This window comes from Pseudomonas sp. P1_C12 (assembly GCF_056406435.1).
Genome location: NZ_JBFUAE010000009.1, coordinates 1 through 56541, shown reverse-complemented (window position 1 = coordinate 56541; position 56541 = coordinate 1). Strand labels below are relative to the sequence as shown.

53 protein-coding genes (1 of these 53 only partly in view) are annotated in these 56541 nt (G+C 60.2%); 30 read left to right on the top strand and 23 right to left on the bottom strand.

Going from position 1 to position 56541, the window contains the following annotated elements:
- Positions 1-1233 carry the 5' portion of a penicillin acylase family protein gene (locus tag AC1D19_RS17020; protein ID WP_477752977.1) on the bottom strand. 1218 nt of this gene lie to the left of the window's left edge, so 1233 of the gene's 2451 nt are visible here — the first part of the coding sequence; it begins with the start codon at positions 1231-1233; the stop codon falls past the left edge of the window.
- A 194-nt stretch (positions 1234-1427) separates the two neighbouring features.
- On the opposite strand from AC1D19_RS17020, the gene AC1D19_RS17015 reads away from it, so the two are divergent.
- Positions 1428-1985 (top strand): cysteine hydrolase family protein, encoded by a 558-nt coding sequence (locus AC1D19_RS17015; protein WP_477763858.1) that lies wholly within the window; start codon positions 1428-1430, stop codon positions 1983-1985.
- 193 nt (positions 1986-2178) lie between these two features.
- Here AC1D19_RS17015 and AC1D19_RS17010 read toward each other — a convergent pair whose 3' ends face one another.
- From AC1D19_RS17010 to AC1D19_RS16995, 4 genes are all read right to left on the bottom strand, one after another.
- Positions 2179-2385 (bottom strand): SEC-C metal-binding domain-containing protein, encoded by a 207-nt coding sequence (locus AC1D19_RS17010; protein ID WP_007955014.1) that lies wholly within the window; start codon positions 2383-2385, stop codon positions 2179-2181.
- Positions 2382-2876, bottom strand: coding sequence for an LEA/WHy family protein (locus tag AC1D19_RS17005; RefSeq protein ID WP_477753008.1), 495 nt, complete (start codon positions 2874-2876; stop codon positions 2382-2384). The genes AC1D19_RS17010 and AC1D19_RS17005 overlap by 4 nt, the downstream gene beginning before the upstream one ends.
- Positions 2877-2963: 87 nt before the next feature.
- Positions 2964-3440: a YchJ family protein gene (locus AC1D19_RS17000; protein ID WP_477763857.1), complete on the bottom strand. Its 477-nt coding sequence runs from the start codon at positions 3438-3440 to the stop codon at positions 2964-2966.
- A gap of 4 nt (positions 3441-3444) precedes the next feature.
- Positions 3445-3942 (bottom strand): DUF6231 family protein, encoded by a 498-nt coding sequence (locus tag AC1D19_RS16995; RefSeq protein ID WP_477759806.1) that lies wholly within the window; start codon positions 3940-3942, stop codon positions 3445-3447.
- Between the two features lie 189 nt (positions 3943-4131).
- Here AC1D19_RS16995 and AC1D19_RS16990 point away from each other — a divergent pair, with 189 nt between their 5' ends.
- The 4 genes from AC1D19_RS16990 (at position 4132) to AC1D19_RS16975 (ending at position 6806) form a co-directional block, all read left to right on the top strand.
- Positions 4132-4821, top strand: a complete 690-nt coding sequence (locus AC1D19_RS16990) for a PA1041 family peptidoglycan-binding anchor lipoprotein (RefSeq protein WP_477752973.1) — start codon at positions 4132-4134, stop codon at positions 4819-4821.
- Between the two features lie 90 nt (positions 4822-4911).
- Positions 4912-5628 carry a PA1041 family peptidoglycan-binding anchor lipoprotein gene (locus tag AC1D19_RS16985; protein WP_477752972.1) on the top strand — a complete coding sequence of 239 codons (717 nt, stop codon included), beginning with the start codon at positions 4912-4914 and terminating at the stop codon, positions 5626-5628.
- A 148-nt stretch (positions 5629-5776) separates the two neighbouring features.
- Entirely contained in the window at positions 5777-6055 is a 279-nt protein-coding gene (locus AC1D19_RS16980; protein WP_477752971.1) for a DUF1145 domain-containing protein, read from the top strand.
- Positions 6048-6806 (top strand): collagen-like protein, encoded by a 759-nt coding sequence (locus AC1D19_RS16975; protein WP_477763856.1) that lies wholly within the window; start codon positions 6048-6050, stop codon positions 6804-6806. Before AC1D19_RS16980 ends, AC1D19_RS16975 begins: the two co-directional genes overlap by 8 nt.
- 189 nt (positions 6807-6995) lie before the next feature.
- On the opposite strand, the gene AC1D19_RS16970 is transcribed toward AC1D19_RS16975, so the two are convergent.
- Complete coding sequence (locus tag AC1D19_RS16970; protein ID WP_477763855.1) at positions 6996-7460, bottom strand: CopD family protein; 465 nt, start codon at positions 7458-7460, stop codon at positions 6996-6998.
- Between the two features lie 99 nt (positions 7461-7559).
- On the opposite strand from AC1D19_RS16970, the gene dinG reads away from it, so the two are divergent.
- The 5 genes from dinG (at position 7560) to pdxH (ending at position 15318) form a co-directional block, all read left to right on the top strand.
- Positions 7560-9704 (top strand): ATP-dependent DNA helicase DinG, encoded by a 2145-nt coding sequence (gene dinG, locus AC1D19_RS16965; RefSeq protein WP_008016067.1) that lies wholly within the window; start codon positions 7560-7562, stop codon positions 9702-9704.
- Positions 9705-9800: 96 nt separating this feature from the next.
- Complete coding sequence (locus AC1D19_RS16960) at positions 9801-12179, top strand: beta-agarase (protein WP_477763854.1); 2379 nt, start codon at positions 9801-9803, stop codon at positions 12177-12179.
- 200 nt (positions 12180-12379) lie between these two features.
- Positions 12380-13525 (top strand): serine hydrolase domain-containing protein, encoded by a 1146-nt coding sequence (locus tag AC1D19_RS16955; RefSeq protein WP_477763853.1) that lies wholly within the window; start codon positions 12380-12382, stop codon positions 13523-13525.
- A gap of 113 nt (positions 13526-13638) precedes the next feature.
- Entirely contained in the window at positions 13639-14646 is a 1008-nt protein-coding gene (locus AC1D19_RS16950; protein WP_477763852.1) for an OmpA family protein, read from the top strand.
- Between the two features lie 24 nt (positions 14647-14670).
- Positions 14671-15318, top strand: a complete 648-nt coding sequence (gene pdxH / locus AC1D19_RS16945) for a pyridoxamine 5'-phosphate oxidase (protein ID WP_477763851.1) — start codon at positions 14671-14673, stop codon at positions 15316-15318.
- A 5-nt stretch (positions 15319-15323) separates the two neighbouring features.
- Here pdxH and AC1D19_RS16940 read toward each other — a convergent pair whose 3' ends face one another.
- Entirely contained in the window at positions 15324-15560 is a 237-nt protein-coding gene (locus AC1D19_RS16940; RefSeq protein ID WP_477752964.1) for a hypothetical protein, read from the bottom strand.
- Between the two features lie 165 nt (positions 15561-15725).
- On the opposite strand from AC1D19_RS16940, the gene AC1D19_RS16935 reads away from it, so the two are divergent.
- Positions 15726-16190 (top strand): outer membrane lipoprotein, encoded by a 465-nt coding sequence (locus AC1D19_RS16935; RefSeq protein WP_111281476.1) that lies wholly within the window; start codon positions 15726-15728, stop codon positions 16188-16190.
- Positions 16191-16293: 103 nt separating this feature from the next.
- Here the strand turns inward: AC1D19_RS16935 and nhaA are convergent, their stop codons facing one another.
- The gene (nhaA, locus tag AC1D19_RS16930) at positions 16294-17481 is read right to left on the bottom strand and encodes a Na+/H+ antiporter NhaA (protein WP_477763850.1); all 1188 of its coding nucleotides are present in this window, start codon (positions 17479-17481) and stop codon (positions 16294-16296) included.
- Between the two features lie 247 nt (positions 17482-17728).
- Between nhaA and AC1D19_RS16925 the strand changes: the two genes are divergently transcribed.
- Positions 17729-18826, top strand: a complete 1098-nt coding sequence (locus tag AC1D19_RS16925; RefSeq protein WP_477763956.1) for a PLP-dependent cysteine synthase family protein — start codon at positions 17729-17731, stop codon at positions 18824-18826.
- A 95-nt stretch (positions 18827-18921) separates the two neighbouring features.
- Here the strand turns inward: AC1D19_RS16925 and AC1D19_RS16920 are convergent, their stop codons facing one another.
- The 3 genes from AC1D19_RS16920 to AC1D19_RS16910 all read right to left on the bottom strand — a co-directional run bounded on the left by AC1D19_RS16920 (position 18922) and on the right by AC1D19_RS16910 (position 22018).
- On the bottom strand, positions 18922-20535 hold the full coding sequence (locus AC1D19_RS16920) for an NAD(P)/FAD-dependent oxidoreductase (RefSeq protein WP_477763849.1): 1614 nt from the start codon (positions 20533-20535) through the stop codon (positions 18922-18924).
- 107 nt (positions 20536-20642) lie between these two features.
- Entirely contained in the window at positions 20643-21311 is a 669-nt protein-coding gene (locus tag AC1D19_RS16915; RefSeq protein WP_477752961.1) for a COG3650 family protein, read from the bottom strand.
- Between the two features lie 110 nt (positions 21312-21421).
- Entirely contained in the window at positions 21422-22018 is a 597-nt protein-coding gene (locus AC1D19_RS16910; protein ID WP_477752960.1) for a short chain dehydrogenase, read from the bottom strand.
- 106 nt (positions 22019-22124) lie between these two features.
- Between AC1D19_RS16910 and AC1D19_RS16905 the strand changes: the two genes are divergently transcribed.
- Positions 22125-23033, top strand: a complete 909-nt coding sequence (locus AC1D19_RS16905; RefSeq protein WP_046041267.1) for a LysR family transcriptional regulator — start codon at positions 22125-22127, stop codon at positions 23031-23033.
- A 164-nt stretch (positions 23034-23197) separates the two neighbouring features.
- On the opposite strand, the gene AC1D19_RS16900 is transcribed toward AC1D19_RS16905, so the two are convergent.
- The 5 genes from AC1D19_RS16900 to AC1D19_RS16880 form a co-directional block, all read right to left on the bottom strand.
- On the bottom strand, positions 23198-23899 hold the full coding sequence (locus AC1D19_RS16900) for an ABC transporter ATP-binding protein (RefSeq protein ID WP_046043979.1): 702 nt from the start codon (positions 23897-23899) through the stop codon (positions 23198-23200).
- A complete protein-coding gene (livG, locus tag AC1D19_RS16895) occupies positions 23900-24667 on the bottom strand; it encodes a high-affinity branched-chain amino acid ABC transporter ATP-binding protein LivG (RefSeq protein ID WP_116262161.1) in 768 nt (255 codons plus the stop codon).
- Positions 24664-25920, bottom strand: a complete 1257-nt coding sequence (locus tag AC1D19_RS16890; protein ID WP_310056572.1) for a high-affinity branched-chain amino acid ABC transporter permease LivM — start codon at positions 25918-25920, stop codon at positions 24664-24666. The genes livG and AC1D19_RS16890 overlap by 4 nt, the downstream gene beginning before the upstream one ends.
- Complete coding sequence (livH, locus tag AC1D19_RS16885; RefSeq protein ID WP_046043982.1) at positions 25917-26840, bottom strand: high-affinity branched-chain amino acid ABC transporter permease LivH; 924 nt, start codon at positions 26838-26840, stop codon at positions 25917-25919. The genes AC1D19_RS16890 and livH overlap by 4 nt, the downstream gene beginning before the upstream one ends.
- Positions 26841-27067: 227 nt before the next feature.
- Entirely contained in the window at positions 27068-28195 is a 1128-nt protein-coding gene (locus AC1D19_RS16880; RefSeq protein WP_477755256.1) for a branched-chain amino acid ABC transporter substrate-binding protein, read from the bottom strand.
- Positions 28196-28547: 352 nt separating this feature from the next.
- Between AC1D19_RS16880 and AC1D19_RS16875 the strand changes: the two genes are divergently transcribed.
- A complete protein-coding gene (locus AC1D19_RS16875) occupies positions 28548-28853 on the top strand; it encodes a DUF2288 domain-containing protein (RefSeq protein ID WP_046043985.1) in 306 nt (101 codons plus the stop codon).
- Positions 28854-29107: 254 nt separating this feature from the next.
- Here the strand turns inward: AC1D19_RS16875 and AC1D19_RS16870 are convergent, their stop codons facing one another.
- Entirely contained in the window at positions 29108-31303 is a 2196-nt protein-coding gene (locus tag AC1D19_RS16870) for a hypothetical protein (protein ID WP_477763848.1), read from the bottom strand.
- Positions 31304-31499: 196 nt separating this feature from the next.
- On the opposite strand from AC1D19_RS16870, the gene AC1D19_RS16865 reads away from it, so the two are divergent.
- Complete coding sequence (locus tag AC1D19_RS16865) at positions 31500-32396, top strand: NAD(P)-dependent oxidoreductase (protein ID WP_477763847.1); 897 nt, start codon at positions 31500-31502, stop codon at positions 32394-32396.
- On the opposite strand, the gene AC1D19_RS16860 is transcribed toward AC1D19_RS16865, so the two are convergent.
- On the bottom strand, positions 32353-34569 hold the full coding sequence (locus AC1D19_RS16860; RefSeq protein ID WP_477763846.1) for a putative bifunctional diguanylate cyclase/phosphodiesterase: 2217 nt from the start codon (positions 34567-34569) through the stop codon (positions 32353-32355). The genes AC1D19_RS16865 and AC1D19_RS16860 overlap by 44 nt on opposite strands.
- Positions 34570-34717: 148 nt before the next feature.
- Complete coding sequence (locus AC1D19_RS16855) at positions 34718-35083, bottom strand: YkgJ family cysteine cluster protein (RefSeq protein ID WP_150727609.1); 366 nt, start codon at positions 35081-35083, stop codon at positions 34718-34720.
- 268 nt (positions 35084-35351) lie between these two features.
- Here AC1D19_RS16855 and AC1D19_RS16850 point away from each other — a divergent pair, with 268 nt between their 5' ends.
- Positions 35352-36701, top strand: a complete 1350-nt coding sequence (locus AC1D19_RS16850) for a spinster family MFS transporter (RefSeq protein WP_477763845.1) — start codon at positions 35352-35354, stop codon at positions 36699-36701.
- Positions 36702-36873: 172 nt separating this feature from the next.
- On the opposite strand, the gene rapA is transcribed toward AC1D19_RS16850, so the two are convergent.
- Complete coding sequence (gene rapA / locus AC1D19_RS16845; RefSeq protein ID WP_477763844.1) at positions 36874-39720, bottom strand: RNA polymerase-associated protein RapA; 2847 nt, start codon at positions 39718-39720, stop codon at positions 36874-36876.
- A 217-nt stretch (positions 39721-39937) separates the two neighbouring features.
- Here rapA and AC1D19_RS16840 point away from each other — a divergent pair, with 217 nt between their 5' ends.
- From AC1D19_RS16840 to ccoM, 3 genes are all read left to right on the top strand, one after another.
- Positions 39938-40279, top strand: coding sequence for an aspartate-semialdehyde dehydrogenase (locus tag AC1D19_RS16840; protein ID WP_477763843.1), 342 nt, complete (start codon positions 39938-39940; stop codon positions 40277-40279).
- A 99-nt stretch (positions 40280-40378) separates the two neighbouring features.
- Positions 40379-40540: a hypothetical protein gene (locus AC1D19_RS16835; RefSeq protein ID WP_218430314.1), complete on the top strand. Its 162-nt coding sequence runs from the start codon at positions 40379-40381 to the stop codon at positions 40538-40540.
- Positions 40541-40683: 143 nt separating this feature from the next.
- Positions 40684-40794, top strand: a complete 111-nt coding sequence (gene ccoM, locus AC1D19_RS16830) for a cytochrome c oxidase subunit CcoM (RefSeq protein WP_007976669.1) — start codon at positions 40684-40686, stop codon at positions 40792-40794.
- A 204-nt stretch (positions 40795-40998) separates the two neighbouring features.
- Here ccoM and AC1D19_RS16825 read toward each other — a convergent pair whose 3' ends face one another.
- Together AC1D19_RS16825 and AC1D19_RS16820 are read right to left on the bottom strand one after the other, a co-directional pair.
- Positions 40999-42474, bottom strand: a complete 1476-nt coding sequence (locus tag AC1D19_RS16825; RefSeq protein WP_477755315.1) for an inorganic phosphate transporter — start codon at positions 42472-42474, stop codon at positions 40999-41001.
- A gap of 376 nt (positions 42475-42850) precedes the next feature.
- On the bottom strand, positions 42851-43051 hold the full coding sequence (locus tag AC1D19_RS16820) for a hypothetical protein (protein ID WP_007986337.1): 201 nt from the start codon (positions 43049-43051) through the stop codon (positions 42851-42853).
- 688 nt (positions 43052-43739) lie between these two features.
- Between AC1D19_RS16820 and pcaR the strand changes: the two genes are divergently transcribed.
- The 11 genes from pcaR (at position 43740) to pcaC (ending at position 54588) form a co-directional block, all read left to right on the top strand.
- The gene (gene pcaR / locus AC1D19_RS16815) at positions 43740-44582 is read left to right on the top strand and encodes a pca regulon transcriptional regulator PcaR (protein WP_223550841.1); all 843 of its coding nucleotides are present in this window, start codon (positions 43740-43742) and stop codon (positions 44580-44582) included.
- A gap of 123 nt (positions 44583-44705) precedes the next feature.
- Positions 44706-46052, top strand: a complete 1347-nt coding sequence (gene pcaK, locus AC1D19_RS16810) for a 4-hydroxybenzoate transporter PcaK (RefSeq protein ID WP_477763842.1) — start codon at positions 44706-44708, stop codon at positions 46050-46052.
- 271 nt (positions 46053-46323) lie between these two features.
- On the top strand, positions 46324-47181 hold the full coding sequence (locus AC1D19_RS16805) for a CoA transferase subunit A (RefSeq protein ID WP_008054173.1): 858 nt from the start codon (positions 46324-46326) through the stop codon (positions 47179-47181).
- A complete protein-coding gene (locus tag AC1D19_RS16800) occupies positions 47181-47960 on the top strand; it encodes a CoA-transferase subunit beta (protein ID WP_095945398.1) in 780 nt (259 codons plus the stop codon). Before AC1D19_RS16805 ends, AC1D19_RS16800 begins: the two co-directional genes overlap by 1 nt.
- Positions 47957-49162: a 3-oxoadipyl-CoA thiolase gene (gene pcaF, locus AC1D19_RS16795; RefSeq protein ID WP_477763841.1), complete on the top strand. Its 1206-nt coding sequence runs from the start codon at positions 47957-47959 to the stop codon at positions 49160-49162. The genes AC1D19_RS16800 and pcaF overlap by 4 nt, the downstream gene beginning before the upstream one ends.
- A gap of 37 nt (positions 49163-49199) precedes the next feature.
- On the top strand, positions 49200-49904 hold the full coding sequence (pcaH, locus tag AC1D19_RS16790; RefSeq protein ID WP_477755557.1) for a protocatechuate 3,4-dioxygenase subunit beta: 705 nt from the start codon (positions 49200-49202) through the stop codon (positions 49902-49904).
- A gap of 1 nt (position 49905) precedes the next feature.
- Positions 49906-50472, top strand: a complete 567-nt coding sequence (gene pcaG / locus AC1D19_RS16785; protein WP_477763840.1) for a protocatechuate 3,4-dioxygenase subunit alpha — start codon at positions 49906-49908, stop codon at positions 50470-50472.
- A 194-nt stretch (positions 50473-50666) separates the two neighbouring features.
- Positions 50667-51971 (top strand): MFS family transporter, encoded by a 1305-nt coding sequence (locus AC1D19_RS16780; protein ID WP_477763839.1) that lies wholly within the window; start codon positions 50667-50669, stop codon positions 51969-51971.
- A 45-nt stretch (positions 51972-52016) separates the two neighbouring features.
- On the top strand, positions 52017-53381 hold the full coding sequence (locus tag AC1D19_RS16775) for a 3-carboxy-cis,cis-muconate cycloisomerase (RefSeq protein ID WP_477763838.1): 1365 nt from the start codon (positions 52017-52019) through the stop codon (positions 53379-53381).
- A gap of 12 nt (positions 53382-53393) precedes the next feature.
- Positions 53394-54185 carry a 3-oxoadipate enol-lactonase gene (gene pcaD, locus AC1D19_RS16770; protein ID WP_477755561.1) on the top strand — a complete coding sequence of 264 codons (792 nt, stop codon included), beginning with the start codon at positions 53394-53396 and terminating at the stop codon, positions 54183-54185.
- Between the two features lie 10 nt (positions 54186-54195).
- Complete coding sequence (gene pcaC, locus AC1D19_RS16765) at positions 54196-54588, top strand: 4-carboxymuconolactone decarboxylase (protein WP_007986313.1); 393 nt, start codon at positions 54196-54198, stop codon at positions 54586-54588.
- A 126-nt stretch (positions 54589-54714) separates the two neighbouring features.
- Here the strand turns inward: pcaC and AC1D19_RS16760 are convergent, their stop codons facing one another.
- Complete coding sequence (locus AC1D19_RS16760) at positions 54715-55974, bottom strand: OprD family porin (RefSeq protein ID WP_477763837.1); 1260 nt, start codon at positions 55972-55974, stop codon at positions 54715-54717.
- Positions 55975-56541 lie beyond the last annotated feature (567 nt).

Sequence of the window (56541 nt, the reverse complement as noted above, 5' to 3'; positions counted from 1 at the left end):
GGTGAAGCTCGGCGTCTGCAAGGCCAGGCCGAAACCATTGGCCAGAGTGCTGCCCTGAGCGCTGTTGAGCAGCGGTCCATGGCGGGTTTCGTACACCGCTTCGCGAATCGGCCGCTGGCCTTTGACGAAATAGGTTTCGTTGCGCACGATCGCCGGCTGCCACTTCCCGGCATTTTCGTAGGTGAGCCCGTTGCCCTGGCGTTTGATCTTCTCCAGGAACAGGTCCTGGTTGTCGCCCATCACGGACGTCATGCTCCATGCCACCTTGCCGTTGAAACCACCGAGCACCATTGGCAGGCCCGCGATGGTCACGCCGGACGCCTGATACTTCGGCGCGCGAATCTGCACGTAACTGAACAACGAAGGCACGCCCAGCGGGCCGTGACTGTCACTGGCCAACAGGCTCTTGCCGCTGCGGCTGCGTTGCGGGGCGATAGCCCAGTTGTTCGACGAGGTGGCGCCGAGCAGGTTCAGGTCCGACAGTTGCCCGGTGGCCTTGCTGAGTTCGGCCAGCCCCGGCACTTGCCCGTTGAGTTTGATGCCTTGCAGTTTTTCGCTTTCGGCGACCGGCAGTTTTTCGTCGGGAGCCGACGGCGTCAACCACGCCAGTTTGTCGGTGGTGACAGTCTGGGCCAGTACCAGCGAGGAAATTTCTTCCGGCAGGTTGGTCGACTGGCTGAAGTTCAACAGGCAGAAAATCAGCGCCGAATCTTCCGGCTGCCAGTATTCAGGCTGGTACCCGGAGGCCGCGAGGTCCGCCGGCAGTTTGTCGCGGTAGCGGAACAGGTAGGCGTTGACGCCGCGCGCATAGACTTCGAAGAAGCGCTTGAGGCGCGGCGAAGAGGCCTTGTACAACTCGCCGGCACTTTTCTTCAGGTTGACCGCCCGCATGTAACGGTCGGCATCCAGCAGCTGCGCACCGTGCATCTCGGCCAAACGGCCCTGGGCCAGCAGGCGCAGGGTGACCATCTGCGTGATGCGGTCGCTGGCATGCACGTAACCGAGGGTGAACAGCGCGTCGTGGAAGCTGTTGCTTTCGATCAGCGGCATGCCCATGGCATTGCGGCGCACCGAAACGTTTTGCGCCAGGCCCTTGAGCGGCTGTACGCCGGAGGTCGGCGGGAGGGTGTCCTGGGCGTTGAAGTTCTGACAACCGGTCAGGCTCAAGGCACCGGCCACTGCTGCGGCAACGCCGAACCGGGGTAGAAAATGAGTAAGGGCTGGCGAGGCCATGGCAAAGCTCCTGCGGGGGTAGAGGCGGCGGCGCGCAATAAAGGCGCTACGTTAGTGAGCAGGAGGTGGCCGTGCAAGCGGGGTACAAGGTTATTTCAGGATTTGTCTGATAAACCGAAAAAATCACGGCCTTGCCAGTCGCAATGGGTGATGTTGAAGTGCGACACGGTCAACAATCCTGGAGAAAAGTCGGCATGGAGCTCAAGGCAAACGCGGCACTGATCATCATCGATCAACAGAAAGGCATCCTGCATCCCAGACTCGGCCGCAGGAATAATCCTCAGGCTGAAGAGCGCATGCTGGAATTGCTCGGTCATTGGCGGCGCACCGTTCGGCCGGTGATCCATGTGCAGCACCTGTCCCGCTCGGAGGACTCAGTGTTCTGGCCGCAGCAGTCGGGGGTGGAGTTTCAGGAACGGTTTCAGCCCATGGCCGGTGAACGCTTGATCCAGAAGCAGGTGCCGGATGCGTTTTGTTCGACGGGGCTGGAGGCTGAGTTGCGCGAGGCGGGGATCGGGCAATTGATCATCGTCGGTGTCGCGACCCACAACTCGGTGGAATCCACGGCGCGTACCGCAGGCAACCTGGGGTTTGATACCTGGGTGGCCGAGGATGCGTGCTTTACCTTCGACAAGGCTGATTTTTTCGGCCATGCCCATGGCGCCGAAGAGGTGCATGCGATGTCGCTGGGGAATTTGCACGGTGAGTATGCAACGGTGGTCAGTACTGCCGACCTATTAAAGGCTGACTGAAAAACTGTAGAAGCGAGCTTGCTCCGGGCGGCGTTCCGACGAAAGCGGCATGACCGTCACATCATTGTTGGATGTACCGCCGTCTTCGCGGGCAAGCCCGCTCCTACAGACGCTTATGTCGTTTATGACACCGCGGGAGCGAGCCCGCTCGCGATGGTGATTCAACAGGCGAAGCAAGCCTTCGCCCGAAGCATCAAGCGCCGTGGCACTTCTTGAATTTCTTGCCGTTTCCGCATGGGCACGGATCGTTGCGGCCGACGTCCTTCAGGGCATTGCGCACCGGTTCCTGGTGAGCGTGGCCGCAGTTCGGACCGTGGACATGGCCGTGGTCGTGATCATGGTGGTGATGGTCATGATCGTGGTTGCAGTCAGGGCCGTGGACGTGGGGTTGCTGGGTCATCGGTGTTGCTCCGGAATTAAATCGGCGGCGATTATCACGCCATTGCGCGCCAGGTGCACGTAGTGGGCGATGAATATACCGGTTTCCAGTTCACCTTCCAGACGATAGGGAATGGGTTGATCGGATTTTTTCAGCAGTTTGACCAGATCACGGACCTTGGACCACAGGTTGGTGCGGATCGGCACCTTGAAGTAAGCGCTGTGTCTGGGGCCGATGGTGAACCAGTGTTCGTACTCGCCGTCGGCCAGCAGTATGTCACCCAAGTGAACGCGGTACTCCAGACTGCGCACCGTCAGGTCACTGTCATTGGGGTTGTCGATGCGAAAGTGCAGGAGGAATTTCTGTTCCAGCAGTTTGGCGCTGACCACCTCGATCTTCACCAGATGGACCTCGGGGTCCGGCAAGTCGTCGCCGAACCACGATGCACAGCCGCCGAGCCCGAGTGTCAGGAACAACGTGAGCAGATAGAGTGCGCCGCGGCGGATGATCATCGTGGTGTTTCTCCCTTGGGCCTCAGTCCAGACCCAAAAGATCGCAGCCTTCGGCAGCTCCTGCGGGGTGGACAGACATTCCATGTCCTAACTGCTGAAATACCCTGCGCAACACTTCTTGAACTTCTGCCCACTCGCGCACGGGCAGGTGTCATTGCGTCCGGGCTTGAGCTGCACGGTAGGGTCGATGAAGTACCAGCGCCCGGTGTTTTGCACAAATGACGAACGCTCGCGGTGGCTGTGCTCGCCACTACTGTCGTGCCAGCGTGCAGTGAAGGTCACGAAGGCGTGTTCAGGCTGGCCGCCCAGCACTTCGGAGCTTTCCACCTCAAGGCCCAGCCACGTGCTTTGCGCGCTCCAGTCGCTGATCGATTGACGGTCCAGGCCGGCCTGCTGGGCGGGCAGGGTGGTGGCCACCAGATAGTCGACCAACCCCAGCACGTAGGCGCTATAGCGCGAGCGCATCAAGGCTTCGGCGCACGGCGCCGGGTGCCCGGCATGGTAGTGACCGCAGCAGGCGTCGAGCAGGGTGCCGCTGCCGCAAGGGCAAATGGATGTACTCATTGCATTACCACCAGTATTTCCCGAAGTTTTCCGGATTGGCCCAGAAGCGCGAATTGAGCCAGTCAGGGACTTGTTTGTATTCAAGCAGATCGTAGGTGAACAGGGTCAAGACCTGTTCGTCCCGTTGAAAGCGTTCGCTGGCTTGCAGGGCCAGGGAGAAAAAGTCGGTTTCCTGCCAGCCACACGCTGGCAGATCCGCCAACACGGCGATGCGGCTGGCGTTGAGGTTGCGAATGCCGCCCAAAAGATTCAGGCCGTTGCGCTTGGGCAAATGCTCCAGGCAATCGACCACCAGGGCCAGGTCGAATCGGCGGGCCGCCAACTCGTCGGGCAACGGCCCGGGGGCAGCGAAAGCGACGCTGCTGTCCGGGTGAGCGAGCTTGAAAGCCTCCAGCGCCGGGAACTCGCTGGCGCCGATCAACAACAGGCGCGCGGGGGCATATCGGTCAAGTAAAGCGGCCAGTGCCTGCTGCGGCGTGCGCGAAGAAATACCTGCAATCATCGAAGATCCTCAATCAGATCTGCCAAGACTAGCCTGACCGAACGTTCGGGCCTATAGCGGCCTGGCGACAAAAGCGTCAACCTGTCGTTAATACACGAATAAACCGCATGGCCTATTGCTGGCGGAGATTAAAACTCGGGTCTTTACTACCTGAATCGGTTCCAAGCCGATCCCTCAGGAGAAAACTAGATGAGCATAGTTCGGACAGCATTACCCTTGGTTCTGCTAACCAGTGTCTTGACTGGTTGCGCAGGTTTGCAGAAAACCGACTGGCCGACCTGTGCGGCGGTCGGTGGTGTCGTGGGTGCGGGCCTCGGTGCGACCGAAAGCTCGGCATGGGCAGGGTATGGTGCTCTGCTCGTCGGCGGTACGGCAGCGGCTTATTGCTGGGTGCACGGTGATGGCGACGAAGACGGCGATGGTGTGCTGGATAGTCGCGACAAGTGCCCAGGCACGCCTAAAGGCGTTCGGGTCGATGCCAACGGTTGCCCACCACCAGCACCTGTGGTCGAAGAGGCGGTTGTGGTCAAGGAAGAAACCATCGTCATCCGCGATGTTCACTTCCAGTTTAATAAGGCCACGCTTACCGCGTCCGACAAACAGGTACTCGACAAGATTGCCGCTCGCCTGAAAGCCGAAGCCCCTACTGCTCAACTGACCGTAACCGGCCACACCGACAGCGTGGGCAGCGATTCCTACAACCAGAAACTGTCGGATAAACGCGCCCACTCGGTGGTTGAATACCTCATCGAACAAGGCGTACCTCGCAGCAACTTCGTGTCGGTTGTCGGTGCCGGTGAGAGTCAGCCAGTTGCGGACAACAAAACCGCTGACGGTCGTGCACAGAACCGTCGTACGGAAATCAAAATCCAGCGTTAAGCCCCCTCGCATCCGCGCCTTGTGCAGTCGCGGATGCGGGTCTTTACTCCTGTGTAACCGGTATTGGCCGGTGACACAGGAGCTTTCAACATGATCGTTCTCACAAGGACCGTCTTGCCGGTTGTGCTACTTGGCAGCCTGTTGAACGGTTGCGCGACCCACAGCGATGGCTCTGCCCCCCTCAATCAACGAACCTGGCCAATCTGCAGCCTGATCGGCGGCCTGGTCGGTGGTGGTCTGGGCGCAATCGAGAGTGGCGGTTGGGCAGCGGGTGGGGCGGCGCTGGGTATCTTGTCCGGCGGCTTGATCTGTTATGCCCAGGATGGCGACGAAGACGGCGACGGCGTTTTCGACCGACGCGACCGTTGCGCTGATACTCCCGCCAATACCCCGGTCGACCATCGCGGTTGCCCGGCGCCGCAGTATCCGGCCAGCGTCAAATCCGAGCCTGCGCAATCCGAAGTCATCACCCTGAGCGATGCCGGCGACGTGCTGTTTGCCTCCAGTCAATCCGGCCTTACCCCGACGGCCAAGAGTCAGCTGGACGCGTTGATGAGCAAGTTCGAGGATGCCGATGTGGTCAGCATCAAGGTGGTCGGCCATACCGACAGCGTCGGTTCGGATGCCTATAACCAGGCCTTGTCGGAGCGGCGTGCCAGCAGCGTGGCGGAATACCTGTTGAGCCAGGGTGTGGCGCCGAACAAAGTCACCAGCGAAGGCAAGGGCGAGAGTCAACCGATTGCCGACAATGAAACAGAAGCAGGCCGTGCGAAAAACCGTCGCGTGGACCTGCATGTAAATCGCTGAGCCATGAGATAGAGCAGTCGGGCGACAGGTGTGAGCGCTGTGACGGCCGTTCGGCGGCCTACATGAAGATTTTTCCGTTGCCCTCTGGCTTATCCCGCGTGGAAGCCGTTACTGTGCGTGCAAACAATAATTTACATCGGGGGAGCGTATGAAAGTCTTATGGGGGCTGGGGCGGTTACTGACCTTACTGTTCTGGTCGGTAGTGCTGCTCAATCTGCTCACACCGTTCGTCTTTCCGCTGCACCCGTTGGTCAACCTGGCCGGCGGCCTGTTGGGCTTCATCCATCTTCTGGAAGCGTTGCTATGCTATCGCAGCCTTCGAGGTCGCGCCCATCCCTGGCTTGACCGCCTGAAGATCGTCATTTTCGGCGTATTCCACCTGCAAACCATTCCAGCCCCCACCGCTTCGAAGGCTTCCCATGCGTAAACTCTGTCTGCTTGCCGCACTCATCAGTCCATTGGCCAGCGCACAGGTGGTGAGTGTCGAACCCAACTCGCTGATGCGCTTGCCCAACACCGCCAGCACTCTGCAACTGGAACGCCTGGAAGTGGCCGATTACGGCACCTTGCTGATTCCCTCGAATGTGACCGAAGTCACCGTGGGTGAATTGCATCTGGGGCGTGAAGCGCGCATTGCCATCGTGCCGGGGGAACAGGCGCTGGCGCTGAAGGTCCGTCGCGCTGATTTGTCCGAAGGCAGCCAGATCACCGCCCGTGGCGCCCCCGGGACTTACCAGAAGGCCGCTCGATCCGGGCGCAATCTTGATTTGCAGATCAAGGCACTCAACGCACCGCAATTAATTGTTGATGCACGCGGTGGTGCGGGCGCACCGGGGTTTGTGGGTCTCGATGGGGCCAATGGCCAGGCACCGGGCTGCACCTGGGGCCAGGCCGGTCGCGGTGCTGATGGCAGCGATGGCAGTAACGGCCAGCCAGGGGCGCCGGGGGCACTGGTTAAACTGGCAGTACCGCATGAATTCCCGGCAGACCGGATCAAGGTTCAGGTGGCCGGCGGTGCCGGTGGCCTGGCCGGCCTGGGCGGCAAACCGGGCGTGGGTGGCAAGGCCAAGGGCTGCCTGATTTACAAGGCCGATGGCGGCAAGAGCGGTAAACCTGGGGCTGATGGGCAGCCGGGGCCTGAAGGCGCGGCGGGTTCGGTGACGGTGCAGCGCTTGTAAATCTCGTCAGGAAATATGTAGCAATTGATTTCCAGTGGCGAGGGAGCTTGCTCCCGTTCGACTGCGAAGCAGTCGTAAAAACGGTAACCACTTATTTTCTGAAAAACGTGTTCGCCAGTTTTAGGGTCGCTTCGCAACCCGGCGGGAGCAAGCTCCCTCGCCACAACAACCTCTCAGGCCAGAGTTACTTCAAAACATCGGCCGAGCCGCTGCAATCGCCACCACCGCCAAACCCACCAGCAGATTGATCCCCACCAACTGGCGAATCCGCCCAAGTACACTGGCACCCGCGGGCCAGTCCTGCCCGGTCACGGCGGTGCGCAGCTCCGGCAGCATCAGCGCCTGAATGCGGATAAACAGCGCGGTCATCACCACATACAAACCCATCATCACCTGCACATAGCGCGGTGCGGTTTCAAAACCATTGAAGTGCAAATTCAGCATGCCCACGCCGCTGACCGGCAGCAGAATCACTGCCACCCAGACCCAACGAAAGAAACCCTGAAACACTTCTACCCACAGTTTCAGCCGGGCAGGGCCTTCCAGTGCCTTCATCGCGGCGGGGCGCAGGACCATCCAGGCGAAAAACATGCCGCCGACCCAGACCAGGGCCGCCAGTACATGCAGGCTATAAATGAGGCTAAAAGGTGTCATTGGGTTACTCCGTTCTGCGCGGTATTCATTAGCGGGGTATGATAGCGACCGAACCGAACCACTGAAAATTTATCCAGCGTTTTTTGCGCCCGACAATCCATGATCAGCACCGAACTCAAAACCACGATCCAGGGCGCCTACTCGCGTTTTCTCGAAGCCAAGAGCCTCAAGCCGCGCTACGGCCAACGCCTGATGATCGCCGAAGTCGCCAAGGTCCTGGGTGACATCGACACCGACGACGAAGGCCGGCGCAGTGGCGACCCCGCGATAGTCGCGGTGGAAGCCGGCACCGGTACCGGCAAGACCGTGGCCTACAGCCTGGCGGCGATTCCCACGGCGAAGGCCGCCGGCAAACGCCTGGTGATCGCCACGGCCACCGTGGCCCTGCAAGAGCAGATCGTCTACAAGGACTTGCCCGACCTGATGCGCAACAGCGGGCTGAATTTCAGCTTCGCCCTGGCCAAGGGACGCGGGCGCTACATGTGCCTGTCCAAGCTCGACATGTTGCTCCAGGAAGGCCACGCGCAGACCGCCACGGCACAGTTGTTCGAAGAAGAAGGATTCAAGATCGAGGTCGATGAGGCCAGTCAGAAGCTGTTCACCAGCATGATCGAGAAGCTCGCCGGCAATAAGTGGGACGGCGACCGCGACAGTTGGTCCACCGCCCTGGAAGACGCCGACTGGGCGCGCCTGACCACCGACCACAGCCAGTGCACCAACCGTCATTGCCCGAACTTCGGCCAGTGCGCCTTCTACAAGGCCCGCGAAGGCATGGGCAAGGTCGACGTGATCGTCACCAACCACGACATGGTCCTGGCCGACCTCGCCCTGGGCGGCGGTGCGGTGTTGCCGGACCCGCGCGACACTATCTACGTGTTCGACGAAGGCCACCACCTGCCGGACAAGGCCATCGGCCACTTCGCCCATTACACGCGCCTGCGCTCCACCGCCGACTGGCTGGAAACCACCGCCAAGAACCTCACCAAACTGCTGGCCCAGCACCCGTTGCCGGGCGACTTGGGCAAGTTGATCGAGCAGGTGCCGGAACTGGCGCGGGAGATCAAGACCCAGCAGCAGTTCATGTTCACCGCGTGCGAGCAGATTGCCGATTTCAAACCCGGCGAAGACGTCGAAGGCCGCGAGCGCCCGCGTCACCGATTCGTCGGCGGTGTGATTCCCGAGCATATGCGCGAGATGGGCATTGAACTGAAGAAAGGCTTCGCGCGGCTGACGGACCTGTTCACCCGCCTGACCGACCTGCTCAAGGAAGGCATGGATGGCGAGGTCAACATCGGCATCGCCAGCAACCAGGCCGAAGAGTGGTATCCGCTGTTCGGCAGCCTGTTGTCGCGTTCTTCCGGCAACTGGGAGCTGTGGACCGCCTTTACCGTCGAAGACCCGGAAGACAACCCGCCCATGGCCCGCTGGCTGACCCTGGCCGAGAGCGGTTCACTGTTCGACATCGAGGTCAACGCAAGTCCCATCCTCGCGGCGGAAATGCTTCGTCGTAACCTGTGGAACGTGGCGTATGGCTGTCTGGTGACCTCGGCGACCTTGACCGCCCTCGGCACCTTCGACCGCTTCCGCATGCGCGCCGGCCTGCCGAAAAAGGCCGTAACGGCGGTGGTGCCAAGCCCGTTCCATCACGCCGACGCCGGTGTGTTGCGGGTACCGAACCTGAACGCCGACCCCCGTGATGCAGCGGCACATACCGCCGCGATCATTCGTGATCTGCCTGAATTGGTCGAAGGCTCGCGGGGCACGCTGGTGCTGTTTTCCTCGCGTAAACAGATGCAGGACGTGTTCGACGGCCTCGACCGCGATTGGCGCAAGCAAGTGTTCATTCAGGGCAACCTGTCGAAACAGGAAACCCTCAACAAGCACAAGGCGCGAGTCGATGGCGGCGATTCCAGCGTGCTGTTCGGCCTGGCGAGCTTCGCCGAAGGGGTCGACTTGCCAGGTGCCTATTGCGAGCACGTGGTCATTGCCAAGATTCCATTCTCGGTCCCCGATGATCCAGTCGAAGCCGCGCTGTCGGAATGGATCGAAGCCCGGGGTGGCAATCCGTTCATGGAAATCTCCGTGCCGGACGCCTCGCTGAAGCTGGTCCAGGCCTGCGGTCGCTTGCTGCGCACCGAAGAAGACCGCGGCACGATCACCTTGCTCGACCGGCGCCTGGTGACCCAACGTTATGGCAAAGCCATCCTCAACGCGTTGCCGCCGTTCCGTCGAGAAATTTCCTGAAACACTGGTGGGCAGTTTTGCCCACCGCGTTGTCTATCTCTCTGCCATCGCTTTTCCACTGGCCCATTGAAGGTCGTTAGGGAGATTTTCGTTCTCATGATTTGCCGTTCGTTGCCTGCTGTTTTTGCCCTGCTGTTCGCAACACCGCTGTTGGCCGCTCCCGCCAGCCCGCAGACTTTGTTCAACTTTGTGCGCCCCGCCGACGTGGTCCAGGTGGCGACTCAGGATGCCAGCCTGCCGCAATCCAACGCCGAGCAAACCCCCGAGGGCGAAGTGTTGCGTCGGGTGATGTTCAGCCCGGCCACACGGCCGACTTTGAGCCTGACCCCGCAAACCGGCGCCTGGGACTGGTCGCAGTCGGGCGTCATGAGCCTGCGGATCCAGAGCGCGATGAGCTGGGCACTGACCCTGTACGTGACCATCCAGAGCAACGACGGCAAGACACTGGTCAGCCGCGTCGATTTGCCGGCGGGGCCTGCGCAAACCCTGTTGGTGCCTTTGCAAGCGACATCACCACTGAGCCAGGGCATGAAGGCTGGCCCGCCGATGCCAATGACCGTCGAGGGGCAGCGTGTGTTGCTGGCCAGTAGCGCCGGTGAACTGGATCGCAGCCAGGTGGTGTCGGTGAGTTTGTCGATGGACCAGCCGAAAGCGGCACAAAGCATCTTGCTGGAACGCTTTGGTGTGCAGGACGGCGAGTCGGTCACCCAAGACGTATATGGCGGGTTGGTGGATGCTTACGGCCAGTCGACCCGAGACAAATGGCCGGAAAAAATCAGCAGCGACGAACAATTGAAAAACGCCGCAAGCAAGGAGCAGCAGCAACTGAAAACCTGGCTGGCCGAGCGTGAAAAGTCGTCCCTGGACAAGTTCGGTGGTCTAACCAAAGGCCCGTCCTTCAAGGCCAGCGGCTTTTTCCGCACCGAGAAACGCGACGGACGCTGGTATCTGGTGACGCCGGAAGGCCATCCGTTTTATTCGCTAGGGGTTAACACCGTCGCTGCAGACGTCAACCAGACTTACGTTGCCGGTCGCGAGTGGATGTTCGAATCCCTGCCCAAGGCGGACGAGGCCCTGGCCAGTCATTTCGGCGAAGGCGACAACCGTGGCGGCAACGGTGCCGATCAGGGCCGCGGCTACAATGCCGGGCGCTGGTACGACTTCTACGGCGCCAATCTGCAGCGTCTGTATGGCGATCCGTGCGCGAAGGGTAGCGATACCAAGGCCGGTGTCGCCGAAGCGACAGCCGCTGAGCAAAAACCTGCCGAACCGTGCAAGGCGCAGTTCGACGAGCAGCGCTGGGCCAGTCACACCCTTGATCGTTTGCAGGCCTGGGGCTTCAACACCATCGGCAACTGGAGCGCCCCCGTACTGGGCGACGCGGATCGCGTGCCGTACACCTTGCCGCTGTCGATCGTCGGCGACTACGCCAGCATCAGCACCGGTACTGACTGGTGGGGCGGCATGCCCGACCCGTTTGACCCGCGTTTCGCCATGGCCACCGAGCGCGCAGTGGCGATTGCTGCCCGCGACCATCGTGACGATCCATGGCTGATCGGTTACTACGCCGACAACGAACTGGCCTGGACCGGTCCCGGCGACGACCCGAAAGCCCGTTATGCGCTGGCTTACGGCACCTTGAAAATGACCACCGACGTGCCGGCCAAGCGCGCATTCCTCAAGCAGTTGCGTGACAAGTACCGCAATCAGGCTGGCCTGTCGAAAGCCTGGGGCATTGATCTGCCAGCCTGGGAGCTGATGGAAGATCCGGGGTTCGTGCCACCGCTTCCGAGCGCCGAGTACCCGGAAATCGAAGCCGACTTCAAATACTTCCAGAAGGTCTTTGCCGACACTTACTTCAAGACCATCTCCGACTCGCTCAAGTGGCACGCGCCGAACCAGTTGCTGCTCGGCGGCCGTTTCGCGATCAGCACGCCGGAAGCGGTGGAGTCCTGCGCCCAGTACTGCGACGTGTTGAGTTTCAACATGTACACCTTGCAACCCCAGGACGGTTACGACTTCGCCAAACTGCGCAGTCTCGACAAACCGGTGCTGATCACCGAGTTCAATTTCGGCTCGGCTGATCGTGGCCCGTTCTGGGGCGGCGTCACGCCGTTGGCGAAGGAGGCGGACCGCGGTGCGGCTTATGCCAACTTCCTCAAGCAGGCCTTGAGCGAGCCGTCGATTGTTGGCGTGCATTGGTTTCAGTACCTCGATCAACCGGTCACCGGGCGTCTGCTTGACGGTGAAAACGGTCACTTCGGGTTGGTGGGCATTACTGATCTGCCGTTCCAGGGTTTTGTCGATAGCGTGCGCAAGAGCAACCTGGCGACGGTCGAGCAATTGGGCAAGGAGGCCGAGAAGGCTACGGCCGCCGCCGACAAAGCCAGCCACGACGCCGAGGGCGGGCGCAAGGCCGAGGCCGGCAAGGGGCCGGGGAAGGGCGCTGGTGGGCATTCCGGCAAAGGTCATTAAATTCTGAGGCAGCCAAGATCGCAGCCTTCGGCAGCTCCTACAGGGGAAGTGTGAACACCTTGTAGGAGCTGCCGCAGGCTGCGATCTTTTGATTTTCATCTTGATCTTGAATTGACCGCCCAGCCCGCCCCTGTTCCAAAAAACCTCAAGGGCTGGAACAATGCGGCCCACTTTACAGAACGTTTTCCGGGGAGTTGCGGGTGCAGATTCAGGGTCATTACGAGCTTAAGTTCGAAGCGGTGCGAGAGGCGTTCGCTGCGCTGTTCGACGATCCCCAGGAGCGTGGCGCAGCGTTGTGCGTTCAGATTGGTGGCGAAACCGTCCTCGATCTGTGGGCCGGCACTGCCGACAAGGACGGGGCCGAGGCCTGGCACAGCGACACCATCGCCAACCTGTTCTCCTGCACCAAGACTTTTACCGCTGTCACCGCGCTGCAACTGGTGGCCGAAGGCAAGCTGCAACTGGATGCCCCGGTCGCGCGCTACTGGCCTGAGTTCGCCGCCGCCGGCAAAGAGTCCGTCACCCTGCGACAATTGCTCTGCCATCAGGCCGGCCTTCCGGCATTGCGCGAGTTACTGGCCCCCGAAGCCCTTTACGACTGGCAAACCATGGTCGACGCCCTGGCCGCCGAAACGCCATGGTGGACGCCGGGCGAAGGCCATGGTTACGCGGCGATCACCTATGGCTGGCTGGTCGGTGAATTGCTGCGCCGTGCCGACGGTCGTGGACCGGGGGAATCCATCGTCGCGCGGGTCGCCAAGCCGTTGGGCCTGGACTTCCATGTCGGCCTGGCCGACGAAGAGTTCCATCGCGTGGCCCACATTGCGCGGGGCAAGGGCAATGTCGGCGATGCGGCCGCCCAGCGCCTGCTGCAAGTGACCATGCGTGAGCCAACGGCCATGACGACCCGGGCGTTCACCAACCCGCCGTCGATCATGACCAGCACCAACAAACCCGAGTGGCGACGCATGCAGCAGCCGGCCGCCAATGGCCATGGCAATGCCCGCAGCCTGGCCGGCTTCTATGCAGGCCTGCTCGATGGCAGCTTGCTGGAAAGCGAAATGCTCGATGAACTGACCCGCGAGCACAGCCTCGGCGAGGACAAGACTTTACTGACCCAGACCCGTTTCGGCCTGGGTTGCATGCTCGATCAACCGGACGTTGCCAATGCCACCTTCGGCCTTGGTCCGCGGGCGTTTGGTCATCCCGGCGCCGGCGGTTCCATCGGTTTTGCTGACCCGGAGCACGATGTGGCCTTCGGATTTGTGACAAATACCCTGGGGCCGTACGTCTTGATGGATCCGCGTGCGCAAAAGCTGGTGCGGGTTCTGGCCACTTGTCTGTAAAAGCGCTTATCGGGTTCCGGTGCTGGAACCCGATTGCCTTTCCAGTTTCAAAGCGTTTGTTTATACGGGCCGATGTGGCCTGATTTTTTTGACTTCATTTTTGTGGATATCCAATGTCATCCAATAAAACCCTCGCCTTGGCCCTGTGCTTCGCTATTACCGGTTGCGCACAGACTCCACAGAGAGATGCGACAGCCCCCGTTGCCAAGACTGAAAGTGGCAGCCATTGGTACTGGCCATTCGGTTCCGACGAGAGCGCCGGCAAGCCTGCGGCCAAGCCGGAGGTGAAACCTGAAGTCAAACCCGTTGCGGTGGCCAAGGCCGAAACCGATAGCGGCAGCAAGTGGTGGTGGCCGTTCGGCGGCAGCAAGCAGAGCGCCGCCAAGGCTGTGCCGATGCCAGATCCAAAAGTCACCCAGGCCTGGCTTGACGACTACGAACCGCGCCTGCGCGAGGCGGTCAAGGGCAGCAACCTGCAACTCGAGCGCCGTGAAAACGTGCTGGTGGTGACTGCGCCGGTCGAAGGCTCGTTCAACCCTGATCGTCCGGCCATGCTGCTGCCGGTCACACTCGGTCCGTTTACCCGCATTGCCAAAATCCTTGAAGCCGATCCACAGACCGCGGTCCTGATCCTCGGCCACAGCGATACGTCCGGTGCGGCGTCTGCCAACGTCAAGCTGAGCCAGGAACGTGCCCAGGCCGTCGCGGCGATTTTCCGTCTCAGTGGTTTGCAGCGTGATCGCCTGATGCTGCGTGGCCTGGGCGGTGATGCGCCGCGCGCCGCCAACGACAGCGCGGAAGGGCGTGCGTTGAACCGCCGCGTGGAGCTGCTGGTGACCCCGCAAAACACCATGGTCGCACTGCTGAGCAAGTACAACATGCCGGCGCCGGCCCCTGTGAGCAAGGTCACTGCCGCTGATGTCAAGCCGGTCGCCAAGCCTGTGACACCGGCCCCGGCTGCGAAAAAAGCGACCGTCCCGACCACGAAAAAAGCGCCAGCCAAAAAAGCTCCGGCCAAGAAATCACCTGCGAAAACCGCAACGCCGGCGAAAAAGACCACGCCAGCCAAAGCCTCCGCGGCTGACAAGAAAGGCGCCGCCACCGATACTGCAAAGCAGTGATTCGTTAACCAAAAGGAATGCGCCATGACCCAGGGCCTGGCTGATATGCGTCGTGACTACACCCGTGACGGCCTGACCGAGGCACAAGCCCCGGCCGAGCCGTTTGCGCTGTTCCACCAGTGGTTCGCCGACGCGGTGAAAACCGAACAGGCGCCGGTGGAAGCCAACGCCATGACCCTGGCTACCGTTGACCAGGACGGTCGACCGCACTGTCGCATTTTGTTGCTCAAGGGCCTGGACGAACAGGGCTTCACCTTTTTTACCAACTACGACAGCGCCAAGGGCCAGCACCTGGCCGTGAATCCGTTCGCGGCCATGACGTTTTTCTGGCCGGCGCTGGAGCGCCAGGTGCGCATCGAAGGGCGGGTGGTGAAGGTCACGCCTGAGGAGTCCGACGCCTATTATCAGGTCCGTCCGCTGGGCAGTCGCCTGGGGGCCTGGGCATCGCCGCAGAGCCGTGTGATCGCCGATCGTGGCGCGCTCGAAGCGTTGCTCAAGGACACCGAGCACCGTTTCAGCGACACCCAGCCGCATTGCCCGGAACACTGGGGCGGTTATCGCCTGCTGCCGGAGCGCATTGAATTCTGGCAGGGCCGCCCAAGCCGCCTGCACGACCGCCTCAATTACCGCCAGCAGGGCACCGGCTGGATTCTTGAACGTCTGGCCCCCTGAGCCGTTTACCTACCGGGATAGCCTGCCGCAGCGGCCTCTAGCCACTTCGGCAGGTCTCGACGCTTGATCTTCTGCACCTGAGCGCTCGCCAACTGTTCGAGCATGAAGGCTTTTTTCTGCTCGTCCTTGCCCGCCAGCGCTAGCGCCAGGTCGCGGTCCATCCAGCGTTTGATCCGTACGTACAACCATCCGTGGAAGTACAGACCAGCGACGGTAGTAACGAAAATGATAAAGTAGTCCATGAAAATCCTTGGCCAGTGGGGCAGTTTTCCGATTTTGCCGCTACTGTGTGAGTTCGTGGAGGCGCCTTAACGGAGCCTGAATCAAACCAATTTTACCCGGGCGGTGCCGTGACAGGCGTCAAGCTGCGGAGTTTAATGAATATCTGTTTCTTTGGAGTTGATGCTATGCGTAAGTCTGTTCTGCTGGTTGCTTCCTTTTCCACGATGGCGATGTTGCTCACTGGTTGCCAATCGAACCTGACCGGTGACTCCTACTCCCGTGACGAGGCGCGTCGTGTGCAGACCGTTCGCATGGGCACCATCGAAGCATTGCGTCCGGTGAAAATCGAAGGCACCAAAACCCCGATCGGCGGCGCTGCAGGCGCAGTGGTCGGCGGCGTTGGCGGTAGCTCCATCGGTGGTGGCAAAGGCAGCGTCGTTGCTGCCGTCATCGGTGCTGTGGCCGGCGGTCTGCTCGGTTCGGCCGCTGAAGAAGGCCTGACCCGCACCCAGGGCGTGGAAATCACCGTGCGCGAAGACGATGGCAGCATGCGCGCCTACGTTCAGGAAGTTCAGCCGAACGAGGTGTTCCGTGTTGGCGAGCGTGTGCGCATCGCCAGTGTGAATGGCACCAGCCGCGTTTCGCACTAAGCGCAAACACCGGATAAACAAAAAACCCGATCAGGTGACTGATCGGGTTTTTTGTTTTTGGCTGAGACGAGTCTTGATTGGCGCCAGGCGTTATCGCGGTTTATCAGGATGCCAGGCTGGAGTTCTTGCGGCTCGCCATCGCCGTCACCCCATAACCGATCAGCGCGGCCAGAATCGAACCGGTCAGGATCCCCATGCGGTCCATCCCGGCGAAATCACTCACGCCCGGCTCAAAGGCCAGCGAGCCGACAAACAGGCTCATGGTGAAGCCGATGCCGCAGAGAATCGCCACGCCCAATATCTGGCCCCAATTGGCGCCTTGGGGCAGGGCGGCGATACCGGTTTTCACGGCCAGCCAGGTCAGGCCGAAGACACCGACGGTCTTGCCCAGCAACAGCCCGATGGCGATGCCCATGGGGACGTGGTGAGTGAAGCTTTCGACGGTGACACCGCTCAGGGACAGGCCGGCATTGGCAAACGCGAACAGCGGCAGGATGCCGTAGGCGACCCACGGGTGCAGGGCGTGTTCCAGGGTCAGCAATGGCGAGGGCTCGGCATTTTTCGTGCGCAGCGGAATGCAGAAAGCCAGGGTTACACCGGCCAGGGTGGCGTGGACACCGCTCTTGAGCACGCAGACCCAGAGAATCAAGCCAATGATCATGTAGGGCCCGAGCTTGACCACGCCGAGCCGGTTCATCCCGATCAGCGCGGCAATACAGGCCGCGGCCAGCGCCAGGGACAGGGTCGACAGCGCACCGGAATAGAAGATCGCAATGATGATGATCGCGCCGAGGTCGTCGATGATCGCCAGGGTCATCAGGAACAGTTTCAGCGAGACCGGAACGCGTTTGCCCAGCAGCGCCAGCACACCAAGGGCGAAGGCGATGTCGGTAGCGGTCGGGATTGCCCAGCCGTTGAGGGCCGGTGGCGTGTCGCGATTGAGGTACCAGTAGATCAGCGCCGGCACTACCATGCCACCAATCGCCGCCGCGCCAGGCAGGACGATTTGCGACGGTTTGGACAACTGGCCGTCGAGGACTTCGCGCTTCACTTCCAGGCCAATCAGCAGGAAAAACAGCGCCATCAGGCCGTCGTTGATCCACAGCAGCAACGGCTTGGCGATTTTAAGCGCGCCGATCTGCGCCACCACGGGGGTGTCCAGCAGGCCGTTGTACAGCCACGACAGCGGCGAGTTGTTGATGATTAGAGCCAGAACGGCAGCGGCGATCAGTAACAGACCGCTGGCAGCTTCCAACTGAAAGAAACGCGTGAAAGTGCTACGCAGAGGCAAGGTCGCTCTCCATCCGTGAATTCAAAAGGTGTTACACCCTAACAAGTACTGTTAGTTGTTAAAACAAAAGTTATATTCTTTTTTGTTATATGCCGTTACAGAGTGAACCGCCAGTACCGAGCAGAGCCTAGCAGTTGCCGGGCGTATTGGACCTCAGCTGTACCTGTGCTGGATGTAGGTTTTTTCCTAAGCTTGTTGGATGAGCCTCGATAAAAGGCCGACCCCTGCCCGATTCAACGAGAAAACCATCATGAGCGACAACCGACAGTGGTCCCGCGAAGCGATCCGGATCATCGAAGCCGATTTCCAGCGCAGCGCCGACACCCACTTGATCCCCTTGCCGCTGCCGGGTTTTCCAGGCATCGAGTTGTACTTCAAGGATGAATCCAGCCACCCCACGGGCAGTCTCAAGCACCGACTGGCCCGTTCGCTGTTCCTGTACGCGCTGTGTAATGGCTGGCTCAAGCCAGGAGCGCCGGTCATTGAGGCTTCCAGCGGTTCCACGGCGATTTCCGAAGCATACTTCGCGCGCATGCTGGGCTTGCCGTTCATTGCGGTGATGCCGGCGACTACCTCGAAAGAAAAGATCGCGCAAATCGCCTTCTATGGCGGCCAAAGCCACCTGGTGGACGATCCGACCCAGATCTACGCCGAGTCCGAACGACTGGCCCGCGAAAACGACGGGCACTTCATTGACCAGTTCACCTACGCCGAGCGCGCCACCGACTGGCGGGCGAACAACAACATTGCCGAGTCGATCTTTCATCAGATGCGTTTCGAGCAGCATCCCGAGCCGAGCTGGCTGATTTCCAGTCCCGGTACCGGGGGCACCACGGCCACCCTGGGCCGATATGTGCGTTATCGCCAGTATTGCACCCGCGTGCTGTGTGCCGATGCCGAGCGTTCGGTGTTCTTCGATTACTACCAGACCGGCGATGCCAGCCTGCGACTGGACCACGGCTCGCGGATCGAAGGTATCGGCCGGCCGCGTGTGGAGGCGTCGTTTCTGCCCAAGGTGATCGACGCGATGGTCAAGGTGCCGGATGCCTTGTCACTGGCGGCCATGCACTACCTGGCGGAGCGTTTGGGACGCCATGTGGGCGGGTCGAGCGGGACCAACCTGATCGGCGCACTGATGGCCGCTCAGCACATGAAGGCGCAGGGGGAGACGGGGTCGATGGTGGCGATTCTGTGTGACAGCGGCGAGCGCTACGCCACAACCTATTACGATCAGGATTGGCTCAAGGCTCAGGGATATGAGTTGAGTGGTTTGATGGCTGCGGTAGCGGCGACGGTGGAGCGGGGTGAGGCGCTGCCGGCTAGCGTGTTGCGCGCCAATATCTGACACAAATGAAAAGATCGCAGCCTTCGGCAGCTCCTACAGGGAATGGTGTAAATCCTGTAGGAGCTGCCGAAGGCTGCGATCTTTTGCTCTAAGGCTTAAGCCTCCAGGCCGAGGATGTCCCGAGCCACAGCCTCTGCAATCCGAATCCCGTCAACACCCGCCGACAGAATCCCGCCCGCATAACCGGCACCCTCACCGGCCGGGAACAGGCCTTTCACGTTCAGGCTCTGCAACGACTCGTTACGGGTAATGCGCAGCGGTGAGGAGGTTCGGGTCTCGATGCCGGTCAACACCGCGTCGTGCAGCGAGTAACCACGAATCTGCTTCTCGAACGCCGGCAGGGCTTCGCGAATCGCTTCGATGGCGAACGCCGGCAGTGCCAACGCCAGGTCACCCAGGGCTACGCCCGGCTTGTAGGACGGTTCGACGCTGCCCAGTTCGGTGGACGGTTTGCCCGCGATAAAATCGCCGACCAGTTGCGCCGGGGCTTCGTAGTTGCTGCCGCCCAGCACAAAGGCGTGGGATTCCAGGCGCTCCTGCAGCTCGATACCGGCCAGCGGGCCGCCCGGGTAATCGACTTCCGGCGTGATGCCAACGACGATACCGGAGTTGGCATTGCGCTCGTTACGCGAGTACTGGCTCATGCCGTTGGTGACCACGCGGTTCGGCTCGGAAGTCGCTGCCACCACAGTACCGCCCGGGCACATGCAGAAGCTGTAGACCGAGCGGCCGTTCTTGGCGTGGTGCACCAGTTTGTAGTCGGCGGCGCCCAGTTTCGGGTGGCCGGCGTACTTGCCCAGGCGCGCACGGTCGATCAGCGACTGCGGGTGTTCGATGCGGAAACCCACCGAGAACGGCTTGGCTTCCATGAACACACCACGGCCGTGGAGCATGCGGAAAGTGTCGCGGGCGCTGTGGCCAAGGGCCAGGATCACGTGTTTCGAATGAATCTGTTCGCCGCCATTGAGTTCGACGCCGACCAGTTGTCCGTCTTCGATCAGCACGTCGGTGACACGCTGCTGGAAGCGCACTTCACCGCCCAGGGCGCGAATCTGCTCACGCATGTTTTCCACCACGCCGGTCAGACGGAACGTACCGATGTGCGGTTTGCTGACGTAGAGGATTTCTTCCGGGGCACCGGCCATGACGAATTCGTGCAGGACTTTACGACCGAGGAATTTCGGGTCCTTGATCTGGCTGTAGAGCTTGCCGTCGGAGAATGTCCCTGCTCCGCCTTCACCGAACTGCACGTTGGATTCCGGGTTGAGCACGCTTTTGCGCCACAGGCCCCAAGTGTCCTTGGTGCGCTGGCGTACTTCGGTGCCGCGTTCGAGGATGATCGGCTTGAAGCCCATTTGCGCCAGCAGCAGCCCGGCGAAAATCCCGCACGGGCCGAAGCCGACGACGATCGGCCGCGCGCTCAGGTCGGCCGGTGCCTGGCCTACCGCTTTGTAGCTGACATCAGGCGCCACGTTGACGTTACGGTCATCGGCAAACTTGTGCAGGACCAAAGCCTCATCGCGAACTTCAAGGTCGATGGTGTAGATGAAGCACAGCTCGGAGGACTTTTTTCGCGCATCGTAGCTGCGCTTGAACAAGGTGAAATCGAGCAGGTCATCGCTGGCAAGCCCTAAGCGCTGCACGATGGCAGGGCGCAGGTCTTCTTCGGGATGGTCGATCGGCAACTTGAGTTCGGTGATTCGTAACATGGCAGGATCCGGTTCGCGGGGCGCACAACTGCGCCAGGGCGTTTGAAGCCCGCGATTATAAGCCCCAAAGGCAATGCCCAGTGAGGCAAAAACCGCCTCTCGTCGAATCAGTCGTCGCGCGAGCCGCCGAAATACCCGCATCCACGCTGGACCTGGCCGTCAACGCGCAGCTCGGCACTCATGTGCTGGATGCTGCCAGTGCTGCTGTCGACGCAACGTTGCGGCGCAACCCACAGTTCGATGTGTTGGTTATTGGCTTCGGTGCTGAGGTTGAAACGGCCATCGCCCAGTTGCTCTTCCACGTAGGGCACGGCGAGGGGAGGCTGGCCGGCGCGGTCAATGACCATGCCTTTGCCGCTGACCTTGACGTTCCATTCCGGCGTATGGCCGGCGGCGCGCAGGATCAGCAGTTTGAAGTTCGGATCGTCGCACGCGGTGCCTGAGCGCTCGACACGGTACAACTGCTCCAGATCGACCTGACCGTCACCACCGCTGCCGGCCACAACCCGCCCACGCACGTCGGCAAACAGTTTGCCCTGCTTGTCCGCCAGGTTTGCCGCCTGCTGCAGGACGCTGGTACCACCCGTGTCGTTGACCACATAGCGGTTTGCCTGGTTGCACGGCTGGAACAGCAGCTTGCCGTCCGCCGCGGTCAGCTGGCCTTGCATGCGTGTCTGGCCGACGTGGGAGTCGCTCTGCCGTTCACCCTCGAACAACTGGCAAGCGGCGAACAGCGGAAGCAGGGCAACGAGGACTAGGGAACGGGCAACACGCATCTTGGGGTCTCCTGACAAGTGTCGCCACGTTACTCAGGCTGACCGTTCATCACAACCCGTTATTGCCTCCACTATGTACAGGCACTGTCACAACCTGTGTGCTTCGGTCTTCAGATGTGAAAGGTCTGACCGGTCTGCAACCCTTCCACGCTCTTGGCGTAGGCCAATGCAACATCCGCTGCAGGAACCGGCTTGAAGCCACGGAAGTACGGCGCGTATTTGCCCATGGCTTCCACCAGCACGTTCGGACTGATCGAATTCACCCGCAGACCGCGCGGCAGTTCGATGGCGGCGGCGCGGACGAAGCTGTCCAACGCTCCGTTGACCAAGGCTGCCGACGCGCCGCTGTAAATCGGATCGTGACTGAGCACGCCAGTGGTGAAGGTGAACGATGCGCCGTCATTGGCGAACTCGCGGCCGATCAACAGCAGGTTGACCTGGCCCATGAGTTTATCTTTCAGGCCCAGGGTAAAGCTCTCCTCGGTCATCTCATTGAGCGGTGCGAAGGTCACGTTGCCGGCGGCACACACCAGTGCATCGAATTTGCCGGTCTGCTCGAACAGTTTGCGAATCGAGGTGCTGTCGCTGATGTCCACCTGAAAATCGCCGCTGTTACGGCCAATCCGGATGATTTCGTGGCGTTGCGACAGTTCCTTGTCGACTGCCGAACCGATGGTGCCGTTTGCGCCGATCAAAAGAATTTTCATGGGGGCTGATCCTCGTATGGGTTGAACGAGGTATCAGTTTAGGGTGGTTTTTTCCGTAGATAAGCGCACTAATAGGCAACCTTTGGTTTTCAAATGGAAACAATCCATGAGCGAGATGGATGACCTGGCCGCGTTCGCCGTATTGATCGAAGCGGGAAGTTTCACCCTGGCGGCGCAGCAGCTCGGTTGCAGCAAAGGCCAGCTGTCCAAGCGCATCAGCCAGCTAGAAGCGCAGTTTTCCGTGGTGCTGTTGCAACGTACCACCCGCCGCTTGAGCCTGACCGCCGCCGGTGCTGCGTTGTTGCCCCAGGCACAGGCGCTGGTGGTGCAAGTCGAGCGGGCGCGTCAGGCCCTGGCGCGTCTGAAGGACGACATGGCCGGTCCGGTGCGGATGACGGTGCCGGTGTCGCTCGGGGAAACCTTCTTCGATGGGTTGTTGCTGGAGTTCTCCGCCAAATACCCTCAGGTGCAGATTGAGCTGGAGCTCAACAACAGCTACCGCGAACTGTCCCGCGACGGCTTCGATCTGGCGATTCGTTCTGACGTGGCGATTGACCAGCGACTGGTGGCGCGTCCGTTGCTGGCGTGGCAAGAACTGACCTGTGCCAGTCCGGCTTATCTGGAACAATACGGTGAGCCGCAAACGCCCCAGGCGCTGGCCGAACATCGCTGCCTGCTCAACAGCCATTACAGCGGCCGCGAAGAATGGCTGTATCACCAGCAGCATGAATTGTTGCGGGTGCGGGTGTCGGGGCCGTTCGCCAGCAACCACTACAACCTGTTGAAGAAAGCCGCACTGGTCGGTGCCGGTATTGCGCGCCTGCCGTCCTACTGTTTGCCAACGGAGCTGGCGGACGGGCGTTTGCGATGGCTGCTGCGCGATTATCAGACCCGCAGCATGCCGATGTATCTGGTGCATCCGTATCAGGGCGGTTTGCCCAAGCGCACGCAGGTACTGGCGGATTATTTGATCGGGTGGTTCAAGCGCAGCGGGGAGGTGCTGGATCGGCTGTAATCCTCACACGCGCCCTGTAGGAGCTGGCTTGCCAGCGAAGACGGTGGATCAGCCAACATCATCGTTGAATGTGAAAGCGCATTCGCTGGCAAGCCAGCTCCTACAGGAATGTACGCAGGCATAAAAAAACGGCCCGAAGGCCGTTTTCTGTTTAACGCAATGGTTTAGCCACCGAGGTACGCTTCGCGCACTTTCGGGTCGGTCAGCAGTGCTTCGCCGGTGCCTTGCATCACCACCCGGCCGTTCTCCAGCACGTAGGCGCGGTCAGCGATTTTCAGCGCCTGGTTGGCGTTCTGCTCGACCAGGAACACCGTCACACCGTCCTTGCGCAGCTGTTCGATGATGTCGAAGATCTGCTGGATGATGATCGGTGCCAGGCCCAGGGAAGGCTCGTCGAGCAGCAACAGCTTGGGCTTGCTCATCAGCGCACGGCCGATGGCGAGCATTTGCTGTTCGCCACCGGACATGGTGCCGCCACGCTGGGCGAAGCGTTCTTTCAGGCGTGGGAAAAGTCCGAGGACCTTGTCCATCTGTTCCTGATAATCGCCCTTGTCGGTGAAGAAACCACCCATGGAGAGGTTTTCTTCCACGGTCAGGCGGGAAAACACCCGACGACCTTCCGGTACCACGGCGATGCTCTTGCGCATGATCTGCGAGGAGTCCTGACCGACCAGTTCCTCACCCATGTAGCGGATGCTGCCGCTGTGGGCCTGCGGCGAACCGCAGAGCGTCATCAGCAGGGTCGACTTGCCGGCACCGTTGGCGCCGATCAGGGTCACGATCTCGCCCTGACGGACTTCGACGTTGACGCTGTGCAGGGCCTGGATCTTGCCGTAGAAGGTGGAAACGTTTTCGAACTGCAGCATTTACGCTTCCCCCAGGTAGGCTTTGATCACTTCAGGATTGTCGCGGATCTGTTCCGGCGTGCCGTTGGCCAGGGGGGTGCCCTGGTTGATCACGACGATGTGGTCGGAAATGCTCATGACCAGTTTCATGTCGTGTTCGATCAGCAGCACGGTGACGTTGTGCTCCTCACGCAGCACACTGATCAGCGCCTTGAGGTCTTCGGTTTCCTTTGGGTTCAGGCCGGCGGCCGGTTCGTCGAGCATGAGGATCCGCGGACGGGTCATCATGCAGCGGGCGATTTCCAGGCGACGTTGCTGACCGTAGGCCAGGGTGCCGGCCGGACGGTTGGCGAACTCCTTGAGGTGAACCTTTTCCAGCCAGTACTCGGCGTACTCCATGGCCTCGCGTTCGCTTCTGCGAAATGACGGAGTCTTGAACAGGCCGGACAGGAAGTTGGTGTTCAAGTGACGGTGCTGGGCGATCAAGAGGTTCTCGACCGCGGTCATGTCCTTGAACAGCCGCACGTTCTGGAAAGTACGCACCACGCCCTTGAGGGCGATCTTGTGGCCGGGCAGGCCCTCGATGGCCTCGCCGTCCAGCAGGATGCTGCCGCCGCTCGGCTTGTAGAAGCCGGTCAGGCAGTTGAACACGGTGGTCTTGCCGGCGCCATTGGGGCCGATCAGTGCCACGACCTGCTTTTCCTTCACGCTCAGGGCTACGCCGTTGACCGCCAGCAAACCGCCGAAGCGCATGCTCAGATTTTCTACTTTAAGGATCTCGCGGCTCATTTACGCAGCTCCATGTGAGGACGTTGCATGGGCAGCAGACCTTGAGGACGCCAGATCATCATCAGCACCATCAAGGCACCGAACATCAACATGCGGTATTCGCTGAAGTCACGCATCAGCTCGGGCAACAGAATCATTACGACGGCCGCGAGGACCACGCCCAATTGCGAGCCCATGCCGCCCAGCACCACGATGGCGAGGATGGTGGCCGATTCGATGAAGGTAAATGACTCCGGCGTCACCAGACCCTGACGTGCAGCGAAGAAGCTACCGGCAAATCCGGCGAAGCAGGCGCCCAGGGTGAAGGCCGACAGCTTGATCACGGTCGGGTTCAGGCCCAAGGCACGGCAGGCGATTTCGTCTTCACGCAAGGCTTCCCAGGCACGGCCGATCGGCATACGCAGCAGACGGTTGATCACGAACAGCGCGAACAGCGCCAGCAACAGCGCCACCAGGTAGAGGAATACCACCTTGCTGACCGGGTTGTAAGTCAAGCCGAAGTACTCGTGGAAAGTCTGCATGCCTTCGGCGGCCGTTCTATCGAAGCTCAGACCGAACAGCGACGGTTTGGGGATGTTGCTGATGCCGTTCGGTCCGCCCGTGAGGTCCGTCAGGTTACGCAGGAACAGACGGATGATCTCACCGAAGCCCAGGGTCACGATCGCCAGATAGTCACCGCGCAGACGCAGCACCGGGAAGCCCAGCAGGAAGCCGAACGTCGCAGACATCAGTCCGGCGATGGGCAGGCAGATCCAGAAGCTCAGGCCGTAGTAGTGCGACAGCAGCGCATAGCTGTAGGCGCCCACCGCGTAGAAACCGACGTAGCCCAGGTCGAGCAACCCCGCCAGACCGACCACGATGTTCAGGCCCAGACCGAGCAGTACATAGATCAGAATCAGCGTGGCGATATCCACCGCACCGCGCGAGCCGAAGAACGGCCACACCAGAGCGACCACGATCAACCCCATGATGATCCAGCGTTGGGTGCTGGGCAGGGTCATGAAGTGGCTGACCTTCGGCGAAACCAGCGAGCCTTTCGGCGCTGACTTCATCATGGTGCTCCACTGCTTGTCGAACAGCACCCGCAGGAACATCAGCACCGAGCTGGCGGTGATGATGAACAGCGTGGAGGTACTGGCACCCAGTACTTCGAGGTTGATGCCGGCGATGGACAGTTTCAGACCGAGTACCGGATAGGCCACGGCCCAGACCAGCAGGGCGCTGAACAGCGCTTGTTTAAGATTCCTAGTCATACTTTCTCAATCTCCGGACGCCCCAACAGGCCGGTTGGCCGGAATAACAACACCAGAACCAGAAGGCCGAAAGCCACCACGTCCTTGTACTGGTCACCGAATATATCGGCACCGAATGCTTCCGCCACCCCCAGCACCAGACCACCGAGCATGGCGCCCGGAATGCTGCCGATGCCACCCAGTACCGCCGCGGTAAAGGCCTTGAGGCCCACCAGGAATCCGGCGTTCGGGTTGATCACGCCATACTGCATGCTGAGCAATACAGCCGCCACGGCCGCCAGGGCGGCACCGATAACGAAGGTCAGGGCGATGATGTTGTTGGTGTTGATGCCCAGCAGGTTGGCCATCTTGATGTCTTCGGCACAGGCCCGGCAGGCACGTCCCAAGCGTGAACGCGAGATGAACTGGGTGAGGCAGAGCATCACCACCAGGGTCACCACGAACACCAGGATCTGCATGTAGGAAATCAGCACTTCCTGTGCTCCGCCCGGACCGAAACTGAAGCTGCCCGGAATCAGGTTGGGGATCGATTTGTCCTTGGAGTCCTGCGAGAGCAGTACGGAGTTTTGCAGGAAGATCGACATGCCGATGGCCGAGATCAGCGGGATCAGGCGGTTACTGCCCCGCAGGGGGCGGTAGGCGATCCGTTCGATGCTGTAGCCGTAGGCACTGGTTACAACGATGGTCGCCAGGAATGCGGCGGTCATCAACAGTGGCAGAGAATGGATACCCAGCATGGCCAGTCCGGCAAGGACGATGAAGGCCACGTAGGAGCCGATCATGTAGACCTCGCCATGGGCGAAGTTGATCATTCCAATAATGCCGTAAACCATTGTGTAGCCAATGGCAATCAGGGCATAGGTGCTGCCAATGGTCAGACCATTAACCAGCTGTTGGAAGAAGTGATAGATCTCAGGCATTACAACGCTCCTAAAAACCTGATACGCATTTCACTGGTGGAGTCATGTTCCGGCCCGGGCTGTGTGGTCTGTAGCCACCTTCGCACGAGCGTTTGCCAGCGAACCGCTGGTGACGGTTTTAAGATTTTCAGGTAAGTCAGCTCCCGGATCGCGGGACTCTGACCTATTAACCTCGTAAAACAAAGCCCACTGCTTGCGCAGTGGGCTCTATTACTTATGGAGCCAGTTTACTGAGGCGAAACTTCGGTCTTTGGTTTACCGAAATGCCACTGATAAACCACGAACTTGAAGTCCTTCAGGTCGCCCTTTTCGTCGAACGACAGGTCGCCGGTCGGAGTCTTGAAGGTGCCTTTGTGAATGGCTTCAGCCACCTTGGCGGTGTCTTCGCTCTTCGCTGCCTTGATGCCTTCGGCGATCACTTCGACAGCCGAGTAGGCCGGGAACACGAACGGGCCGGTCGGGTCCTGTTTCTTGGCGGCGAACGCCTCAACCAGCGCCTTGTTGGACGGGTCCTGGTCGAAAGACTTCGGCAGGGTCACCAACAGGCCTTCGGAAGCGTCCTGGGCGATTTGCGAGATGGAGTCGTTGCCCACACCTTCAGGCCCCATGAACTTGGCGTTCAGGCCCTTTTCCTTGGATTGACGCAGGATCAGGCCCAGTTCCGGGTGGTAGCCGCCGTAGTAGACGAAGTCGACGTTGGCTTGCTTGAGCTTCTGGATGATCGAGGAGAAGTCCTTGTCACCAGCGTTGAGGCCTTCGAACACGGCAACCTTGACGCCTTTGCCTTCGAGGGTTTTCTTCACGGAAGTGGCGATGCCTTCACCGTATTGCTGTTTGTCGTGCAGCACAGCAACGATTTTCGGTTTTACGTGGTTGGCGATGTAGTTACCGGCAGCAGGGCCCTGGGCGCTGTCCAGGCCGATGGTGCGGAACACCATTTTGTAACCACGTGCGGTGATGTCCGGGCTGGTGGCAGCCGGGGTGATCATGATCACGCCTTCGTCTTCGTAGATGTCCGAAGCCGGTTGAGTGGAGCTGGAGCAGAGGTGACCGACAACGAATTTCACACCATCGTTGACCACTTTGTTGGCGACGGCCACGGCTTGTTTAGGGTCGCACGCGTCGTCGTATTCCTTGGCTTCGAGCATCTTTCCGTCGACGCCGCCCTTGGCGTTGATCTGCTCGATGGCCATCTTGGCACCGATGAACTGCATGTCGCCGTATTGAGTGACCGGGCCGGTTTTAGGGCCTGCGATGCCGATCTTGATGGTGTCAGCTGCGAACGAATGGCTGGCAACCCCGGCCAGAACCATAGCGGCAAACAGTTTGGAAATCTGCTTAGTAGCCTTAGTCATAGTGCTCCACTCTTACTGTTGTAGTTTTTATAGTCCTGGCGCCGATGGCAGCAGAACCGGGTCAGATATCCACGACATCCCCCCGGAAATGCCCCCCGGCAACTGTACCGGTACAGTGTAGAGCGCCGATTGTCAGCCTGGGAAGGCGGCGCCGGGGGGCAAAACCTGCAGGTGTCGCTTTATTGAAAGAAAAAGACAGAATTGCGGCGGGGGTGTTGAAGGGCTTATAGCCGGATTCAGTGCATTCCCTGGCTTTACTGCGCTTTTCATTTCGGTCACTCAATTGCATCCGGGTTTTTCTGCCAGACCAGCGACGTTATCATTCGCGTCGATTTCTTTTCCGGACAGTCCCATGAATCAAGAACCTAGCACCCTCTATGCCAAGCTGCTTGGTGAAACCGCATCTATTACCTGGAAAGAGCTGGAGCCGTTCTTCGCCAAGGGTGCCCTATTGTGGGTCGATCCCGGCCTGGATTTGATCGCCGCCGCCGAGGCCGTGGCCCAGGATGAAGGGGAGAAAGTGGCCGCCTGGCTGGCTGCTGACAAACTCGCCAAGCTCTCTGAAACACGGGCGCTGGATCTTTTTGAACGTGATCCACAGTTGTGGGCCGTGGTTGTTTCGCCGTGGATTCTGGTCCAGGAAAGGGCGCAGGCTTGAAAGATTGCACCTGTTTAGTGCGTTCATTTCAGGGGGAAAAGTGTGTAGCCGGGTAGCGTGATGGCATGTTGCCGTAGAGAAAGGCCACAGCTTCACGGTGACGTAAACGTAACGGGAACAGTTGAGAGGGCAACTGAACGGCTGCTCAATTGTTTCTGGATGTGGATAAAAGAAAAAGATCGCAGCCTGCGGCAGCTCCTACAGGGCCAGGTGTACGCCCGTAGGAGCTGCCGCAGGCTGCGATCTTTTCAGGTTTAAGCCGTCTTGCCCGTATGGTTGTTCAACGAAATGACCTTGGTCTTGCCAATGCGGTGACGGTAGATCTCGCGCAGGTACTTGATCGCTTTCTTCACACAGTCGCGCGACAGGCGGATGTCGTTGATCGAGACGAATTTTTCCTTGTCGTTGATCAGCTCACGGTACTTCTTCTCATACATCGGTTTGATCGCGTACCAGTTGGTATCGAGGATCTTCGCCGGGTTCTCGAATTCGTTGAGCAAGTCGTCGATGCGGCCTTCGTCGAATTCCTCCTGGACGATGAAGTCCAGGATCGAGTTGTCCAGGGTTTCGTCGAAACGGTAGGCAGACTTCGCAAAGCAGCGCTTGATGAAGGCCACGATCAGTGTCAGGAAGTCGTCCGACAGGCACGGGCTCTTGGCGATCAGGGTGGTCAGCGACAGGTTGGCCGAGGCACCGATCACCAGCGCGTAGCGCTTGAGCGTGGTGTTGGGGAACAGGCTGTTGAGGTGAGTCTTCAACCGGTTCAAATCCATATAGGACAGCTTGTAGTCCTTCGGCAAGGAAACGATCGACACCACCGACGAGCAATTCTTGAAGAAGTGCAGGTCGTGCAGGGCCGCCGCGTCGTAACCCGAGTTCTTGTACTGCTCCAGCGACGCGCGATAGCGTTTGGACTCGATCGGTAACAGGCTGATGCCTTCGATGGCCTGGGTGACCTTGTTGAAGTGCGGCAGGTCGATCGAACGGAAGAACAGGTCATCGATGTTCAGACGCTGCGGCTCTTTCTCGAACACCTTGAATTTGTCGCTGCTCGGCGGCGGGGTTTCCGGCACTACGGACTCTGCGTAGGCAATCGCCACCGGGCCGGCCAGGCTCATGAACAGGTCGTTGGCGTCCAGGCGGATGGTTTCGCCGATGTCGATGCCGGCGCGACGGAAATAGTTCTGGTCGTAGTCGGTGGTCACCGCCTGGGCCGTCAGAATGTTGAAGATCTGCTGTGAGATGTATTGGTTGGCATGCTTTTCCATGGCATTGACATCAATGTTCTGGATATTGCCGTCATCGTTCTCTTCGGCGTAACGCATGATGTCGTTGGAGATCAGCATCATCGCGTTCCATGGGCGGATGCGGCCCATGACGCTGGCTTCGCTGCTGTCTTCGTTGGCGAAGTTGTAGGAGAAGTCCCACTCTTCCGACAGGTACTTGCACAGCAGGCGGCCGGCATTGATGTGCAGGGCCTCGGACATTTCACTGCGGTGATCGGAAATGTTCGGCAGTACACAGATGCCACTGGTGAAGATCGGTTCGAAGACGAAGGCGTGGCCGCTCTTGCTGTCGTGCTCGTCCATCGGTTTGGTGTCGAACGTCTTGTTCATGTACGAGTGCTGCTGGGCCAGGCCGAATTCCGAGGCCATGCCCGAGCCGGTACCGCCGCCGGCACTGAAGATCGAGAAATACAGGCGCGACTGGTTGGCCTTGATGCCGCAGCTGTCGATCAGGTACGAGTGGATCATCTTCCAGTCAGGGCTGGAGAAACGCTGGGTGTCCTTGTTCAGGATGATCTTGGCCAGGTACTGACCGAGGATCGGCGCGTTACCGGCGCCACCGGCGTGGACTTCCGACAAGTCCATGATTTTCATCTTGCTGTAGTCGCGCAGGAAGCCGCTTTTTTCGCCCTTGCGCGAGAAACGGATGCGTCCGGCGATGTCCTTGTCCAGGTCGCCGAGCATCACCAGCGGCTCGACCAGAAACACCGGCTTGGTGTTTTTGTTCTGGCCCAGGCGCAGGTTGTTGCGGATCCACTGGGCCGGGCTGTAGCCCTTTTCGGCAAAACGCTTGTCCGGCGACAGGCGATCTTCGTTGTTGAATTCGTTGAGGTAGAACTTGCGGGCGTTGTACACCAGCTCCGCCACGTCCAGCGCAATGTTCGAGCCGCAGCGGCCCAGGCCGATCAGGCACACCGACGGGAATTCCTGATCGTTGTGCTGTTCGCTGTCGCCTTCCAGGTGCGGAGCGCGCGGGAACACCATGTCGCGCAGGCCGTCGAGGTTATCGAGGATGCGGTCGGTGTTGGTTTCGGTGAAGTACAGGTATTGCTGGGTCGCCAACGGGCGGGAGTGAGTCAATGGCTTCGGTGATGACGGGCTGTTGGCCGCGGGGCTCAACGTCAGATCGGTTACTGCAGTGGCCGGGTTGTTTTTAGAAGTCATGGTTCGCCATCTACCTGGGCTGATTGGTTGGCCGACTCGCTGTCGTCGAACCGTCACGGAATACAATCGCGTCTTTTTTCAGCGCGTACCTGGACCATGCCTTGGTCTTTAGCCTGAGCATTGCTCGGAATGAATCCTTTCCTGAGTCATGATGAATCGGCCAATATTTGGTGATCTTTAATCAAGAAGAGGCAAAATGATGTCAACGCTACCTTCGCTAGGGTTTGCCGGGATCGGCCTGATGGGGCTGCCGATGTGCCGGCGCCTGTTGGCCGCGGGTTATCCGCTGGCGGTATGGAATCGCAATCCGGAGAAGTGCAAGCCGCTGGTGGAGGCAGGCGCACGCCAGGTCGCCAGCCCCGCCGAACTGTGCCAGCACGCGGACGTGGTGATGTTGTGCCTGGCGGATACGTCGGTCGTACGCGAGGTCGTGTTTGGTCCGGCAGGCATTGCGGAGGGAGCAGGAAAAGGCCAGTTACTGGTGGACCTTTCCAGCCTGGAGCCCAACGCCACGCGGGAAATGGCCGCAGAACTCGCCGGTAAAACCGGCATGGGCTGGCTCGACACGCCGGTGTCCGGCGGTGTGGTCGGCGCTGAAGCCGGGAGCCTGGCGATCATGGTGGGTGGCGAGTCACAGGATCTGGATCGGGTTCGTCCCGTTCTGCTGAACCTGGGGCAGCGTGTGGCGCACATGGGCGGCATCGGGGCAGGGCAGGTGACCAAGGCGTGCAACCAGATGATCGTCGCCTGCAATGCCTTGGTGATTGCCGAAGTGGTCGCGTTGGCGGAGCGTTCCGGGGTTGATGCCAGCCTGATCGCCGAAGCGCTGGCCGGCGGCTTTGCCGATTCGAAACCCTTGCAGATCCTGGCCCCACAGATGGCGGAAAACCGTTTCGAGCCGGTCAAGTGGCACGTGCGCACGTTGCTCAAGGATCTGGATACCGCGGTGAAGTTTTCCCGTGAGCAAGGCTCGGCGACACCGATCAGCGGTCTGGCCGCGCAGTTGATGCGCCTGCATGGCAGTCAGGGCTTCCTTGAAAAGGACCCGTCTACATTAGTGCAGATGTACCGTGAGCCAGGCTCAACGTCGTGACGGTACAGGTGTGCTTGCGCTGGTTGATTTCGTTCAGCACCGGATGCAGCTCGGCCAGTGGCACCGGCCGACTGAGCAAATAGCCCTGAGCGAAGTCACAGCCATGGTTTTCCAGGAACTGATATTGCTCGAAGGTTTCGACCCCTTCGGTGACCACTTGCAGGTGCAGGGTATGGGCCATGACGATGATCGCCTGGACAATTTCCATGTCTTGGGTGGCCTTGGGGATGTCCTGGATGAACGAGCGGTCGATTTTCAGTGTGTTGAGCGGCAAGCGCTTGAGGTAGGCCAGGGATGAATAGCCGGTGCCGAAGTCATCGATTGACAGCGACACGCCGAGGGCACGAATCTGTCGCAGCAACATCAGTGTGTTGGCGATATTGCCCATCAAGGCGTTTTCCGTGACTTCCAGTTCCAGCCGGTGGGGCTCCACACCGGCGGCTCGCAATGCGTACTCGATTTCATCGGCCAGTTCTACGCGCGCCAGGCTCAGGGGCGAGCAATTCACGGCGATCTTGAGGTCTACACAACCCTGGCGCGACAGCTCGCCCAGATCCTCGCAGGCCTTGCGCAGCACCCAGTTGTCCAGTTCGGCGATCAGGCCGTTGGCCTCGGCGATGGCGATAAAACGATCCGGCACGAGGAAACCATGGACCGGGTGTTGCCAGCGAATCAAGGCTTCGAGCTTGCTGACCTGACCGGTCTTGAGGTCATAGATCGGCTGGTAATAGAGCATCAGGCCAGTGTCTTCACGCAAGGCATGGCGCAGTTCTTCTTCCAGTTGCAGTTCCAGTGTGGCGCGGGTTTTCAGGTTGGCGCTGAAAAAGCTCAGGCCGTTGCGGCCGCCGCCCTTGGACTGATACAGCGCCAGGTCGGCGTTTTTCAGCAGTTCCTCACAAGTCTTGCCGTCCTCCGGAAACAGGCTGATGCCGATGCTGGTGGTCATGACCATGCGCCTGCCGGCCAGTTCGATGGGCTCCTTCATTTTCAACATGATGCGTTGGGCCATCTGCCGCGCCTCTTCACGATCATGCAGGTCGATGAGCAGGCAGAACTCGTCGCCGCCGAAGCGCGCGACCACATCCTCATGACTGCGAATCGAACTCTTGATGTGCCCGGCAAGCACTTTGAGCAGTTCGTCACCGGCATCGTGGCCAAGGCTGTCGTTGATCCGCTTGAAATGGTCGATGTCCAGGAACATGACCGCCAGCATCCCGCCTTTACTGGATTTCTCGATGAGTTTTTCGGCGAAGACCTGGTTGAATCCGCGGCGGTTGATCAGGTTGGTCAGCGCGTCGTAGTGCGCCACCTGTTGCAGCGACATGCGCGCCTGGTCCAGCTGGCTGAGCAGGGAGTTGACCCGTTGCAAGTCGTGGTCCTTGCGTTGCAGTTTCTTGTCCGCCAGCGCCGCGCTGATGCTGCTGCCGATGATCAGCAGGGTCATGACCGCCACGGTCAGTGCCAGTTGCAGTTGGCTGTTTTCGCCGGTTTGCGCTGGCAGGCTGCCTTCGGGCAGCACCAGGTTGAAGGCGGCCATGGCCGTGAGGTGCATACTGAGGATGCCAGCCCCGAGCAACAGGCTGGCGCAGTATTTGATGAGCTGATGCAGCATGCCGGCGCCGTCGCGCAGATACCATGCCAGTAACAAGGCTGCCAGCGCGGCACCGATCGCAATCACGATGGACAGGGCGAACAGGCCCGGATGGTAATAGACCGAGGCATTGGAGTGCATGGCCGTCATGCCCACGTAATGCATGGTCGCGATACCCAGGCCGATCCCGATCGATGACATGAGGCACTGTCGCAAACTCAGCTCGGGAAGGCTGAGGGTATGCATGGCCAGCCACGCGGCGAGCAGCGCGATGGTTAGCGAGAACACCGTGACAGGCAGTTGGTAGTGAAGATCGATAGGCGCCTGGAATGCCAGCATCCCGACGAAGTGCATGGCCCAGATACTGCCGGCCAGGCATCCGCTGCCAACCCAGCGCCAGAGTGTCTGGGAAGCGGATTTTTCAGCGTGAGCAACCCGTTCGGCGATGTCCAGTGTCGCGAAGCTGCCGACACAGGCGACCAGATAAGCCAGCAGCACCAGAAAAGGGTCATGTGTGCAATTAAGTACGACCTGCCCACTCTCTGGTAGCTCGGTAATGAAATGCAAACCAAGCCACTCCATAGCATGCCCCCATCGTTATCCCTCAGGCCGGCGCAAGGAGCGTCGGCGAATGTCCTGGAGTATAGAGGGCATGGGTGGGGCGCAAGCGGTAGTGGCACATTGCTTTCAATGATTTTGGCATTAGCCCAATAGCGACTAGTGCTAATGCTCAGGCGATTTGCTTCTGAGGCGTCTCGAATGCGGGTTGCAGGGCCGGCAAGCCGAAAGCGGCACGGGCCGCGTCGCAATCGGGATTGGCCACGCCATCGACCCACGAAGCGTCGAATTCCCGGCAGGTGCTGGAGCGTTTTTCGTAAATCGAGCACTGCACTGTACTGCCAACGTCTCCCACCAGGCTGGTGCAGCGCACGGGTTTGCAGCCGGTGCCGAGCATCGCGACCCGACTGGGGCTGATTTGCTCGACAAGCTCATCGGGTACCGTCCCCCCGGACGAGGCGCATTCACCCCAGAAAAATGACACGCGAAAATGAGAACAGCAGGCACCGCAATTCAGACACGGACTGGCTTCGGACATGGGCGATTATCGTAAGGAGGGGTGGAGACACAGGGGGGAATCAAGGCTGCTATTCTAGGCTTCGCCAACGGCTTGGGAAGGGGGGGTGAAAGGTATTTTTCAACGACCGGACGGACTGCGAAATACTCGCCCTGCGAAAGCTCCTACAGGTTGCGTCCCATGGGGGGGTATCAGCCTGGCGAATAATGAAAGACAGGTGTAGCCGGCCTGTCTAGATTGCAAAGTCCGGGGGCAGTGACGCCCCAAAAACAATAAAAGAGACGGACCCATGCAGAACTCGACCCAAGCGGCCAATGCCTGGCGCATCCTGTTCCTGTTGTTCCTGGCCAACCTGTTCAATTTTTTCGACCGCACCATTCCGGCCATCATCATCGAGCCCATTCGCATGGAATGGCACCTCAGTGATTTCCAGTTGGGGATCATCGGGACGGCATTCACCATCGTCTACGCCATTGCCGGCTTGCCGCTGGGGCGCATGGCCGATACCGGTTCGCGCAGCAAGCTGATGGGCTGGGGGCTGGCGGTGTGGAGCGGGTTGACCGCCGTCAACGGTATGGTGGGCAGTTTCTGGAGTTTCCTGATCGTGCGCATGGGCATCGGCATCGGCGAGGCCAGCTACGCGCCAGCCGCCAATTCGCTGATCGGCGACTTGTTCCCGGCGCACCGCCGGGCCCGCGCCATGGGCATCTTCATGCTGGGGCTGCCGTTGGGGCTGTTGCTGGCGTTCTTCACCATCGGCGCGATGGTCAAGGCCTTCGATAGCTGGCGCGCGCCGTTCTTTATCGCAGCGGTGCCCGGGCTGATCCTCGCGATCTTCATGTTTTTCATCAAGGAACCGAAGCGCGGCGCCGCCGAGAGCGTTCAGGTGTCGCAGGAAAAGATCGATCAGCCGATCCGTCGGGTATTGGCTGTGCCGACCTTCCTGTGGCTGGTGATGGCCGGCCTGTGTTTCAACTTCGCCACCTATGCCTGCAACTCGTTTCTGGTGCCGATGCTGCAACGGTACTTTCTCATGCCGTTGCAGGATGCCGCGGTCGCCACCGGAGTTATTGTCGGTGTGACCGGGTTGGTCGGCCTGACCCTCGGTGGCTGGATCGCGGACAAGATTCACCAGCGGATTGCCAACGGGCGGCTGTTGTTTGCGGCCTTCAGCCTGATGATTTCGACGGTCTGCACCGCGTGGGCGCTGCATTCCGGGCGCATCGAGATCGGTGTGTTTGTTGCGGTGTTTAGCCTGGGTTGGTTGTTCGCCTACAACTTCTACACCTGCGTGTACACGGCGATACAGGATGTGGTCGAGCCGAGGTTGCGGGCGACGGCGATGGCGCTGTTCTTTGCCGGGCTGTATCTGTTGGGCGGCGGTTTGGGGCCGGTGGTGGTCGGGGCCTTGTCGGATCACTTTGCCCACACGGCGATGCTCGAGGCAGGTGCGGAACAGATGACTGAGGCGTTTAAAGCGGTCGGCCTGCATGACGCGATGTACCTGATTCCGGTGGCGCTGTTGTTCACCGTGGTGTTTCTGTTCCTGGCTTCGCGGTGTTTCGTGCGCGATGCCAAGCGGATGAAGGAAGGGTTGGTGGCGGTGGGTGAACCTGAAGGTTCTGCGGTGACTGCTTAAGGTCAAAAGATCGTCCGAACGCGGCCCGAACCTTCGGCAGCTCCTACGCTAATCCTTGTAGGAGCTGCCGAAGGCTGCGATCTTTTGATGTTGATCTAAAACAAAAGGCCCGCATCACTGCGGGCCTTCTTTTTATAGCGGAGGAGGAGGAGGAGGAGGAGGAGGAGGGTTGTTAACCCGCCACCAACACCCGAATCGCTTCCAGTCGCAAGGCAGCCTTGTCGAGCATGGCCAGGCCTTGCTCGCGTTGTTTGCGCAGGGCCACCAGTTCGCTGTCGCGCACGGTCGGGTTGACCGCTTGCAACGCGGTCAAGCGCGCCAGTTCTTCCTCGGTATCGGCGGCCAGGCGACGCTGTGCCTCGGCGACACGTTCTGTGTGGCGCGGCAGGATCTTCGCTTCACCGGCGTTGATCCGTGGCGTCAACTGGTCACGCTGGGCCTGGATGAACTTGTTGGCGCTGGCACGCGGCACGCTTTCGAGCTGATCGTTCAAGGTTTCGAACGACACGCGGGCCGACAGGTCGTTGCCGTTGGTATCGAGCAGGCAGCGCAGGGCGGCCGGCGGCAGGTAGCGGCCCAGTTGCAGTGAGCGCGGGGCAACCACTTCGCTGACATACAACAGTTCCAGCAACACGGTGCCCGGCTTGAGTGCCTTGTTCTTGATCAGCGCCACGGCGGTGTTGCCCATGGAGCCGGACAGCACCAGATCCATGCCGCCCTGAACCATCGGGTGCTCCCAGGTGATGAATTGCATGTCTTCGCGAGACAGCGCCTGGTTACGGTCGTAAGTGATGGTCACGCCTTCGTCGTCGCCCAGCGGGAAGCTGGCGTCGAGCATTTTTTCGCTCGGCTTGAGGATCAGTGCATTTTCCGAATGGTCTTCGCTGTCGATGCCGAAGGCGTCGAACAGGGTTTCCATGTAGATCGGCAGTGCGAACTGATCGTCTTGCTCAAGGATATCCTCCACCAGCGCATCGCCTTCGCCCGCGCCACCGGAGTTCAGCTCCAGCAAACGGTCACGACCGGTGTGCAACTCGGCTTCCAGGCGCTCACGCTCGGTGCGGGCTTCGTCGATCAGCGCTTGCCACTCGCCATCGTCGGCTTCTTCGAGCAGCGGCAGCAGGCGCGGGCCGAACTGGTGCTGCAGGGCGTTGCCGGTCGGGCAGGTATTGAGGAACGCGTTCAGCGCTTCGTGGTACCACTGGAACAGGCGCTCTTGCGGGCTGGTTTCCAGGTATGGCACGTGCAGTTCGATGATGTGCTTCTGACCGATCCGGTCCAGTCGACCGATACGTTGTTCCAGCAGGTCCGGGTGGGACGGCAGGTCGAACAGCACCAAGTGATGGGAGAACTGGAAGTTGCGACCTTCACTGCCGATTTCCGAGCAGATCAGCACTTGCGCGCCAAACTCTTCGTCGGCGAAGTAGGCGGCGGCGCGGTCACGCTCGAGGATGTTCATGCCTTCGTGGAACACCGTGGCCGGGATGCCGGAACGCACGCGCAGGGCGTCTTCCAGGTCCATGGCGGTTTCGGCGTGGGCGCAGATCACCAGTACTTTGGTGCGCTTGAGCATCTTCAGCTGATCAATCAACCACTCGACGCGCGGGTCGAACTTCCACCAGCGATCTTCTTCGCTGGCATCCGGTTGGGCCTGGAAGCTGACTTCCGGGTACAACTCGGCGTGATCGCCCAACGGCAGTTCGAGGTATTCGTCCGGGCACGGCAGCGGGTACGGGTGCAGCTTGCGCTCCGGGAAACCCTGCACGGCGGCGCGGGTGTTACGGAACAGCACGCGGCCGGTGCCGTGGCGGTCGAGCAATTCACGCACCAGGCGGGCGCTGGCTTCGGTGTCGCCATCGTTGACGGCGGCCAACAGGGCTTCGCCTTCGTTGCCGAGGAACCCGTGGATGGTCTTGTGGGCTTGCGGCGACAGGCGTCCCTTGTCCAGCAACTCCTGAACGGCTTCAGCCACCGGGCGATAGTTTTCGCTCTCGGCGCGGAAGGCTTGCAGGTCGTGGAAACGGTTCGGGTCGAGCAGGCGCAGACGAGCGAAGTGGCTGTCCTGGCCGAGTTGTTCCGGGGTGGCGGTCAACAGCAGCACGCCGGGAATGGTTTCGGCGAGTTGCTCGACCAGCGAATACTCAGGGCTGACCTGATCTTCGTGCCACACCAGGTGGTGAGCTTCGTCGACCACCAGCAAGTCCCAGCCGGCCGCGAACAGCGCGTCCTGGGCTTTCTCGTCGTCCACCAGCCACTCGAGCGCGACCAGCGCGAGTTGGGTGTCTTCGAATGGGTTGCTGGCATCGCTTTCGATGAAGCGCTCTTCGTCGAACAGCGCGACCTGCAAGTTGAAACGGCGGCGCATCTCGACCAGCCACTGGTGCTGCAGGTTTTCCGGAACCAGGATCAGCACACGGCTGGCGCGGCCCGAGAGCAATTGGCGATGGATCACCAAGCCGGCTTCGATGGTTTTGCCCAGGCCTACTTCGTCGGCCAGCAGAACCCGTGGTGCGATACGGTCGGCGACTTCGCGGGCAATGTGCAACTGGTGCGCGATCGGTTGCGCACGCACGCCGCCCAGGCCCCAAAGGGAGGACTGCAACTGGCGGCTGGTGTGTTCCAGGGTGTGATAACGCAGGGAGAACCAGGCCAGCGGGTCGATCTGGCCGGCGAACAGACGGTCGCTGGCCAGGCGGAACTGGATGAAGTTCGACAGTTGGGTTTCCGGCAGGGTGACCACTTCGCTCTGCCCGTTGAGGCCGTGGTAAACCAGCAGGCCATCAATGTCATCGACTTCGCGGACGGTAAGCTTCCAGCCTTCGAAGTGAGTGATGGAGTCACCCGGTGAAAACCGCACACGGGTGAGGGGCGCATTCCGTAGCGCGTACTGGCGGGTGTCGCCAGTGGCCGGGTAGAGCACGGTCAACAAGCGGCCGTCCTGTGCCAGAACGGTGCCTAAACCCAGCTCGGCTTCGCTGTCACTGATCCAGCGTTGCCCCGGTTGATACTGCTGCGCCATGCTGCCTGACTCCCACCTGAAAAAGCGGGCTATCTTAACGGAATGAGGGCTTCAGGGCCAAAGGACTCTCAGAAAAACTCACAGTCATACGTTAGCCCACCTGTGCATGACGCGCCGCTCGGTGCACTAATGAGTGCCAAATGAGTCACAGTTTGCGACCGATGGCTCAAGTCGCCATCCCCGCAGCCGACAGCCTGCTGACAGGAGACCGAAAACCATGCTGCCACCGATGCTTCCCCTGAGTGCCGTGCCGATCACTTCGCAAACCGACCCGATCCGCCAGCGTCCGGACATTCCACCGGTGGTGCCGGTGCAGGAAAGCTCCAGTGAAAGCACCATTGACCTGCAAAAGCGCAACCCTGAAGAGGACGGGTTAGTGCTGCGCGAGGAACAGCGCCGCAAGCAGGAGCAGGAACGGCGTCGACGCGAGGCTGATAATGACCCCGAGGCGCACCTGGCGATTCCCGGCGATGAACTCAATGCCGACAACACCGTGCCGGTGGCGCCGCTGATGGAAGATCAGCCGCGGCAGGGGCTGTGGGTCGATATCGAGATTTGAGCGCAGGCTGGTCAGCGCGGCCGTCAGGCCGCATTATTGGCGAAGGGTTGCCGAACGCTACGGTGGCTGAAATTCATTTCAAGCGATGCACTGACTGCCATGAGCCAAGACGACAAACTGATTGACCTCAATGCTGAACGCGCCAAGCGTATTCATGACCTCAATGACAAGCGGCTCAATGAAGTTCGCCAGGCGTTCGAGCAGGCCATGCCACTGGGCAAGGCCAGGAAAAAGCCGAAAAACAAACCGAAAAAGCGCTGAAATCCCCCGCATTCATTGATGCGGGTCAAACGTTTCCCTTCCTCTTGCCCCGTCTCGGGCGACATTGATCCCGGTCAATATTCTCTCCTGCCCGTTCGGTTAACTTAGCCCTATCGCAACAGGCCAAGTGCAGGAGACGCGTCATGTTTTTCGACAACGTGGTGATCGCCGGAGTGCTGACTGTCAGCCTCATGTTTGTGTTTTTTGCAGGATTCGGACTTTTTATCTGGAAGGATTCGCACAAGCGGAAATAACCGTAGTTCTTTCTGGATGTAATGAGCACGCAAGGCATTTTGGGCAACTTCGGTTGCCCTTTTTTTTTGCCTGCAGATTTGTACGATATTCCCTGTAGGAGCTGCCGCAGCCTGCGGCAGCTCCTACAGGGGGAGTGTGGTGTTTTGGCAGCAATAAAAAAGGCGCGTTCCTTGCGGAGCGCGCCTTTTTCGTTTGGCTGCTTATCAGCTGCCAAGGGCCTTCGAAGCCAGCCAGAACAACCCGGCCGACAGGGCCACGGTGGCTGGCAGGGTCAATACCCAAGCCAGCAGGATGGTTCTGACGGTGCCGCCTTGCAGGCCGCTTTTGTTGGCGACCATGGTGCCTGCCACGCCCGAGGACAGCACGTGGGTGGTGGAAACCGGCAGGCTGAAGATGTTCGCCATGCCGATCAGGCTGGCAGTGGTGATCTGCGCCGACATGCCTTGGGAGTAGGTCATGCCTTGCTTGCCGATCTTCTCGCCAATGGTCAGTACCACGCGTTTCCAGCCGACCATGGTGCCCAGGCCCAAGGCCAGTGCAACCGCCAGAATCACCCAGAACGGCGCGTATTCAGTGGTAGTGGTCAGGTCTTTGCGCAGCTTGTCCAGGTCGGCCTTTTCACGAGCCCCGAGAGTTGGCAACTTGCTGACTTTCTTCGCGGTGTCGTCCAGGCAGAGCAGGTAGCGACGGACTTCGATACGGCTTTCCGCCGACAGCGAATGGTAGTCGGCTACACCCTTGAGGGTGCCGAGCAGGGCGGTGATGGTCGGTTCGGTCTGTTGCGGGTTGCAACGGAATTTCTCCGGCAAGTCGCCGTCCAAGCTCTTGCCCAGGGCCAGGAACTCGCCCAGGGTTTCGGAATTGCGCTGGTAGAACTGGCTCAGGTGCAGGGTCGCGTCGCGAGTCCGCTCGATCTGGTAGGTCGTGCTGTTCAGGTCGAGGACGAACTGGGCCGGCACGATACCGATCAGGACCAGCATGATCAGGCCGATACCTTTCTGGCCATCGTTGGAACCGTGCACGAAACTCACGGCCATGGCCGAAATCACCAGTACCAGGCGATTCCAGAACGGCGGGTGTTTCTTGTCGTCGATCTTGCGGCGCTGTTCCGGCGTCTTGTGCATCTTCGACAGCGGACGCCACCATTTAAGACCGATCAGGATCAGTGCGGCGATCAGGAAGCCGGCCATTGGCGAGAACACCAGGGAAGCGCCGATATCGATCGCTTTCTGCCAGTTCACACCGTCAGCCAGCGGAATGTCGTTGATCAGGGCGTTGGCCAGGCCGACACCGAGGATCGAACCGATCAGCGTGTGGGAACTGGAAGCGGGAATACCGAAGTACCAGGTGCCCAGGTTCCAGGCGATGGCGGCGGCGAGCAACGAGAACACCATGGCCAGTCCGTGACCGGTGTTCACATTGATCAGCAGTTCCACCGGCAGCAGGTGGACGATGGCGTACGCCACGCCGACCCCGCCCAGCAGCACGCCGAGGAAGTTGAACACACCGGAGAAGAACACCGCCAGGTGAGGCGGCATGGCTTTGGTGTAGATAACGGTCGCCACCGCGTTAGCGGTGTCATGAAAGCCGTTGATGAACTCGAAGGCGAGGACAAAGGCCAGGGCGAGCAAGAGGCTCACAAGCACCCAAGCATCCAGTCCGCTGAATAAATCGATCATGAAGGTTTTCTGACCCGGTCATAAGGGGGCGCGATTATGCCAGAAAAGACTGCTAATCAATGCACTAGCTGCTCATCGGTAACATTCTTCAACGAATTTTTTTGCCGCAACACCTGAAAACCCAGGGTTTTGCTGTGTTTTTTAAGTCATTGATTTTATTGGAAAAATACGCTGTCACAAAACCTTCGCGACCCGGTAATTGGGGTTTGAGCGGTTGTGCGAAAAATCTGAGAAATAGGTCAGATACCGGAAATCTGCCTGATTCGACGACGGTGATGGCCGCTGCCCGCTCATGGCGGGCGCGAAAGGCAACATCGATACATCCCGCTTTTAACGGGTGCAGAGGCAGGCCCTGGTAAGGATCAGGCCGAAGCAGTCATGGCTCTTCGGCTTTGAGTTCCTTTTCCATTTTTTGAAGTTCCTGCTGGAAAACCTGATCCTGAACGGTGGCGCGTTTACGCCAGGGTTTGCGTTCCGGTTCGGGTTGAGCGGCGTAAGTGGTGACTTCTCCGCCGTAAACTTCCTTGTAGCGTTGTTCCTGGCGCTCTAGTTCCGCGCGCAGTTCGTCTTTCGTCACAGTGCTACCTGATTGAGTTGGGATAAATTCTGGTGAACACGCGCTGCATCAAATCGATTGATCACGTTCGTCGAATGGGCAATGCCCGTCAGGCATCGTTTTGGCAACAGGGTGATCAATACTTCCATGTCACAGGCGGCCACGGCACCAGATATAAACAGCTGACGTAGCTTCAGTTTCCTGTATCAGCAAGCGCACTGGCAAGGTGGTTCAATGCGAGTCTGGCGCTTGCAACGGGCAACGGCGATGGAACATCGCATTGCCGGGCAGCGGGTTCGGCAAGTAAAAAACCGAAGCGCTACTGAATTGTATTATAGCGGCCGATTTGAAGAACACTATCTCCAACGAGTTAAAAGCGGATCCCGGTGTGACCGTTTTGTTGCTAGAAACTTTACGATTAACTGGAACGCCGACGGGTACCACATTGCAGCGATGCCTGCCTGACGCCATTAAGTTCGAACAAGTTACGGTATTTAGATTGCCCCATTAAGTCCTGTGTCGAGTCGATGTAAACAGCGGTTCGTGAGTCAGCGAAAAACCGGACACCAGCGAATCGGGTGATTGATCCGGTGGATTGCGATTATCGGTCGAGCGTTCGATAATCGCCCGAAGATGGCAGGCCGGGCTTGAGTGCCAGGCGGTAGCCCTTTGTAATAGTCGCTGATCCGAGTGGGTAAAAGGACCTTGTATGAACGATCAAATGCGCAATTCCTTCACTTCAGTGGCTCCCCCCATCGTTGCTTCACCGGCCAAGCGGATCCAGGCACTGACCGGCGACCCGGACTTCATGACGTCCCTGGCCCGTGGCCTGGCCGTGGTGCAAGCGTTCCAGGAGCGCAAACGACACCTGACCATCGCCCAGATCAGTCACCGAACGGAAATTCCCCGCGCCGCCGTGCGCCGTTGCCTGCACACCCTGATCAAACTCGGCTACGCCACCACCGACGGCCGCACCTATTCGTTGCTACCCAAAGTGCTGACCCTCGGCCATGCCTATGTGTCATCGACGCCGCTGGCGGTGTCCGCCCAGCCTTACCTGGACCGCATGAGCGAGCAACTGCACGAGGCCTGCAACATGGCCACGCTGGAAGGTGATGACATTTTGTACATCGCCCGCTCCGCAACCACCCAGCGCCTGATTTCGGTGGACCTGTCGGTGGGCGGGCGCTTGCCGGCCTATTGCACGTCGATGGGGCGGATTCTGCTGGCCGCGCTGGATGACACGTCGCTGGGCGAATACCTCGATCACGCCGAATTGCAAGCCAAGACCAGCCGTACGATTCACACCCCCGAGGCATTGCTCGAATGCCTGCAAGAGGTGCGACAGCAAGGCTGGTGCATCGTTGACCAGGAACTTGAGCAAGGGCTGCGTTCAATTGCCGTTCCTGTATATGATGCCTCCGGCCAGGTGGTTGCGGCCCTCAACGTCAGCACTCACGCCGGGCGAGTCAGCCGCAATGAGCTGGAACAGCGATTTCTGCCTGGCCTGCTGAGTGCCAGCCGCGACCTCAGCGCCCAGCTGTTTGCCTAAGCTGTTCGATAAACGCACAGAGTTGCGTTTATCGAATTGACGCTGTTTCCTCCGGATCATTACTGTCGCGGCTTCGTCAGCGTCTGCTGACACCGTTCGACTGCGATCCGTGGAATAAAAATAATGAACCAGCCTCAGTCTGCTGTAGGTAACTGCCTCGACGTGCAGTCCTTCATCAATGCCCAACCCATTTCGCGCTACCAGTGGCGCGTGGTGATCCTGTGTTTCCTGATTGTCTTCCTCGATGGCCTCGACACTGCGGCCATGGGTTTCATCGCCCCGGCCCTGTCCCAGGACTGGGGTATCGACCGCGCCAGCCTAGGCCCGGTGATGAGTGCGGCGCTGATCGGCATGGTCTTCGGCGCACTGGGCTCGGGCCCGTTGGCTGACCGCTTCGGACGAAAAGTCGTACTGGTCGGTGCGGTGCTGTTGTTCGGTGCCTTCAGCCTGGCCTCTGCCTACAGCAGCAATGTCGATCAGTTGCTGGTGTTGCGCTTCCTGACTGGTCTGGGTCTGGGCGCCGGCATGCCGAATGCCACGACCCTGCTGTCGGAGTACACCCCGGAGCGCAAAAAATCCCTGCTGGTAACCAGTATGTTCTGCGGTTTCAACCTGGGCATGGCCGGTGGCGGATTTATCTCGGCCAAGCTGATTCCGGCCTTTGGCTGGCACAGCCTGCTGCTGATCGGCGGGATTTTGCCGCTGATCCTCTCCGTCGTTTTGCTGCTCTGGCTGCCGGAGTCGGCGCGTTACCTGGTGGTACGCAATCGCGGTACGGACAAAGTGCGCAAGGCACTGGCGCCGATTGATCCGACGGTGGTGGCCCAGGCGTCCAGTTTCAGCGTGCCGGAACAGAAAACCGTGAAGGCGCGCAATGTGTTCGCGGTGATCTTCTCCGGCACCTACAGCGTCGGCACCTTGCTGCTGTGGCTGACCTACTTCATGGGCCTGGTGATCGTTTACCTGCTGACCAGCTGGCTGCCGACGCTGATGCGTGACAGTGGCGCGAGCATGGAGCAAGCCGCCTTCATCGGCGCGCTGTTCCAGTTTGGTGGCGTGCTGAGTGCAGTAGGCGTGGGCTGGGCAATGGACCGGTTCAATCCGCACAAGGTCATCGGCACTTTCTACCTGCTGGCCGGGGTGTTTGCCTACGCGGTAGGGCAGAGCCTGGGCAACATCACAATCCTGGCGACCCTGGTGCTGGTGGCCGGGATGTGTGTCAACGGCGCGCAATCGGCAATGCCGTCGCTGGCCGCACGGTTTTATCCGACTCAGGGGCGGGCCACCGGGGTGTCGTGGATGCTCGGGATCGGCCGCTTTGGCGCCATCCTCGGGGCGTGGATGGGTGCAACGCTGTTGGGGCTGGGCTGGAATTTCGAGCAAGTGCTGACAGCGCTGGTGATTCCGGCGGCGCTGGCGACCACGGCAGTGGTGATCAAGGGCATGGTCAGTCATGCGGATGCGACCTGATCCTGGTTTGAAATAGTGGTGTAACAGTAAAAGATCGCAGCTTGCGGCAGCTCCTACAGGGGAATGTGTAAATCTGTAGGAGCTGCCGCAGGCTGCGATCTTTTGGGGCAGCCTATAAAGATAGCCAGACAACAATATGTTCGATAATCGAACGCTTAGTCGATTATCGGATTGTTTGGCGTTTTGCACGGGCTTAATCTTCAGTCATTCCGGCGCTGCGCATCGGCGCCTTCTTCCACTGTCGGTTAACAATAAACGGGAGCCTGCCCCAATGGCTGAAATCCTTTCGCTGCACGACGCGGTGAAGCAATTCGTAAACGACGGCGATACGGTCGCGCTCGAAGGCTTTACTCACCTGATCCCGACGGCGGCGGGTCACGAAATCATTCGCCAGGGCAAGAAAGACCTGACCCTGGTGCGGATGACCCCTGACCTGATCTACGACCAGTTGATCGGTGCCGGTTGTGCCCGCAAGCTGATTTTCTCCTGGGGCGGCAACCCGGGTGTCGGCTCCCTGCATCGCCTGCGTGACGCAGTGGAGAAGCAGTGGCCCCACGCGCTGGAAATCGAAGAACACAGCCACGCCGACCTGGCCAATGCCTACGTCGCCGGTGCTTCCGGCCTGCCGTTCGCGGTGCTGCGTGCCTACGCCGGTTCCGACTTGCCGAAGGTCAACCCGCTGATCAAATCCGTCACTTGCCCGTTCACTGGCGAAGTGTTGGCCGCCGTGCCTTCGGTGCGCCCGGACATTACCGTGATTCACGCGCAGAAAGCCGACCGCAAGGGCAACGTGCTGCTCTGGGGCATCCTCGGCGTGCAGAAAGAAGCTGCACTGGCCGCCAAACGCTGCATCGTCACCGTTGAGGAAATCGTCGACGACCTCAATGCACCGATGAATTCCTGTGTACTGCCAACCTGGGCCTTGAGCGCGGTTTGCCACGTACCTGGCGGTGCGCATCCTTCCTACGCCCACGGCTACAACGAGCGCGACAACCGTTTCTACCAGGCCTGGGACCCGATTGCCCGCGACCGTGAAACCTTCACCGCGTGGATCAACGAATACATCCACGGCAGCGCTGACTTCAGCGAGTTCCAGGCCAAACTGGCCGCCGCTTCGGAGGCGAAGTAATGACTTACACCACCAATGAAATGATGACCGTCGCCGCCGCTCGCCGTCTGAAGAACGGTTCGGTGTGCTTCGTCGGTATCGGCCTGCCGTCGAAAGCGGCCAACCTGGCGCGCCTGACGTCCTCGCCTGATGTCGTTCTGATCTACGAATCGGGTCCGATCGGTGCCAAGCCGAGCGTACTGCCGTTGTCGATCGGCGACGGTGAACTGGCGGAAACCGCCGACACCGTGGTCCCGACCGGCGAGATTTTCCGCTACTGGCTGCAAGGCGGGCGTATCGACGTCGGCTTCCTTGGTGCGGCGCAGGTCGACCGTTTCGGCAACATCAACACCACCGTGGTCGGCGATTACCACGCACCGAAAGTGCGCCTGCCAGGTGCCGGTGGCGCGCCGGAAATTGCCGGTTCGGCCAAGAGCGTGTTGATCATCCTCAAGCAGTCGTCGCGCTCCTTTGTCGACAAACTCGATTTCATTACTTCGGTCGGTCACGGTGAGGGTGGCGATTCGCGCAAGCGTCTTGGCCTGCCAGGCGCCGGTCCGGTGGGGATCATCACCGACCTGTGCATCATGGAACCGGAGGAGGGTACCCACGAATTCGTGGTCACCGCACTGCACCCCGGCGTGACCCGCGAGCAAGTGGTCGCAGCCACCGGTTGGGCGATACGTTTTGCCGACAACGTTGAGCAAACCGCTGAGCCAACAGAGGTCGAGCTGACCGCATTGCGTGATCTCGAAGCCCGCACTGCTGCCGCCCACGGCCAAGCACCCGGAGAAGCGTGATGCGTGACGTTTATATCTGCGACGCGATTCGTACCCCCATCGGCCGTTTCGGCGGCGGCCTGTCGACGGTGCGTGCCGACGACCTGGCTGCCGTGCCGATCAAAGCCTTGATGGAGCGCAACCCGTCGGTGGACTGGAACGCCGTGGACGAGGTATTCCTCGGCTGCGCCAACCAGGCCGGTGAAGACAACCGCAACGTCGCGCGTATGGCGCTGTTGCTGGCCGGGCTGCCGGAAACCATTCCGGGCGTGACCCTCAATCGCCTCTGTGCTTCGGGCATGGATGCCATCGGTACCGCGTTCCGCGCTATCGCCAGCGGCGAGATGGAGCTGGCGATTGCCGGTGGCGTCGAGTCGATGTCCCGTGCGCCGTTCGTGATGGGCAAAGCTGATGCCGCGTTCTCGCGCAACATGAAACTGGAAGACACCACCATTGGCTGGCGTTTTATCAACCCGATGATGAAAGCCCAGTACGGTGTGGATGCGATGCCGCAGACCGCTGACAACGTGGCCGACGATTACAAGGTGTCCCGCGCCGATCAGGACGCGTTCGCCCTGCGCAGTCAACAACGCACAGCCGCCGCGCAAGCCGCCGGGTTCTTCGCCGAAGAAATTGTTGAAGTGCGCATTGCCCACAAGAAGGGTGAAACCGTGGTCAGCCAGGACGAGCATCCTCGCGCCGACACCACCCTGGAAGCCCTGACCAAACTCAAACCGGTCAACGGCCCCGACAAAACCGTCACCGCCGGCAACGCCTCCGGAGTGAACGATGGCGCGGCAGTATTGATCCTGGCCTCGGCCGAAGCCGTGAAGAAACACGGCCTGACGGCCCGCGCCAAAGTGCTGGGCATGGCCAGCGCCGGTGTTGCGCCGCGGGTGATGGGCATTGGCCCGGTGCCTGCGGTGCGCAAACTGACCGAACGCCTCGGTGTGGCTGTCAGCGATTTCGACGTGATCGAACTCAACGAAGCCTTCGCCAGCCAGGGTTTGGCGGTGCTGCGTGAACTGGGGATCGCGGACGATGCGGCCCAGGTCAATCCCAATGGTGGCGCGATTGCCTTGGGTCATCCGTTGGGCATGAGCGGTGCGCGACTGGTGTTGACCGCGTTGCATCAGCTGGAAAAAACCGGCGGCAAGAAAGGTCTGGCGACCATGTGTGTCGGTGTCGGTCAAGGTCTGGCCCTGGCGATCGAGCGCGTCTGACGCGCTCTGAAGACTTATAAGAACTGAGGAATGCTTCATGACTGACAAGCCTGGTTACCGTCGCCCGCAGGCGGGCACTCAGCCGGAATACCTGCACCCGACCTATCAATCCACCAACCTGCGCTCGCCGTCCAGGCCGTTGGTGTTTCTGCCGCATTCGTTGTCGGAAATCACCGGTCCGAGCGTCGGCGCCGAGCGCGTCAACGAGAAGGACAACGACCTGACCGCCCAGCATGAGGGGCAGCCACAGGGTGAGCGCATCATCATCCACGGTCGTGTACTGGATGAAAACGGTCTGCCGGTGCCGGGGATTCTGGTGGAGATCTGGCAGGCCAACGCCGCCGGTCGCTACGCCCATGCCCGCGACCTGCATGACGCACCGCTGGACCCGAATTTCACCGGCACGGGCCGCACCGTGACCGACGCCGATGGCTGGTATCAGTTCCAGACCATCAAGCCCGGCGCCTATCCATGGGGTAACCACCACAACGCCTGGCGCCCGGCGCACATCCATTTCTCGCTGTTCGGGCCGAGCATTCTGACGCGCCTGGTGACGCAGATGTATTTCCCGGGCGACCCGTTGCTGGCGTACGACCCGATCTACAACTGCGTGCCCGATACCGGCGCCAAAGAGCGCTTGATCGCCACGTTCGATCTGGAAAAAACCATCCCTTCCTATGCCCTCGGTTATCGCTGGGACATCGTATTGCGCGGCCGCGATGCCACGCCGATGGAGAAATAAGATGACGCTGACTGCGACCACGTCCCACACCGTCGGGCCGTACTACCACATCGGCCTGACCTGGCTGAACCGCGAAAACCTGACTGTCGAACAAACCCTGGGCGAGCGCGTGGCGATCACCGGGCAAGTGGTCGATGGCAACGGTGATGTCGTCAACGACGCAATGCTGGAAGTCTGGCAGGCCAACGCCGCCGGCAAGTACGATCACCCGGAAGATGACCAGGACAAACCCCTGGACCCGAACTTCGAAGGTTTTGGCCGGGTACCGGTGGATGCCGAAGGGCGTTTTCGCTTCACTACCATCAAGCCGGGCACGGTTGAGGGGCTCAAAGGCACGACCCAGGCGCCGCACTTGGTGGTGCTGGTGTTTGCCCGTGGCCTGGTGAAGCACTTGCTGACGCGGATTTACTTTGATGGCGAGGCGGCCAACGTGAGTGATCCGTTGCTGGAGTGCGTGCCGGCCGAGCGTCGCAATACGCTGATGGCGAAGCAGGATGCGTCGGGCGTGTACCAGTGGAACGTGATTCTGCAGGGTACCGATGCCGAGACGGTGTTTTTCGATTATTGAGTGAGCACTGTTCACCTGTAGGAGCGAGCCTGCTCGCGATGGCGTCGGTACATTCACCGTCGATGTCGTCTGACACACTGCTATCGCGAGCAGGCTCGCTCCTACAGGGGTTGCGTATTGCTGATCCATCTGCGGAACGGGATTGTTGCAAAGTGTGTCTAGACTCTCACTGTCCCCATTGAGTGAAAAAAACAATGACAACACCCACGGCTCCTATAGCTCTTTATACGGGCGAAGAACGCAACAAGCGGATTTTCGCCATTGTCGGTGCTTCGTCCGGCAACCTGGTCGAATGGTTCGACTTCTATGTCTACGCCTTCTGTGCGATCTATTTCGCGCCGGCCTTTTTCCCGTCCGACAACCCCACGGTGCAGTTGGTCAACACGGCTGGCGTGTTTGCCGCCGGGTTCCTGATGCGGCCTATTGGTGGCTGGATTTTCGGGCGGTTGGCGGACAAGCACGGGCGCAAGAACTCGATGCTGATCTCGATTCTGATGATGTGCTTCGGCTCGTTGCTTATCGCCTGTTTGCCGACCTACAACAGTATCGGGGTCTGGGCGCCGGTGATGTTGCTGTTCGCCCGTTTGCTGCAAGGTTTGTCGGTGGGCGGTGAGTACGGCACTACCGCGACCTACATGAGTGAAGTGGCGCTCAAGGGCCAGCGCGGTTTCTTCGCCTCGTTCCAGTACGTGACCCTGATTGGCGGCCAGTTGCTCGCGGTGTCGCTGGTGGTGATCCTGCAACAGTTCCTCACCGAGGATGACCTGCGTGCCTACGGCTGGCGGATTCCCTTTGTGGTCGGTGCCATGGCGGCGTTGGTTTCGCTGTATTTGCGTCGTTCGCTTAAAGAAACTTCCAGCAAGGAAATGCGCGAAAACAAGGACGCCGGCAGTATCCGCGCGTTGTTTCGCGACCATAAAGCCGCGTTCATCACCGTGCTCGGTTACACCGCCGGTGGCTCGCTGATTTTCTACACCTTCACCACGTACATGCAGAAGTACCTGGTGAACACCGCCGGCATGCCGGCCAAGACCGCCAGCTACATCATGACCGGCGCGCTGTTCCTTTATATGTGCATGCAACCGGTTTTCGGCATGCTCGCCGACAAGATCGGCCGGCGTAACTCGATGCTCTGGTTCGGCGCCCTCGGCACGCTGTTCACCGTACCGATCCTGTTGAGCCTGAAAAGTGTCAGCAGTCCGTTCCTGGCCTTTGTGTTGATTACCCTGGCGCTGGTGATCGTCAGTTTCTACACCTCGATCAGCGGTCTGGTAAAAGCCGAGATGTTCCCGCCGGAAGTACGTGCCCTGGGTGTCGGCCTGGCGTATGCGGTGGCGAATGCGATCTTCGGTGGTTCGGCGGAGTATGTGGCCTTGAGCCTCAAGGCCGTGGGTATGGAAAACTCCTTCTACTGGTACGTCACGGTGATGATGGCGGTGGCATTCCTGTTCAGCCTGCGCCTGCCGAAACAGGCGAAGTATCTGCAGCAAGACCTTTGATCTTCACGCGCGGGTCGCAAAGGCCCGCGCCTCCAGGAACTGTTTATGAATCAGCGACCGGGCAATCAATTGTTCGATGCCTATTTCACTGCCCGCGATATGCGTGAGGTGTTCTGCGATCAGGGCCGGGTCCAGGCCATGCTCGATTTCGAAGCGGCACTGGCCCGGGCCGAAGCGCAGGTAGGGTTGATTCCGTCGAGTGCTGTCGCGCCGATTGAAGCGGCTTGCCGCGCAGGGCTTTATGACTTCGCGGCGTTGGGCGAGGCGATTGCCACGGCGGGTAACTCGGCCATTCCGTTGGTCAAGGCGCTGGGCAAACAGATCGCGGCCACCGATGCCGAAGCCGAGCGATATGTGCATCTGGGCGCGACCAGCCAGGACGTGATGGACAGCGGCCTGGTGCTGCAACTGCGCCGCGCACTGGCGCTGATCGAAAGCGATCTGGCGCAACTGGGCCAAACCCTTGCGACGCAGGCCCAACGTTATACAGCGACGCCATTGGCCGGGCGCACCTGGTTGCAACACGCAACGCCTGTCACCCTCGGCATGAAAATCGCCGGTTGGCTGGGGGCAGTGACGCGCAGTCGCCAGCGCTTGGCCGAACTCAAGCCGCGCCTGCTGGTGCTGCAATTCGGCGGTGCGTCCGGAACCCTTGCGGCCCTTGGCGACCTGGCCATGCCAATTGCCCAGGCGCTGGCCGAAGAACTGCAACTGGCCTTGCCCGAACAGCCGTGGCACACCCAGCGCGATCGCGTGGTTGAATTCGCTGCAGTACTCGGCCTGATCGCCGGCAGTCTCGGCAAACTCGGGCGCGATATCAGCCTGTTGATGCAAACCGAGGCTGGCGAAGTGTTCGAACCTTCGGCGCCGGGCAAGGGCGGTTCTTCGACCATGCCGCACAAGCGCAATCCGGTGGGCGCGGCGGTGCTGATCGGTGCGGCAACGCGTGTACCCGGTCTGCTCTCGACGCTGTTCAGCGCCATGCCCCAGGAACACGAACGCAGCCTCGGCCTGTGGCATGCCGAGTGGGAAACCCTGCCGGAGATTTGCTGCCTGGTGTCGGGCAGCCTGCAGCAAGCGCTGTTGATCGCCAAAGGACTGGAAGTGGATGCCGAGCGCATGGCGCGCAACCTCGATTTGACCCAGGGCCTGGTGCTTGCCGAAGCGGTGAGCATCGTCCTCGCGCAACGGGTAGGGCGCGACACTGCGCATCATCTCTTGGAGCAATGCTGCAAACGCGCCGTGGCCGAACAACGTCACCTGCGTGCGGTCCTCGGCGACGAACCGCAAGTGACCGCCGAACTGTCGGTGGCTGAACTCGATCATCTGCTGGACCCCGCCCATTACCTCGGTCAGGCCAAAACCTGGGTCGAGCGCGCGGTGGCTGAACATTCTGCATTGACTGCCTGAAGGAGACTTGCTGTGGCTTTTGTACAACTCGCCGAGGGCGAACTGCATTACCAACTCGATGGACCGGTCGATGCGCCGGTACTGGTGTTGTCCAATTCGTTGGGCACCGACCTGCACATGTGGGACGCGCAAATCCCGGCGTTCTCCGGGCATTTTCGCGTGTTGCGTTTCGACACCCGTGGTCATGGCCAGTCATTGGTGACGCCGGGGCCTTACAGCATCGAGCAACTGGGTCACGACGTGCTTGCCTTGCTGGATGCCTTGCACATCGAACGCGCGCATTTCTGCGGTCTGTCCATGGGTGGGTTGATTGGCCAGTGGCTGGGGATCAATGCCGGCGAACGCCTGAACAAGCTGATCGTGTGCAACACAGCAGCGAAAATCGGCGATCCGTCAGTGTGGAACCCACGTATCGAAATGGTGCTGCGTGATCGTCAGGCGGCTATGGTTGCCCTGCGCGATGCGTCGATTGCCCGCTGGTTCACCCCGGACTTCTCCGCCGCCAACCCGGCGGCAGCCAAGCAAATCACCGACATGCTCGCGGCCACTTCGCCCGAAGGCTATGCAGCCAATTGCGCTGCGGTGCGCGATGCCGATTTCCGCGATCAGTTGTCTGCGATCAAGGCGCCGCTGTTGGTGGTTGCCGGAAGCGAAGATGCGGTGACGCCACCGTCCGGTGGGCATTTCATCCAGGAGCATGTGCGCGGGGCCGAGTACGCCGAGTTCTATGCGGCGCACTTATCCAACGTCCAGGCAGGCAATGCGTTCAGCGAGCGTGTGCTGGCGTTTCTGTCGGCTGATTGAGGGGATTTCCGTGGACGAGAAACAACGTTATGACGAGGGCCTGAAGGTCCGTCGCGCGGTCTTGGGCGATGCCCACGTCGACCGCAGCCTGAATGCCTTGACCGAGTTCAACTCGGAGTTTCAGGAGATGATCACCCGTCACGCCTGGGGCGACATCTGGACCCGCCCTGGCCTGCCGCGCCACACCCGCAGCCTGATCACCATCGCCATGCTGATCGGCATGAATCGCAACGAAGAATTGAAACTGCACCTGCGCGCTGCCGCCAACAACGGCGTGAGTCGTGGCGAGATCAAGGAAGTGATCATGCAGAGCGCCATCTACTGCGGGATCCCGGCGGCCAATGCGACGTTCCATTTGGCCGAGTCGGTGTGGGATGAGTTGGGGGTTGAGTCGCGGGAGTGATCCCGGCGATTTTTGTTGCCTGAGCTGACGCCATCGCGAGCAGGCTCGCTCCTACAGTTGACCGTGTTGTCATGGCGGACGCGTCTAATGTAGGAGCGAGCCTGCTCGCGATGGCGGTGGTGAGGGTTACAACAGGCTGATCGGATAGCTGATGATCAGGCGGTTCTCATCGAACTCGTTATTGCTGTAATCCCGGCGCATGGTCGAGTTGCGCCATTTCAGGTTCAGGTCTTTCAGCGCACCGCTCTGCACGGTGTAGCCCAGTTCACTTTCACGCCCCCATTCCTTGCCATCGGTGATGCTGCCGGTGTGCACATTGTCGCCGCTGATATAGCGGTTCATCAGGGTCAAACCCGGTACGCCGAGGGCGGCGAAGTTGTAGTCGTGGCGTACCTGCCAGGAGCGTTCCTGGGCATTGTCGTAGCTGGAGTTGTAGCTGTCGTTGGCCAGTGTGCCGCCGCTGGTGCCATTGACCCGCATCCAGGCATTGTCGCCGGTGAGTTTTTGCAGGCCGACGTAGAAGGTGTTGCCGCCGTGCTTGGCCGAAAACAAGCCATACATTGTTTTGTTGTCCAGCTCGCCAGCCAGGGCGCTGCCGTCATCCTTGCCGTAGAAGAAACCCAGGTTGGCGCCCAGGGTCCAGTCGCCGATCGGTTGGTTGTGGGTCAGGTTGATGAATTGCTGGCTGTAGATGTCCTTGAGCTCGGCATTCCACAGACCGATCTGGGTGCGCTTGTCGTTGAATACGTACTCGCCGCCCTCGAAGTTGAAACGGTCAGAGTTGAACGCGGCTTTGCCGGTCATCGACATGTCGCTCATGCTGCTGTCGTCGCGCGGGCTGTTCTGGCGGAACTGGCCGCCGTAGAGCGTCAGGCCATTGATTTCCTTCGACGTGATCTGGCCGCCACGGAAGGTTTGCGGCAACGAGCGACCGTCGTCCGAACGCAGGATTGGCAGCACCGGCATCCATTCCCCAACTTTCACTTCGGTTTGCGACAGCTTTGCCTTGAACGCCACGTTGGTGCGGCCGAAATTGTCCGCCGGGCGACCGTCGTGATCCAGCGGCAGCAGTTGCGTGCCGCCGGTGCCTTTGCCGCCATCAAGCTTCACCGAATACAAACCGAGCACATCCATGCCGAACCCGACGGTGCCCTGGGTGAACCCGGATTTGGCGTCGAGGATGAAACTTTGCGTCCACTCTTCAGCCTTGCCCTGGGCCTTGGTCGGGTTGGTGAAGTTGCGGTTGATGTAGAAGTTGCGCAGGTTCAGGTTGACCTTGGCCCCATCGACGAAGCCCGACTCTTCGGCGTTGGCGGGCAGGGCCGCGCTGGCCAGGGCAATGGCAATCAGGCTGGGAACGAAATACTGCGCGGTGGAAGGCGTCATGGACTCGGGTCTCTCTAATTCTTGGGGATGAAACGGGGTGATGCCGCAACCCGGGGTTGCAGACGAATTTTCGAAATCAGTACAAACGAAGCGGATCAGCCGGAGAGGGCAGGGCGCGGGGACATGGTGTCGAACCTGTTGTTATTGGTTTTGTGGTTCGGATGGTGTGGGAAATGTACTGGATGGTTCAATTGCTAAAGGCGGTTTTTGGGCGATTATCGAACGGCAAAAGATCGCAGCCTTCGGCAGCTCCTACAAGGGAACGCGAATTTCCGCGTAGGAGCTTCCGAAGGCTGCGATCTTTTGATTTTAGCCAACAAAATCTATGGTCGCCCCCATTTTTGCAATACTGATTAACGGGTGGTGTGGTTGGCTTGCTTAAATCTATCCGGCGTCTGTTTGGGGCATGCCCCAGCGCCACGATGAGAATCGCGCCTGACGATCCTAAAAAGCCCATCGGCTTCTTAAAGCCGATTTTTATGCCAGGATCTTCGCCAGGCCGGTAGGCCGTTCACGTCATCTGTTGTTCAGCTATCGCAAAACCTGAAGGGTGAATCGTGGTACTGC

Excerpts from the sequence above, each read along its gene's own strand:
- livG (WP_116262161.1), bottom strand. The coding sequence starts at position 24,667 with ATGAGCCGCGAGATCCTTAAAGTAGAAAATCTGAGCATGCGCTTCGGC.
- AC1D19_RS16900 (WP_046043979.1), bottom strand. The coding sequence starts at position 23,899 with ATGCTGCAGTTCGAAAACGTTTCCACCTTCTACGGCAAGATCCAGGCC.
- AC1D19_RS16950 (WP_477763852.1), top strand. The coding sequence starts at position 13,639 with ATGTCATCCAATAAAACCCTCGCCTTGGCCCTGTGCTTCGCTATTACC.
- AC1D19_RS16850 (WP_477763845.1), top strand. The coding sequence starts at position 35,352 with ATGCAGAACTCGACCCAAGCGGCCAATGCCTGGCGCATCCTGTTCCTG.
- ccoM (WP_007976669.1), top strand. The coding sequence starts at position 40,684 with ATGTTTTTCGACAACGTGGTGATCGCCGGAGTGCTGACTGTCAGCCTC.
- AC1D19_RS16780 (WP_477763839.1), top strand. The coding sequence starts at position 50,667 with ATGACAACACCCACGGCTCCTATAGCTCTTTATACGGGCGAAGAACGC.
- AC1D19_RS16985 (WP_477752972.1), top strand. The coding sequence starts at position 4,912 with ATGATCGTTCTCACAAGGACCGTCTTGCCGGTTGTGCTACTTGGCAGC.
- AC1D19_RS16800 (WP_095945398.1), top strand. The coding sequence starts at position 47,181 with ATGACTTACACCACCAATGAAATGATGACCGTCGCCGCCGCTCGCCGT.
- AC1D19_RS16935 (WP_111281476.1), top strand. The coding sequence starts at position 15,726 with ATGCGTAAGTCTGTTCTGCTGGTTGCTTCCTTTTCCACGATGGCGATG.
- AC1D19_RS17005 (WP_477753008.1), bottom strand. The coding sequence starts at position 2,876 with ATGATCATCCGCCGCGGCGCACTCTATCTGCTCACGTTGTTCCTGACA.
- AC1D19_RS17015 (WP_477763858.1), top strand. The coding sequence starts at position 1,428 with ATGGAGCTCAAGGCAAACGCGGCACTGATCATCATCGATCAACAGAAA.
- AC1D19_RS16960 (WP_477763854.1), top strand. The coding sequence starts at position 9,801 with ATGATTTGCCGTTCGTTGCCTGCTGTTTTTGCCCTGCTGTTCGCAACA.
- dinG (WP_008016067.1), top strand. The coding sequence starts at position 7,560 with ATGATCAGCACCGAACTCAAAACCACGATCCAGGGCGCCTACTCGCGT.
- AC1D19_RS16865 (WP_477763847.1), top strand. The coding sequence starts at position 31,500 with ATGATGTCAACGCTACCTTCGCTAGGGTTTGCCGGGATCGGCCTGATG.
- AC1D19_RS16870 (WP_477763848.1), bottom strand. The coding sequence starts at position 31,303 with ATGACTTCTAAAAACAACCCGGCCACTGCAGTAACCGATCTGACGTTG.
- AC1D19_RS16875 (WP_046043985.1), top strand. The coding sequence starts at position 28,548 with ATGAATCAAGAACCTAGCACCCTCTATGCCAAGCTGCTTGGTGAAACC.
- AC1D19_RS16880 (WP_477755256.1), bottom strand. The coding sequence starts at position 28,195 with ATGACTAAGGCTACTAAGCAGATTTCCAAACTGTTTGCCGCTATGGTT.
- AC1D19_RS16975 (WP_477763856.1), top strand. The coding sequence starts at position 6,048 with ATGCGTAAACTCTGTCTGCTTGCCGCACTCATCAGTCCATTGGCCAGC.
- AC1D19_RS17010 (WP_007955014.1), bottom strand. The coding sequence starts at position 2,385 with ATGACCCAGCAACCCCACGTCCACGGCCCTGACTGCAACCACGATCAT.
- AC1D19_RS16940 (WP_477752964.1), bottom strand. The coding sequence starts at position 15,560 with ATGGACTACTTTATCATTTTCGTTACTACCGTCGCTGGTCTGTACTTC.
- livH (WP_046043982.1), bottom strand. The coding sequence starts at position 26,840 with ATGCCTGAGATCTATCACTTCTTCCAACAGCTGGTTAATGGTCTGACC.
- pcaH (WP_477755557.1), top strand. The coding sequence starts at position 49,200 with ATGACTGACAAGCCTGGTTACCGTCGCCCGCAGGCGGGCACTCAGCCG.
- pcaG (WP_477763840.1), top strand. The coding sequence starts at position 49,906 with ATGACGCTGACTGCGACCACGTCCCACACCGTCGGGCCGTACTACCAC.
- AC1D19_RS16855 (WP_150727609.1), bottom strand. The coding sequence starts at position 35,083 with ATGTCCGAAGCCAGTCCGTGTCTGAATTGCGGTGCCTGCTGTTCTCAT.
- AC1D19_RS16840 (WP_477763843.1), top strand. The coding sequence starts at position 39,938 with ATGCTGCCACCGATGCTTCCCCTGAGTGCCGTGCCGATCACTTCGCAA.
- AC1D19_RS16835 (WP_218430314.1), top strand. The coding sequence starts at position 40,379 with ATGAGCCAAGACGACAAACTGATTGACCTCAATGCTGAACGCGCCAAG.
- AC1D19_RS16915 (WP_477752961.1), bottom strand. The coding sequence starts at position 21,311 with ATGCGTGTTGCCCGTTCCCTAGTCCTCGTTGCCCTGCTTCCGCTGTTC.
- AC1D19_RS16980 (WP_477752971.1), top strand. The coding sequence starts at position 5,777 with ATGAAAGTCTTATGGGGGCTGGGGCGGTTACTGACCTTACTGTTCTGG.
- AC1D19_RS16970 (WP_477763855.1), bottom strand. The coding sequence starts at position 7,460 with ATGACACCTTTTAGCCTCATTTATAGCCTGCATGTACTGGCGGCCCTG.
- AC1D19_RS16775 (WP_477763838.1), top strand. The coding sequence starts at position 52,017 with ATGAATCAGCGACCGGGCAATCAATTGTTCGATGCCTATTTCACTGCC.
- AC1D19_RS16910 (WP_477752960.1), bottom strand. The coding sequence starts at position 22,018 with ATGAAAATTCTTTTGATCGGCGCAAACGGCACCATCGGTTCGGCAGTC.
- AC1D19_RS16890 (WP_310056572.1), bottom strand. The coding sequence starts at position 25,920 with ATGACTAGGAATCTTAAACAAGCGCTGTTCAGCGCCCTGCTGGTCTGG.
- AC1D19_RS16825 (WP_477755315.1), bottom strand. The coding sequence starts at position 42,474 with ATGATCGATTTATTCAGCGGACTGGATGCTTGGGTGCTTGTGAGCCTC.
- pcaR (WP_223550841.1), top strand. The coding sequence starts at position 43,740 with ATGAACGATCAAATGCGCAATTCCTTCACTTCAGTGGCTCCCCCCATC.
- pcaK (WP_477763842.1), top strand. The coding sequence starts at position 44,706 with ATGAACCAGCCTCAGTCTGCTGTAGGTAACTGCCTCGACGTGCAGTCC.
- rapA (WP_477763844.1), bottom strand. The coding sequence starts at position 39,720 with ATGGCGCAGCAGTATCAACCGGGGCAACGCTGGATCAGTGACAGCGAA.
- AC1D19_RS16920 (WP_477763849.1), bottom strand. The coding sequence starts at position 20,535 with ATGTTACGAATCACCGAACTCAAGTTGCCGATCGACCATCCCGAAGAA.
- AC1D19_RS16995 (WP_477759806.1), bottom strand. The coding sequence starts at position 3,942 with ATGATTGCAGGTATTTCTTCGCGCACGCCGCAGCAGGCACTGGCCGCT.
- pdxH (WP_477763851.1), top strand. The coding sequence starts at position 14,671 with ATGACCCAGGGCCTGGCTGATATGCGTCGTGACTACACCCGTGACGGC.
- AC1D19_RS16990 (WP_477752973.1), top strand. The coding sequence starts at position 4,132 with ATGAGCATAGTTCGGACAGCATTACCCTTGGTTCTGCTAACCAGTGTC.
- AC1D19_RS16760 (WP_477763837.1), bottom strand. The coding sequence starts at position 55,974 with ATGACGCCTTCCACCGCGCAGTATTTCGTTCCCAGCCTGATTGCCATT.
- AC1D19_RS16905 (WP_046041267.1), top strand. The coding sequence starts at position 22,125 with ATGAGCGAGATGGATGACCTGGCCGCGTTCGCCGTATTGATCGAAGCG.
- AC1D19_RS17000 (WP_477763857.1), bottom strand. The coding sequence starts at position 3,440 with ATGAGTACATCCATTTGCCCTTGCGGCAGCGGCACCCTGCTCGACGCC.
- AC1D19_RS16805 (WP_008054173.1), top strand. The coding sequence starts at position 46,324 with ATGGCTGAAATCCTTTCGCTGCACGACGCGGTGAAGCAATTCGTAAAC.
- AC1D19_RS16860 (WP_477763846.1), bottom strand. The coding sequence starts at position 34,569 with ATGGAGTGGCTTGGTTTGCATTTCATTACCGAGCTACCAGAGAGTGGG.